Origin of the sequence: Pseudomonas sp. NMI760_13 (assembly GCF_021283245.1) — a bacterium.
GTDB lineage: Bacteria > Pseudomonadota > Gammaproteobacteria > Pseudomonadales > Pseudomonadaceae > Aquipseudomonas > Aquipseudomonas peradeniyensis.
In genome coordinates this window covers 113557-167846 of the sequence record NZ_JAJSRC010000008.1, presented here as the reverse complement: position 1 = coordinate 167846, position 54290 = coordinate 113557, and the positions used below count along the sequence as shown (strand labels likewise).

Here is a 54290-nt window from a genome sequence, read left to right as displayed (position 1 = left end):
TTCCAGCTCAAGCTGCTGGCGCTCTTCGATCAGCGCGTCGAGCAACTGCATGCCGACACTGTCGCGGCTGTCGCCGCTGCCTTCGATCAGGCGCTGCCAGGCGCCTTCGTGGCAGTCGACGTTGAGCAACTGGCGCGCCACCTGGTTGATCTCGGTGATCTTCAGTTCCGCCAGCAGTGTGCGTCGCAGCCTGGTGTCCAGCGCCAGGCTCTGCTTGAGCGCGGCGCGGTTGCGCAGGTGATAGCGGTCGAGCTGGCCGGGCAGGCTGGAGAGGTCGAGCACGCACAGGGCCACGCCGGTGCCCTCGAAGATTTCCTGGTAGCGTCGGCGATCTTCCTGCAGGGCGCGCTGGCGCCGGCGCATGTTGATCAGCGCCAGCACCGGCAGCAGGGCGCAGAACAGCACCAGCACGCACTTGCCGATCAGCGCCGGCAGCAGTTTGTCGCGGGCAAGGCCGGCGTCGAACAGGCCGCGCAGTTGCCAGGTGCTGTTGTCGATGAACGCAAGCATCACGCTCTGCAGCGGTTCATCGCTGGTCTGGCGGTGGCCGTGGTGCTCGATGACCTCGCCGCTGCGGCTGTTTTCCAGCAGCCACAGGGGGTGGGTGGGGCCGTCCAGGTGACGGGTCAGCTCTGAGTAGTAGTCCGGGCTCAGGCGCAGCAGCCAGTAGCCGCGGTCCTGTTCGGTCGGCTGGCGCAGCAGCAGGTACACCTGTTTATTGTCGGGGCCGTTGCCATAGAAGAAGGCGCGGCCCTGATTCAGTTGCAGGAGGTCGTCAATCAGCTGACGGTCCGGGGTACCGTCGAGGCTGTCGCTGCGCACCTGCCCGGCGGCGTCCAGCCAGGCCAGGTCGCGCAGGGCCGGCAGGCGCGCCTGCAAGGTAGTGAGCAGGCTCGGCAGGGCGGCGGGCGCCGGTGGTTTGACGTAAGGCTGGACCAGGTTCAGCGATTGCTGGGCCTTGAGCGCCATGTTCAGGCTCAGGTGGTCGGCCAGTTCGGCGCTGGTCGCCAGGCTGTGCTGGCGCAGGTCGGCCTGGGTATGGCGGAATTGGGCGAACAGTTGCCACAGCAGCAAGCCCAGCAAAACCAGGGCGAGCAGGGCCAGCGCCCCCTTGAGCGAGCCACGCAGGTGTGCGCCGGCCGAGGTGTCGGCAGGCCGCAGGGATGACGGTTGCGTGAGATTGGTCAAGCGTTGGGTCCTGCGATTGGGCTGGCGATGGCAGGGGTTGGGTTCTCGCAGCATGCACGGCGCGTGCCGTGGTCGCTGCGCACTATAAGACGCAGGCGAGAAGCCGACTAGCATGCCTTCAAATATGGCAAAGTGCCAGTCCGTGTGTCCGCGGTCTGGTCAGCAGCCGGTCATGTCGGTTCGGCAAGCCCCTGCAACCTGTGCGAGAATGCCGCCCGCTTCATAGTCAACGCAACGGAGATGTACGGTTTTGGTTACCCACTATTCCTCCAACGGCCTCGATTCCGCCTGTGGGCGTAGCAGTCAGACCCTGGTCAGCACGGCCGTGGCCGAGGACGTATCCTGCAAGACCTGCCAGCGTTCGCTGGCCAAGCCGGACACGGCTGCCGTCAGTGCCAACAAGACGCCGTCGCTGGCCGAACTGCGCAAACAGGCCAAGCCTGCGGTCGAGCCCGTCGCCCCGGCGCCTGCCAAGCCTGTTGCCGCGCCCGCCAAGGTCGCGAGCAAGCCCGCCGCCGCCAAGGCTGCTGAAAAACCTGCTCGCAGCGGTGGCTTCAGCGTCAAGGCCGCCTGGGCCGCGCGTCTGTCCGAACAGTCGGACCGTTGCCGTTTGCCGCGTGGCAAGGTAAAGCAAGCTCACGTCTGAGCCTGCTCACCCTATCGCGGGTCAAGCCCGCTCCCACGAAACAATGCCGTGGCGTGGGAGCGGGCTTGACCCGCGATAGCCGCCGAGCGGCCCCGCCATCTACCCCATCTGTGCAACGCCGCGACTTGGCGTAGAATGGCCCACTTTGTTCAACGACACCCCGTAACTACATCCCCCTGGCCCATGCCGGGGCGCGTGTCTTTACCTATCTGATAGAGGGCTTGGTTTTGGCTCAATACGTCTACACCATGCATCGGCTGAGCAAGGTCGTGCCGCCGAAGCGGGAAATTCTCAAGAATATTTCCCTGTCGTTCTTCCCGGGCGCCAAGATCGGCGTGCTGGGCCTGAACGGCGCGGGTAAATCGACCCTGCTGCGGATCATGGCAGGCGTCGACAAGGAATTCGACGGCGAAGCCCGTCCGATGCCCGACATCAACGTCGGCTACCTGCCCCAGGAGCCGCAACTGGACCCGACCAAGACCGTGCGTGAAGTGGTCGAGGAAGCGGTCAGCGTGATCAAGGACGCCCAGGCTCGCCTGGACGAGGTCTACGCCGCCTACGCCGACCCGGATGCCGACTTCGACAAGCTGGCCGCCGAGCAGGCCAAGCTCGAGGCCATCCTGCAGGCCGCCGACGGCCACAACCTGGAGCGTCAGCTGGACGTCGCCGCCGACGCCCTGCGCCTGCCGGCCTGGGACGCCAGGATCGAGCACCTGTCCGGTGGCGAGAAGCGCCGCGTGGCCCTGTGCCGCCTGCTGCTGTCGGCTCCCGACATGCTGCTGCTGGACGAACCGACCAACCACCTGGACGCCGACTCGGTGGCCTGGCTTGAGCGTTTCCTCCACGACTTCCCCGGCACCGTGGTGGCGATCACCCACGACCGTTACTTCCTCGACAACGTCGCCGGCTGGATCCTCGAACTGGACCGCGGCGCCGGCATCCCGTACGAAGGCAACTACTCGGGCTGGCTGGAGGCCAAGTCGGATCGTCTGGCCCAGGAATCCAAGCAGCAGAGCGCCCACGAGAAGGCCATGAAAGAGGAACTGGAGTGGGTGCGCAAAGGCGCGAAAGCCCGCCAGTCCAAGTCCAAGGCCCGTCTGCAGCGCTTCGAAGAGATGCAGTCGCAGGAATTCCAGAAGCGCAGCGAGACCAACGAGATCTATATCCCGGCCGGTCCGCGCCTGGGCGACAAGGTCATCGAGTTCAAGAACGTCACCAAGGGCTACGGCGATCGCGTGCTGATCGACAACCTGTCGTTCGCCATGCCCAAGGGCGCCATCGTTGGCGTGATCGGCGGCAACGGTGCCGGTAAGTCGACCCTGTTCCGCATGCTGATGGGCAAGGAGCAACCGGACTCGGGCAGCATCGAGATCGGCGAAACCGTGCAGCTGGCCTGCGTCGACCAGAGCCGCGAGGACCTGGACGGCAGCAAGACCGTGTTCCAGCAGATCTCCGACGGTTCCGACCAGATTCGCATCGGCAGCTACGAGATCCCGTCGCGCACCTACGTCGGCCGCTTCAACTTCAAGGGCGGCGACCAGCAGAAGTTCGTCAAGGACCTCTCCGGTGGTGAGCGTGGCCGCCTGCACCTGGCCCTGACCCTGAAGGAGGGCGGCAACGTCCTGCTGCTCGACGAACCGTCCAACGACCTCGACGTCGAAACCCTGCGTTCCCTGGAGGAAGCCCTGCTGGACTTCCCGGGCGCCGCCATCGTGATTTCCCACGACCGTTGGTTCCTGGACCGTGTGGCCACTCACATCCTGGCGTACGAGGACGACTCGAGCGTGGTGTTCTTCGAGGGCAACTACACCGAGTACGAAGCCGACCGCAAGAAGCGCCTGGGCGACGCCGCTGCCCAGCCGCACCGTGTGCGTCACAAGAAACTGGCCCAGTAAGGCGGTTTCGGTTGCACAAGAATGGGGCCCTTCGGGGCCCCATTTTTGTGCCTGGAATATGCTGTTTGTTTTGTTTGCGTGGGAGCGGGCTTGCCCCGCGATGGCTCGCGCTCAGGCAATCGCGGGGCAAGCCCGCTCTCACGATTCAGTCATTGATTCTGTATACACTTATAGAAATTGCACCAAATAATTTCATAAAAACGACATCTCGCCCTGTTCCAGTGCGATTGGTTCTTGGTACATTCGGGAAAAAACCAAAAACAATCCCTCTTGGTGAGATGTCTACCATGATCGAATCTGTCGACGATTTCCTGGCCCGCCTGCAACAGCGCGACCCGGCCCAGCCCGAGTTCCACCAGGCCGTGGAGGAGGTGCTGCGCAGCCTGTGGCCTTTCCTCGAAGCCAATCCTCACTACCTGCAGGCGGGCATCCTCGAGCGCATGGTCGAGCCCGAGCGCGCCGTGCTGTTTCGTGTGTCGTGGGTCGATGATCAGGGCAAGGTCCAGGTCAACCGCGGCTACCGCATCCAGATGAGCAGCGCCATCGGCCCGTACAAGGGCGGCCTGCGTTTCCACCCGTCGGTGAACCTGGGCGTGCTCAAGTTCCTGGCCTTCGAGCAGGTGTTCAAGAATTCGCTGACCTCGCTGCCCATGGGCGGCGGCAAGGGCGGTTCGGACTTCGATCCGAAGGGCAAGAGCGACGCCGAAGTGATGCGCTTCTGCCAGGCATTCATGAGCGAGCTGTACCGTCACATCGGCGCCGACCTTGACGTGCCGGCCGGTGACATCGGCGTCGGCGCCCGCGAGATCGGCTTCCTGTTCGGTCAGTACAAGCGCCTGGCCAACCAGTTCACCTCGGTGCTGACCGGCAAGGGCATGACCTACGGCGGCAGCCTGATCCGTCCGGAGGCCACCGGCTACGGCTGCGTGTATTTCGCCGAAGAGATGCTCAAGCGCCAGGACAAGCGCATCGACGGTCGCCGCGTGGCGATCTCTGGCTCCGGCAACGTTGCCCAGTACGCCGCGCGCAAGGTCATGGACCTGGGCGGCAAGGTCATCTCGCTGTCCGACTCCGAAGGCACCCTGTTCTGTGAAGCCGGGCTGAGCGACGCGCAATGGGATGCGCTGATGGAACTGAAGAACGTCAAGCGTGGCCGCCTCAGCGAGCTGGCCGGGCCGTTCGGCCTGGAGTTCCGCAAGGGGCAGACGCCGTGGAGCCTGCCGTGCGACATCGCCCTGCCGTGCGCCACCCAGAACGAGCTGAACGCCGAGGACGCCCGTACCCTGCTGCGCAACGGCTGCATCTGCGTGGCCGAGGGCGCCAACATGCCGACTACCCTGGAGGCTGTGGATATCTTCATCGAGGCCGGCATCCTCTATGCGCCGGGCAAGGCTTCCAACGCCGGTGGCGTGGCCGTGTCGGGCCTTGAGATGTCGCAGAACGCCATGCGCCTGCTGTGGACTGCAGGCGAGGTGGACAGCAAGCTGCACCACATCATGCAGTCGATCCACCATGCGTGCGTGCATTATGGGGAAGAGGCTGATGGCCGCATCAACTATGTGAAAGGCGCCAACATCGCGGGCTTTGTGAAAGTCGCCGATGCCATGCTGGCCCAGGGCGTGGTCTGATCTCGGATCGCAGGGGCCGCTCTGCGGCCCTTTCGCGGCACAAGGCCGCTCCTACAGGTACAGCGCATGGTCCAATCTTTGCGCAATACCTGTAGGAGCGGCCTTGTGCCGCGAAAGGGCTGCAAAGCAGCCCCTCAACCCTCAACCTCGATCCCGGCAATCTCGATCATCTGATCCCCCGCCGGCCTTCGCCACAACACCTCATCCCCAGGCCCCGCCCCCAGCAACGCCCGCCCCAGCGGTGAGCCCCAGTTGATCAGCCCATGCTGCGCATCTGCCTGGTCCTCGCCCACCAGTTGCACCTGATGCTCCTGGCCATTCTCATCGACAAAGCGCACCCGGCTGCCAATCTGTACCTTCTGCGTGGACGTGGCAGTAGGCACCACCTGCGCACTTTGTACGCGGGCGTTGAAGTAGCGCAGGTCACGCTCGGTATCGGCCAATCGCTGTCGGTCGGCGCGCTCGCCCTGCGCTTGCAGCTCGCCGCGTAGCGCATTGAGCGCGGCCAGCCGTTGCTGCAACTGGGCAAGACCGCTGGCAGTGACATAGTTGGGCTGGTCGCTGACGCGTCGCTCCACCGGCTGGCTGGCCTGGGCGGCGGCCTGGTCCTCGTTGACGAATGCTCGGCTCATGCAAAGGCCTCCTTGTACTGGAGACCATGGTGGCAGGTTGCGGGTTGCAACGGTTGTCCGTTTGCGACGTCACTTGCGGCGATAGGCGCGGGCGGCGTCCTGGTCCTTTTCCTGCTGCCAGTCGCGGTCGCGCTCATCCCAGTAGCGTTCGCGGTATTCGCGCAGGTCTTCGTTGGACTGCATCGAGTGGCACTGGCGAAAGCCGTCGTCCCAGCCGCTTTCGTACTGGCGATTGCGCAGGTAGCGCGGGACATCCTTGCGAAAGTCGCCGGCCATCAGCCCGGCGGCCTGGCGACCGCTGCTGCAGCCGTCCTGGAAGCCGTCGGCGTAGGCGGGGGGATAGCCTTGATTGACCATCTGTTCGTGGGTGGTCTCGCACCCCGCCAGCAGTAACACGACGCACAATCCCAACCCGTACCGCAACATGGCCACCAGCCCCTCGGAGTGATAGCGCAAAGTCTAGGAGGGGAATTGTCGGCGCGATGTCAAAACGCTGTCGAAGGATTGCACCTGGACCGCTTTGCGGTCCTTTCGCGGCGCAAGGCTGCTCCTACAGTGTAGGAGCGGCCTCGTGCCGCGAAAGGGCTGCGCAGCGACCCCACGGTTTCAATACTGATACCACTTCAGTTCCAGCATCACCTCGTTCTGCGCCGTGGCCAGATGACTGAACTGCCGCGAAGCGCTCAACCTCAGCCCCAGGTCACGGCTAATCTCCCACTGCTGGTTCAGGCTAACGCTGCGCCGTACCTCGCCATTGGCAAAGTAATCCCCCTTGGCCTCCAGGGTCAGGTTGCCCAGCGGATTGCGCCACAGCAGCCCGCCATTGAACCCGGCCGCCGGCGAGATGAACTCGGCGAAATCATTGTGGTGTTCAACCCGCACTGTACCCAGGGCAAAGCCCAGCAGGTCGTCGCCCAGCTGCCAGGTGCCGCCGGCGCCGCCGTTGACATGGCTGACCAGCACCTCGTCGTCGTGCTTGCCCGGCACCCGCTCCAGGCCCCCGGCGACCTGCCACGACCAGGGCTTGAGCAACTCATTGCGCGGGGTCAGCGAGCGGATGGTGGCCAGGTCCAGGCGCTGCACCTGCCAGTCGTTGCCCTCGTACTGGCGCAGCTTGAGCTGGAGGATCTCGATCTGCGCGCCCAGCGGGAAGCCATACAGGTTGTCGTTGAGGTCGTGATAGGCCATGCGCAGGCCGTACTCGGCATAGGCGCGGTCCTCGCGGCTGCCGACCCCCAGTTGCCAGGTGCGCGACTGGTGGCCGTCCTCGGGCAGGCCTGGACGCTCGATCGCCAGCGGTGGCGGCGGGTTGCGGTTGATCGCCTTGAGCAGTTCGAAACTGCGCGCGGCCTGGGCCGGGTCGCGTTCCTGGCCGTTGGCCCGGTAGCGTTCCAGGCGGTAGGCGGCATCCTGCACCAGCGCCTGGCGCTCGCGGGGCAGGGCGGTGAAGTCAGGACTCTGCAGCTGGGCGGTGTCGGCGCTGATGGCCAAAACCTGCTGTTTCTCCTCATGGTCCAGCGGCTCGGCGCGGGCCAGCAGCTCGCGCTCGCGGGAGGGGCGGTAGCGCACGTCGGAGACCAGCCCCGACTGCTTGACCGCCTTGACCGTGTCGGTGGGAATGGCGGTCAGCGGGAACTGCGAGGTCAGGTCCAGGCTCGGGCGTGCCACCTGCAGCAGTTCCAGCAGGCGGTAGGAGCAGTTCTCGTCGAAGAAGAAGTAGTCGAACTTGATCTGCTTGAGCTCCCACACGTGCTCGACCATGCGTCCGGTCTCCTCGGGCGTCAGGTCCAACTGGTATTCCCACAGGTCGCGGTTTTCCAGGCTGCGGTACTCGGAGAGCTTCTCCTGGTAGGGCATCATCGCGAACAGGCCGGGATAGCCACCCATCAGGCCCTTCCAGGCATAGAGGATGCTGTTGTCGCTGCCTTCGATGTAGGCGCCGAAGTTGATCGCGTAACTCAGCAGCGTGGTGTCGTCGCGGCGGGTGTTGGACTGGTCGATGCGCAGCAGCGTGTGGCCGAACATCGACGACGGGCTGTTGAGGTAGGCCGCTGGGAAGATCAGCGTTGCGCTGTGCGGGTCGATGGATTTGTACCAGGTCTTGAATTCCTGGCAGTCCGGGCTCGGCAGGCCGGTGAGGTCCAGCTGCTCGCGCAGCCAGCGGGTGCGTGCGGGGAACACGCACTGGGCATGCTTGTCGCCCAGGCTGGCCGGGGCGTACAGGGCGGCGACCGTGGCCTGCAGCTCCAGGTCCGGGTGATGGGCGCCATCTTCGGCGAGGAAGAAGCGTCGATCGTCCACATAGCTGCGCCAGCCGCCGAGCTTGGCGGTCTCGTAGTGCCCGAGGGCGATCCAGTAGGGCGTGGCCGCCAACTGCTGGACGCGGGCCGGGTCGAGCTGGGGTGCGGCATGAATCGGTGCGCTGACGAGCAGCGCCAGGGAAGCGAGGCGTTTGAGCATGTCGGGCAACTACATCCTGATGATGCCGGAAGGTGAAGCGCCAAACCCGCCCCGCAACCGGGGCGGGAGGCGTGGAACTCAAGCCTCGGTGGCGTACTTGGCCAGTTGCGGGTCGCTCTTGAGCACGGCCAGGGTGTTGGAGTGGACAGTCTCGGCAGTCACGTCGGCGCTGCTGAAGATCTGCTGGAAGTGCTCATGGGTGACGGCGGCGAAGCGCGCGCGGTCTTCAGGGGCTACACCGAGGACCACGGCATAGGTGGTCAGGGCTTCGCCCTGGCCCTGGGCCATGTCTTCGGAGAGCTCGTTCATCATGCCGTTCATGGCGAACCAGGATTTGCCGCCATAGGTGAGCGCGGCCTTGGTCGAGCAGCCGTTGGTGCCCGAGGTCATGCCGAAGGTTGCGTTGCCGGAGGTGCCGTTGGTGGTGGAAGCCAGGAAGTGGGCCGGTGTGCCGCGCTGGCCCTCGAACAGCAGGTTGCCCCAGCCGCAGTTCGGGCCGCCCGGCGCTTCGGCCATGGCGTTGATCGAGACAGCGGCGAACAGAGTACCCAGAAGAATCCGTTTCATAGCGTTGTTCTCTTTCTCAAGTGACGTACCAATGGTCAGGGTTCTGGCAACGCGGTTGCCAGGGCGGGAGGATTTCCATCCCCCTGCGCAGCTTGGAGTTTAGGCACGATCCAAAGGTTGCGTTGTTTATTGCGAAAAATTGCTTGCGCGATCGGCCATGTTGGGCTGTGACATAAAGTCCCACGGAGCCTTGCCGCTGCGCGCTGGCGGCGCCAGAATGCCTTCCATCCGCCCCGCCGAAGTAAGGAAACCCAATGCCCGATTCTGTCGCCTCGCGCCTGCGTCTCGCGCCCGAAGCCCTGACCCGGCGTTTCTCCGCTGAACAGTTCGCTTTCTCCAACACCGACGACCTGGAGCCGTTTCGTGGCGTCCTGGGCCAGGAGCGTGCCGTCGAGGCCCTGCAGTTCGGCGTGGCCATGCCGCGCCCCGGTTACAACGTGTATGTGATGGGCGAGCCCGGCACGGGCCGCTTCTCGTTCGTCAAGCGTTACCTCAAGGCCGAAGGCAAGCGCCAGCACACCCCGGCCGACTGGCTGTACGTCAACAACTTCGAGGACTCCCGCGAGCCCCGCGCCCTCGAGCTGCCGTCCGGCAGCGCCCATGAGTTCATCAGCGACATGAACGGGCTGATCGACAACCTGCTGGCCACCTTCCCGGCGGTGTTCGAGCACCCGTCCTACCAGCAGAAGAAGAGCGCCATCGACCGCGCCTTCAACCAGCGTTACGACCGGGCGCTGGACGTGATCGAACGGGCCTCGCTGGAAAAGGACGTGGCCCTGTACCGCGACAGCAGCAATGTCGCCTTCACCCCCATGGCCGATGGCAAGGCGCTGGATGAAGCCGAATTCGCCCAACTGCCGGAGGCGTTGCGCGAGCGCTTCCACGAGGACATCGCCGAGCTGGAGGAACGCCTGAACGAGGAGCTCTCCAGCCTGCCGCAGTGGAAGCGCGAATCGAACAACCAGTTGCGCCAGCTCAATGAAGAGACCATCACCCTCGCCCTGCAGCCGCTGCTGGCGCCGCTGTCGGAGAAGTACGCGGAAAACGCCGCAGTGTGCGCCTACCTGCAATCGGTGCAGCTGAACCTGCTGCGCACCGTGGTCGAGCAGTTGGTCGATGACAGCAAGACCGACGCCGTGGCGCGCAAGATGCTCGAGGAGCAGTACGCGCCCAACCTGGTGGTCGGCCATCCCGGCAAGGGCGGGGCGCCGGTGGTGTTCGAGCCGCACCCGACCTACGACAACCTGTTCGGCCGCATTGAATACAGCACCGACCAGGGCGCGCTATACACCTCCTACCGCCAGTTGCGCGCGGGGGCGTTGCACCGCGCCAACGGCGGCTTCCTGATCCTGGAAGCGGAGAAGATGCTCGGCGAGCCGTTCGTGTGGGACGCCCTCAAGCGCGCCCTGCAATCGCGCAAGCTGAAGATGGAGTCGCCGCTGGGCGAACTGGGTCGTGTCGCCACCGTCAGCCTGACGCCGCAGATGATCCCGCTCAGCGTCAAGCTGGTGATCATCGGCTCGCGCCAGCTGTACTACGCGCTGCAGGACCACGACTCGGACTTCCAGGAGATGTTCCGGGTGCTGGTGGATTTCGACGAAGACATGCCCATGGTCGACGAGAACCTGGAGCAGTTCGCCCAGCTGTTGCGCACCCGCACCAACGAAGAGGGCATGGCGCCTTTGACCAGCGATGCGGTGGCGCGCCTGGCCACCTACAGCGCGCGCCTGGCCGAGAACCAGTCGCGGTTGTCGGCACGGATCGGCGACCTGTTCCAGCTGGTCAGCGAGGCGGACTTCATCCGCCAGCTGGCCAACGAGGCCATGACCGATGCCGGCCACATCGAGCGCGCGCTCAAGGCCAAGGCCCAGCGCACCGGGCGGGTGTCGCAGCGGGTGCTCGACGACATGCTCGCCGGGATCATCCTGATCGACACCGAAGGCGCGGCGATCGGCAAGTGCAACGGCCTGACCGTGCTCGAGGTCGGTGATTCGGCGTTCGGCATGCCGGCGCGGATTTCCGCCACCGTCTACCCCGGCGGCAGCGGCATCGTCGACATCGAGCGCGAGGTCAACCTCGGCCAGCCGATCCACTCCAAGGGGGTGATGATCCTCACCGGCTACCTGGGCAGCCGCTACGCCCAGGAGTTCCCCCTGGCGATCTCGGCGAGCATCGCCCTGGAGCAGTCCTACGGCTACGTCGATGGCGACAGCGCCTCGCTGGGCGAGGCCTGCACACTGATTTCGGCGCTGTCGCGCACGCCGCTCAAGCAGTGCTTCGCCATCACCGGCTCGATCAACCAGTTCGGCGAGGTGCAGGCGGTCGGCGGGGTCAACGAGAAGATCGAAGGCTTCTTCCGTCTCTGCGAGGCCCGTGGCCTGACCGGCGAACAGGGCGTGATCATCCCGCGGGCCAACGTCGCCACACTGATGCTCGACGAGCGGGTGGTGCAGGCGGTCGAGGCCGGGCGCTTCCATGTCTACGCCGTCAGCCAGGCCGACGAGGCGCTGAGCCTGCTGGTCGGCGAGGAAGCCGGCGCGGTCGACGACAAGGGCGAATTCGCCGAGGGCAGCGTCAACGCCCGGGTGGTCGAGCGCCTGCGGGTGATCGCCGAGATGATCAGCGAGGAGGAGATCAAGGAGGCCGAGAAGGAGCGCATGGAGGAGGTCATCGCCCAGGCCAAGCCTGCCTGAGTCAATAAACCGGCGCTGGCGGCCATGTGCTACCGTTCAGCGCCGGTTTTCCAACTTTTTCCTCAGCTCGGCTAAAGTGGAACTTAAGGACGTTGTCAGGGTTCAGGATGGAAACAGCCTGAGGGTTTCAGGCTGAACAGGGCTTTACAGAGGGGACGCCGCCATGCGCAACCTCAGCCTCACCCGCCAGTGCCTGGGCCTGGTGACCCGCATCGAATGCAGCATCCGTCCGTTGGCCGGGGACAACGGCATGTGGACCTTGCTGTTCGCCGCCGGCATGGCCGGCGAACAACCCTCGGCGATCAAGGCCCAGGGCCCGTTCCATGGGCCGATGGTGGCCGAGTCGGTGATGAACGCCATCGTCGACAGCCTCACCCTTCATGGTTATCAGGTCGCGGAAGACCCGCAGATCTGGTGCCTGCACCTGCAGGCGCAGTTGCGCCGGATCAACGGTGAGCGTTGCCGCAATCTTGGGGACTATCAGTTCCATCCGGAGACCTGAGCGTCTTTGCTGTGGAACCAGGTTCCCGTGGGAGCGGGCTTGCCCCGCGATAAAGGCCCGGCCTGGCCATTGTGACAAGATGGCTGGCGCCATCGCGGGGCAAGCCCGCTCCCACGAAGTCGCCTCCACAAAGCCCGTTCCCACGTGCGGCAACCAGCCGCAGGCTTTTGCTGTCACAGGTGGCTGGCTATACTCGCGCTCGCTTTTCCAGTCACTTCACGAGTCCCCTACTGTCCATGGAACGTATCCTCGAAAACGCGATGTATGCCTCACGCTGGCTGCTCGCCCCGATCTACTTCGGCCTCTCGCTTGGCCTGCTGGCACTGGCCCTGAAGTTCTTCCAGGAAATCATCCATGTCCTGCCCAACGTCTTCACCCTCGCCGAAGCCGACCTGATCCTGGTGATCCTGTCGCTGATCGACATGTCGCTGGTCGGCGGCCTGTTGGTGATGGTGATGATCTCGGGCTACGAGAACTTCGTCTCGCAGCTGGACATCGACGACAGCAAGGAGAAGCTCAACTGGCTCGGCAAGATGGATTCTTCGTCGCTGAAGATGAAGGTCGCCGCGTCCATCGTCGCCATCTCGTCGATCCACCTGCTGCGGGTGTTCATGGATGCGCAGAACATCTCCACCGACTACCTGATGTGGTACGTGATCATCCACATGACCTTCGTCATCTCGGCGTTTGTCATGGGTTATTTGGATCGCATTACCAAGCACTGATTGGTTTGGGCGCTATCGCGGGGCAAGCCCGCTCCCACGCAACCCTCAAGGTATGCGTGGGAGCGGGCTTGCCCCGCGATCTTTCTGACCGACGGCAGCTTGTGCTTTCGCCGTTGTCGTACAAAAAATGAGCACTCATGCGTGGTTCCCGCAGCGAGGTACGCCCATGAACCTGCATCAGCTCAATGCCGAGGCCAGGGCTGGCCATGTCGACGAACTCAACCTGATCGCCATCGAGGGCGGTGACTACCTGCTCGAGGCCCGGGTCAAGGGTCGTCCCCACCCCTTGGCCGATACCCGCGGCCAGCGTCTGCGCGTGCATTCGGTGGAGGATGCGCGGCAGCTTCTGCAATCGCTCCCCTTGCTATCGATGAACCTGGTGCACTGGTCCGTGCAGGATGAGATGTGTGGCCTGGGTCTGCACCCGGAAGAAGACCTCAAGGTCCCGATTTCCCAGCGTTCGGCCTGGTAGCTGCTTCGCGCGGCACCAGTGTGCTAGGCTGCTCGCCCTTTTCATTAGGGCGCGGATGCAGTGCGCCCTTAAGCGGAGCAAGCCAATGTCCGAACTCAACCTGTCCACCGACGAATCCCGCGTCAGCTACGGCATCGGCCGCCAACTGGGCGGCCAGCTGCGTGACAACCCGCCACCAGGCGTCAACCTGAACGCTATCGTTGCCGGCCTGACCGACGCCTTCAACGGCGCCGACAGCCGCGTCAGCGAAGAAGACCTGTCGGCCGCCTTCAAGGTCATCCGCGAAGTGATGCAGGCCGAAGCCGCAGCCAAGGCCGAAGCCGCCGCTGCCGCCGGCAAGGACTTCCTGGCCTTCAACGCCAAGCGCGAAGGCATCGTGACCCTGGCCTCGGGCCTGCAGTACGAAGTGCTGACCGCAGGCGAAGGCGCCAAGCCGACCCGCGAAGACAACGTGCGTACCCACTACCACGGTACCCTGATCGACGGCACCGTGTTCGACAGCTCCTACGAGCGCGGCCAGCCGGCCGAATTCCCGGTCGGTGGCGTGATCGCTGGCTGGACCGAGGCCCTGCAGCTGATGAACGCCGGCAGCAAATGGCGCCTGTACGTGCCGAGCGAGCTGGCCTACGGCGCCCAGGGCGTCGGCAGCATCCCGCCGCACAGCACCCTGGTGTTCGACGTCGAGCTGCTCGACGTTCTGTAATGCCTGATCGCGGGGCAAGCCCGCTCCCACGAGGTAGCAGAGCACCAGTGGGAGCGGGCTTGCCCCGCGATGCCTTTCAGTTCCAATCCGTTCCCCCCGGGCGCAACGCCCGCGCATAGCAGAACAGAAACAGATTCCTCACCAGCTCCTTGAGCACCCCGGGTTCACTCGAATTCAACCCCGTGAGGTCCAGGTCACCCTGGTCACGCAGTTCGTCGAGCGCGTCTTCCTCGAGTACGGCGCACACTTCGCCAGTCTCGCGGTGGAGGATACGCAGGTAGGGGTGGGGGCGGTCGAGCCAGGCGTCGATCAGATAGGTCATGGCTATTCTCCTTGGATAGCGTTTCCAATGAGAATAATTCTTATTATCAAAATAGCAAGAGACTACTGGAAGAAATCTTCCAAATGGTGCAGGCGATCCTGTTGCAGGATCTGTCAGGGCCGCCCGCAGGGCAGCCCCGAGGGGCAGGAGATCAGACCTTGCGCACGAACTCGGACTTGAGCTTCATCGCGCCGATGCCGTCGATCTTGCAGTCGATGTCGTGGTCGCCATCGCACAGACGGATGTTCTTGACCTTGGTGCCGACCTTGACCACCAGGGACGAACCCTTGACCTTGAGGTCCTTGATCACGGTGACGGTGTCGCCGTCCTGCAGGACGTTGCCGACCGAATCCTTCTTCACCACGTCGTCGCTGGCGGCTTCGGCTTCGCCGTTGGCCGACCACTCGTGGGCGCATTCGGGGCAGATCAGTTGGGTGCCATCCTCATAGGTGTATTCGGAGTTGCATTTGGGGCAGGGTGGCAGAGTGCTCACGGCGTTTCCTTTCAAGTACAGGCGGGTAAAGGCGCACATTGTATAAGGTTTTGGTGCTGGCTGCACAAATGCATCGCGGGGCAAGCCCGCTCCCACGCCATGATGTGTGCTGGCGTGGGAGCGGGCTTGCCCCGCGATGAGGGTGTTGCGATGAATCAGTGGGTGCGTGCGACCGCGAACTCGCTCAGCTCGACCAGGGCATCCCGGTACTCGCTGGCCGGCAGCACTTCCAGGCAGGCGATGGCGCGGGCGACGTAGTCGCGGGCCATCTGCGCGGTGTAGTCCAGGGCGCCGGATGCCTCGACGGCGATGCGGATCTGCTCCAGGTCTTCCAGGCCACCTTTCTGGATCGCCTGGCGCACCAGCGCGGCCTGCTCCGGGGTGCCTTCGCGCATGGTGTAGATCAGCGGCAGGGTCGGCTTGCCTTCGGCCAGGTCGTCGCCGACGTTCTTGCCCAGGGTCTCGGAGTCGCCCTTGTAGTCGAGCAGGTCGTCGACCAGCTGGAAGGCCACGCCCAGGTGGTCGCCGAAAGTGCGCAGTGCTTCGCGCTGCTCGTCGGTGGCGCCGGCCAGCGCGGCGGCGCTGTGGGTCGAGGCCTCGAACAGCATCGCGGTCTTGCCGCGGATGACGTCCATGTACACCTCTTCGGTGGTGCTGGCGTCACGCACGCGCGACAGCTGCAGCACTTCACCCTCGGCGATCACCCGGGTGGCCTTGGAGAGGATCTGCATGACCGGCATCGAGCCCAGCTCGACCATCATCTCGAACGAGCGCGAATAGAGGAAGTCGCCCACCAGCACGCTCGGCGCGTTGCCCCACAGGGCGTTGGCGGTGGAGCGGCCACGGCGCATGCCGGACATGTCGACCACGTCGTCGTGCAGCAAGGTGGCGGTGTGCAGGAACTCGATGGTCGCCGCCAGCAGGCGCAGGTCGTCGCCTTCGCGGCCCAGGGCCTTGCCGCACAGCAACACCAGCAGCGGGCGCAGGCGTTTGCCGCCGGCGGAGGTGATATAGTCGCCGATCTTCGATACCAGCGGGACGCGCGAGGTCAGCTGCTTCTTGATGATCTCGTCGACGGCGCTGAAATCATCAGCTACCGCGCGGTAGAAGGATTGGGGTTGCATCGGCTGCTCCATTGAGGTTGCGCGGCATGCTAGGTCGCGGGTCCCGGTGTGTCAAGGCGCGGTGGCCGTGGCCCCGGGCCGGTACTTGCAAGCATTTATGGGGTTGCGTACAATCGCGCACCCTAACTTCCTGGGCAGCACCTGCCTTACGCAATTGCACCGGGCCGTTCCAGCCTTGTGCAGCCATGCCAGCCAATACTCATCATATAAAGCGCTGGGTGAGCAGGATTATCGGAGAAATACCATGTCTTACGCAGTAATCGTTACCGGCGGCAAGCAGTACAAAGTCGCTGAAGGTGAATTCCTCAAGATCGAAAAACTGGAAGTCGCCACTGGCGAATCCGTGACCTTCGATCGCGTCCTGCTGGTCGCCAACGGTGAAGAAGTCACCATCGGCGCTCCAGTTGTTGCTGGTGCTAAAGTAGTGGCCGAAGTCGTTTCGCAAGGCCGCCACGACAAGGTTCGCATCATCAAGTTCCGTCGTCGTAAGCACCACATGAAGCGCATGGGCCACCGCCAGTGGTTCACCGAAATCAAAATCACCGGTATCCAGGCTTAATCGCCCCGATCCCCTGAATTTATTGGAGAATTGAACCATGGCTCACAAGAAGGCTGGTGGTAGTACTCGTAACGGTCGCGACTCAGAATCTAAACGCCTTGGCGTGAAGATGTATGGCGGCCAGGTGATCAAGCCGGGCAACATCATCGTCCGTCAGCGCGGCACCGAATTCCACGCTGGCTACGGCGTTGGCATGGGCAAGGATCACACCCTGTTCGCCAAGATCGAAGGCGTGATCAAGTTCGAGAAGAAAGGCGAGTTCATGCGCCGTTACGTGAGCATCGTCGCCGCTTAATCGCGACGTCGCTCCAGAAGCCCCGTCATGCGACGGGGCTTTTTCGTTTGTGGTGAGCCTCTTGCAAAGCTGTTTGTCTGGGCTGCCGGCGTTGGTTTCTGATGGTACGGGGCCGCCGCGCTCATTTTTGCAAGAGCCTCATGGTTTTCTGGTTTTCGACTCGTCGTCCGACGAGAGGCGGTTTTGAATGAAGTTTGTAGACGAAGTATCGATCCGGGTTAAGGCCGGTGACGGCGGCAACGGTTGCATGAGCTTCCGCCGCGAGAAATTCATCGAGAACGGTGGCCCCAACGGCGGTGACGGTGGCGACGGCGGTTCGGTGTACATGGTGGCCGACGAGAACCTCAACACCCTCGTCGACTACCGCTACACCCGTCACCACGAAGCCCAGCGCGGCTCCAACGGCGGCAGCACCGACTGCACCGGCAAGAAGGGCGATGACCTGTTCCTGCGCGTGCCGGTGGGCACCACCGTGATCGACGCAGCCACCCAGGAAGTCATCGGTGACCTGATCACCCCGGGCCAGAAGCTGATGGTCGCCCAGGGCGGCTGGCACGGCCTGGGCAACACCCGCTTCAAGTCCAGCACCAACCGGGCGCCGCGCCAGACCACCCCGGGCAAGCCCGGCGATCAGCGCGACCTGAAGATGGAAATGAAGGTCCTGGCCGACGTCGGCCTGCTGGGCCTGCCGAACGCCGGCAAGAGCACCTTCATCCGCTCGGTCTCGGCCGCCAAGCCGAAAGTCGCCGACTACCCGTTCACCACCCTGGTGCCGAACCTGGGCGTGGTCAGTGTCGACCGCTGGAAGAGCTTCGTCATCGCCGACATCCCCGGCTTGATCGAAGGCGCCTCCGAAGGTGCCGGCCTGGGCATCCGCTTCCTCAAGCACCTGGCCCGTACCCGCGTGCTGCTGCACCTGGTCGACCTGGCGCCGCTGGACGGCAGCAGCCCGGCCGATGCCGCCGAGATCATCATCAACGAGCTGGCGCAGTTCAGCCCGGCGCTGGTCGACCGTGAGCGCTGGCTGGTGCTGAACAAGGCCGACATGATCATGGACGACGAGAAGGATGAGCGCGTCAAGGAAGTGGTCGAGCGCCTGAACTGGGACGGTCCGGTCTATGTCATCTCGGCCATCGCCAAGCAGGGCACCGAGAAGCTCAGCCACGACCTGATGCGCTACCTCGAAGACCGCGCCGACCGCCTGGCCAACGACCCGGCCTACGCCGAGGAACTGGCCGAGCTCGACCAGCGCATCGAGGACGAGGCCCGTGCCCAGCTGCAGGCCCTGGACGATGCCCGCACCCTGCGTCGTACTGGCGTCAAGAGCGTGCACGACATCGGTGACGATGATGACTGGGATGACTTCGAGGACGACGAAGACGGCCCGGAAATCATTTACGTGCGCGACTGATCGGTTGCAGTACACTAAACGCCGCTCTCTGGAGCGGCGTTTTTGTATCCACGGTATCTACAGATTCGACATAGGTTGGAAGAGAAGATGCGAAGCAAGGTGACTGGCGCCCAGCGCTGGGTCGTGAAGATCGGCAGCGCGCTGCTGACCGCCGATGGCAAGGGCCTCGACCGCGGCGCCATGGCGGTGTGGGTCGAGCAGATGGTGGCCCTGCGTGAAGCGGGCGTGGAACTGGTGCTGGTCTCCTCCGGGGCCGTGGCCGCCGGCATGAGCCAGCTGGGCTGGACCTCGCGACCGAGCGCGATGAACGAGCTGCAGGCCGCCGCCTCGATCGGCCAGATGCGCCTGGTGCAGGCCTGGGAGTCGAGCTTTGGCGAGCATGGCAAGCACACCGCGCAAATCTTGCTGACCCACGACGACCTCTCCGACCGCAAGCGTTACCTCAATGCCCGCAGCACCCTGCGCACGCTGGTCGACCTGGGCGTGGTGCCGGTGATCAACGAGAACGACACCGTGGTCACCGACGAGATCCGCTTCGGCGACAACGACACCCTGGCCGCCCTGGTGGCCAACCTGGTGGAAGCCGACCTGCTGGTGATCCTCACTGACCGCGACGGCATGTTCGACGCCGACCCGCGCAACAACCCCGAAGCCCAGCTGATCTACGAAGCCCGTGCCGACGACCCGTCGCTGGACGCCGTGGCCGGCGGTACCGGTGGCGCCCTGGGCCGCGGCGGCATGCAGACCAAGCTGCGCGCCGCGCGCCTGGCCGCCCGTTCCGGTGCCCACACCATCATCATTGGTGGCCGTATCGAGCGCGTGCTGGATCGCCTGAAGGCCGGCGAGCGCCTGGGCACCCTGCTGTCGCCCGAGCGCGGCATGCTCGCCGCGCGCAAGCAGTGGCTGGCCGGCCACCTGCAGACCCGTGGCACCCTGGTGCTCGACGACGGCGCGGTGAAGGCCCTGCGCGAATCGAACAAGAGCCTGCTGCCGGTGGGCGTGAAGACCGTGCAGGGTAGCTTCCGCCGTGGCGAGATGGTGGTCTGCGTCGGCCCCGATGGCCTGGAAGTGGCCCGGGGCCTGGCCAACTACAGCGCCCTGGAGGCGCAGAAGATCATCGGCCAGCCGTCCGACGCCATCGAGAGCCTGCTGGGCTACAGCGCCGAGCCTGAGCTGGTGCATCGCGATAACCTGGTCCTGGTCTGAAGGAGATCACCGTGCTGAAAAGGATGTTTGCCGTGGCGGCGCTGCTGCTGCCGATGCTGGCCGGGGCCGAGGAAATCGGCCAGGTGTCCACCGTGTTCAAGTTCGTCGGGCCCAATGACCGCATCGTGGTCGAGGCGTTCGACGACCCGAAGGTCGACGGCGTGACCTGCTACCTGTCGCGGGCCAAGACCGGTGGCTTGAAAGGTGGGTTGGGGCTGGCCGAGGACCGTGCCGAGGCGTCGATTGCCTGCCGCCAGGTGGGGCCGATTCACTTCAAGGGTGAGTTGAAAGATGGCGAGGAGGTGTTCAAGGAGCGCACCTCGCTGGTGTTCAAGACCATGCTGGTGGTGCGGTTCCTCGACAAGAAGCGCAATACGCTGGTGTACCTGGTGTACAGCGACCGGGTGATCGAAGGCAGCCCGCAGAATGCGGTGACGGCGATTCCGATTGTGCCTTGGGCACAGCAGTAACTTCCCGATTTTTGGGAGGCCTTTGGCCTCCTTTCGCGGCACAAGGCCGCTCCTACAGGGGGACGCATATCCCTGTAGGAGCGGCCTTGTGCCGCGAAAGGGCCGCGAAGCGGCCCCATGCACCTAATCAGGCCAGTTCCTCGGCCTCATCCTCGCGCACGATCGCCTTCACTTCGTCGCGACGGCTGATGTACTTCCAGTCCGCCTCGTCGATGTAGATGCCATTCGGCCCGCTGCCGCCTTCCAGGTCGATCGCCACCCGCGCCGACACCTGCGGCTTCACGCTCGCCAGGATCGGCACGAAGCCCAGCTGCTGGCTGGTCTCCAGCAACGCCGCCTGGTTGCGTTCGTCGATGTCCGCCGCCTCGTCGAGGTAGTACGGCAGGCGAATGCGCCCGGCCAGGTCGCGGTCCATCAGGTGCAGCAACAGGTACATGTTGGTCAGCGCCTTGATGGTCATGGTGGTGCCGTTGGACGCAGCGCCGTCGATGTCGGCGTGAATCACCGGCTGGCTGTTGATCTTGGTGATCTCGAAGGCCAGTTCGAACAGGTCCTTCAGGCCCAGCTGGTTGTGGTTGGCCGCCACCAGCCGCGCCAGGTACTCCTTGGCCTCTTCGTTCTTGTGATCCTGCTCGGCGCTTTGCGTGAGGTCGAACACCGACAGGGTTTCGCCTTCCTCGTACTGGCCGGCGCTGTGGATGATCTGGTCGATGTGCCGGAGCGCTTCCTTGTTCGGTGCCAGCACCACGCGGAAGCTCTCCAGGTTCGACACCTGGCGCTTGTTGATCTCGCGGTTGAACAGCGCCAGCTGGTGCTCGAGGCTGTCGTAGTCGCTGCGGATGTTGCGCAGGGTCCGGGCGATGTCGGTGACCGCGGCGCGGCGGGCCTTGGCCAGGGTCAGCGCTTCCTCGGTGCGGTGCGAGTAGGCGTTGATCAACAGCTGCAGGCGGCGCTCCATGTCGTCTTCGCTGTCGAACTTGGCCACGCCCTTCAGGCGCACCTGGGCGTACAGCGCCTCGATCTGGTTGTCGACGCGCTGCAGCGCCTGCCAGCTGTCCTGGTAGTCGTTGAGCAGCGGCAGCAGGTTGTCCATGGAGTCGTCGATCGCCTCCATGAACGGCGTGCCGAACGGCAGGTCGGCCGGCAGCAGCTGGCGACGGCGCAGGGCGTCTTCCAGGGTGCGCTGCTTGGCTTCGAGGTCGGCGATCTGCCGGCCCACCAGCTGCAGCTTGGCCGACAGTTGCTGGACGCGTTCGGTGAAGGCGTCGCTGGAGCGCTTGAGCTCGTCCTGGGCGGCTTCCAGCTGGCCCAGTTGCTCCATCTTCTCCGGCTCTTCGGCGGCCAGGGTCTCGGTGCGGCGGAAGTCTTCCAGGGCCTTCTGCGCATCCAGCACCTGCTGGTACAGGGCCTCGGTCTGCGCCTTGCTGGCGGCGCGGTCGAGGGCCACGGCCTGCTGGGTCTTGAGCTGCTTGAGTTCTTTTTCCAGGCGCTCTTTCTGGTCGCGCAGGGCGGCGCGGTCGGCCAGGGCCTGCAGCGCGGGTGGGTCGATGTGCGAGATGTCGATGGACAGGCCCGGCACTTCGAAGCGTTCGCCCTTGAAGCGGTCGAGCACGCCTTCGAGGGTCTTCACCCAGACGTCGCTGTCGTCCAGCTCGATGCCACGGTCACCCAGCGGCAGGCTGAACAGCGCACCGTTGAACAGGCGCATCAGGCGGTCGACGTCCTGCTGCGAGAACTCCTCGCGCAGGCGGGCGTAGCTGTTGTTGTCGGCGTGGTCGAGCTGCTGCTTGACTGCCTTGACGCGTTTTTCCAGGTCGCGCACGCGCTCGTCGAGGTCCTCGGCGGAGAACTGTCGCGACTGGGCCAGGGCGCCGGCCAGTTCGTCGTGGGCGTCCTTGGCCGCCAGCAGCTGCTGCTCCAGGACCTTGACGTCGGTGACCAGGGCGAAGCGGTGCTTGAGCACCGACAGCTCACCCAGCCAACGCTGGATGCCGGTAATCTCGCGCTCCAGGCGCATCAGCTCCTGGGTACCGCCGCGCTGGTCGTTCTGCAGGCGGTCCTGCTCGCCACGGTAGTGCTCGGACTGGATTACCAGCTCTTCCTTGCGCGCCATGGCGTATTCCTGCCAGGTGCCCAGCAGGTTGTCGAGCAAGGGCGAGATGCGGTGCAGCTTGCCGCGCAGGATGTCGCGTTGGGCCACGCCACCGGCCAGGGCCTCGACCAGTGGGCCTGCGGCCACCAGGGCGTTGTAGTCGCCCTCCATGCGGCGCACGTCGCGGAAGGCCTCTTCGCAGGCGGCGATGTAGTCGACGCTGCCCGAGCGCAGGCTGTGCTCGAAGGCGTCGAGGAACAGCTGCTTGAGCTTGGCGGCGGTGATCTCGCGCATGTGCAGCAGGTTGATGAACAGTGCGCGGAAGGTCTTCAGGCTTTGCTCGCTGGTCGAGCGCAGCGGGATCAGGGTCAGGTCCAGCGGCACCGAGGTGTGGCCGCCGACCAGCAACCGGCGCAGCTCGTCCGGCTTGAGCTCGTAGGCTTTCAGGCCATGGCGCTCGAGGTTGGTGAACAGCTCCTTCTGGCGCAGGCAGGTGTCGTCTTTCTGGTAGTGGGCCAGGTCCAGCTCGCCCTGGTAGGCGAAGAACTGGTGGCCGAAGCCGCCGCCCGGGCCGCGACCGACCACGCCGATCACGTGCGGGCCGTGGGGCAGGTTCAGTTCGGTGAGGATGTAGCTGGTGTCGGTGGCGAAGTAGAAGCGCCGCGACTGTTCCAGGCTGTACTTGCCGAAGCTCATGTCGGACATGCGCGCCAGGATCGGGAACTGCAGGGCGTTGATCGACGCCGATTTACCCAGGTTGTTGGCGCCGTAGACCGACAGCGGGTGTTCCAGGGGGAACAGGCCGAGGCTGTAGCCGGCGGTGTTGAGCAGTGCGAAGCGGCGGATGCCGTAGCGTTCCTGGCTCATGCGTCAATCTCCTGTTGCTCTTCGCGGATCGCCCGGGCCAGGGCGTCCTCTTCGCTTTCCTCGCCGTCGAACGGGGTGAGGTCGAGCGGGTCGTCGGTGCGGTTGAGTTCCTCGGGGGTTTCTTCCACCACCAGCACGGGCACCGGCAGCGGCAGGTCGCTGTGCAGGGTGGCGGCCAGGTCGCGGTCCTGCTGGACCGACAGGCACACGTCGAGGAAACGGTGCATCGGCGGCATGAAGCGGTAGATGCCGCCCTCTTCGAAGGCGAAGCCCAGCTGGGTCATGCGGCGCATGATCTTTTCTTCGAGCTCGTCGACGGTCTGCACTTCGGCCTGCAGGAACAGGTCGCGGTACTTGTCCAGCAGCGATGGCAACTCGTCGCGGCCGATGCTGCCACCATCGAGCACGGCCATCGGGTCGCGGCCCTGGTCGGCCAGGTGCTCGACCAGGATGAAGGTGAACAGCGACAGGCGCTGGGCGGTCTTGTTGACCTGCGCGGCGGCCTGCTCGGGGACGAAGTAGTAGAAGCCGCGGGTGTCGCAGACCAGCTCGAAGCCCAGGGCCTTGAACAGGGTGCGGTACTGGTCCTGGAAGTTCGACAGCTGGGCGTACAGCTCCGGGTCGCGGCGGCTGATGTGGAAGCCCTTGAACAGCTCGCGGAAGATCGGCGCGAGCTGGGACAGTTCGGAAAGATCAAGATGCATGGACGGGGCTCGCGGTGGATTCGGTCGTGGTCGCCGGCTTGTTGTCGCGGCTGGAGGTCAGGGCGAAGGAGCGCAGGCTGACCAGGTGTTCGCGGGTGAGGTATTGCTGGCGATCGAGGCGCTCGCGGCTGAAGCGCTTCTCGCGCGACAGGCGCGAGAACCAGTACAGCAGTTCGTCGGTGGCGCCCTCGGGCTCCTGCTCCAGCAGCCAGACCATCAGGTCCGGCAGCGGCAGGGCGTCTTCGCAGCGTTCGAGCATTTCCTTGACCGTGCGTGGGGCGCGGGGCAGCGGGCCCTTCTGGGTCTTGTGCGCCTTCGGGAAGCGCGCAGGCTTGGGCTCGAAGCGGGCCAGGGCGTAGACGTAGGCTTCAACTTGGCTGGCGCTGCCGAGGAAGGTGCTCTGTGGGCGGGTGAACAGCGGCATGGCGGCCTGCGGCACGGCGTCGATGCCCTTCTTGCGGATCACCGACAAGGCCAGGGCGGCGCCACGGGTCACGGCGTTGTGCCGGCGCGCTTCTTCGCGCAGCGGCAGCAGCAGTTCGCGGGCGTGGCGCAGGGTCAGCTGGGCGCTGGTCTGCATTTCGAGGATGCGCGCATGGGTGCGCAGCAGCATGTCGTCGTCGACCAGGTGGCCCAGGCGCGCCTGCTCGCCCAAAAGGCGCAGCAGCACGGTCTCGACCTTGCGCACGCCCTGCTCGAAGGCGCCGTCGGCGTTGACCAGCTGGATCATCGGTTCGACGTACTCGTCCCAGGTCGCCAGCACTTCGGCGTAGCGCTGGCGCAGGGGGATCTGGCGGTTGCTGGTCTTGGCCCGCTCGGCCACGGCCACCAGCGCCTGTTCGTCGTTGTCGAGCTTCTTCAACACGTCGCGCACGCGCATGTCGAGCAGGCGCAGCTGGCGCGCCAAGTCGTCGCTGTCGCGGTTGTCGAAGGCGTCCTGGATATGCCCGGCGAGGCGTTCCAGGTGGCGCAGGTAAGCCTCGATCTCCAGGCACAGGCCCAGCCGGTGTTCGCGGCGCAGGTAGGCGAGGAAATCGTGGATCTGCGCGTTGAGCTCGAAACGGTTCGGGCTCTTGGCCACCGGGACCAGGATGTCCAGGCGGATCCACACGTCGAGCAGCTGGGTGATGTCCTGCGGGGTGCTTTCCACCTGCTGGCGGGCCAGCTGCTGGCGCAGCTCGACCAGGCTCAGGGTGCCCTGGTCGAAGCGCTCGCACAGCGGCTCGATCAGGGCCCAGTGTTCGGCTAGGGCGCGCAGGACGCGCTTGGGTTCGATCATTGGCGGGTCGACTCGTTGCCAAATAAAAGGGGCGATTGTACTGCATCCGGGGGGGAGGATTTCACCCCTTGGTCTGTTATGGGGACAACCCTGAGGCTCAAGGGGGGATTTACCGGCCCCATCGCGGGGCAAGCCCGCTCCCACACCTGCATTAAGGCGTGGGAGCGGGCTTGCCCCGCGATGGCCGATAATCTGTTGCGGCGCATCCTGGGCAACGGCGTTAGAATGCCCGACTGTTTCGTCTATCCCCGGATACCCGCGCCTTGCTGATCGAGTCCCGCCGCCGCGCCTACCTGTCCGCCATGCAAGTGGTGCACTGGCTGCCGCGCGCTGAACTGCCGTTCGCCGCCCCGTCGCGGCCGGAGCTGCTGTTGCCGGTGGCGCCGGTCGAGGAACTCGATTTCGAAGTGCGTCCGGCCGCTCCCGCGCCTGCGCCGAACGCCACCCCGGCGGCCCCTCAGGCACGTGCCGAGCGGCCGAAGATCGAAATCCCGCGCCCGGGCAGCGCGCCGAAACCGGCCGCCAAGCCGGTCGAGGCCGAGCAGGAGGCCCCCGCGCCACGCCCGGCGCCGGTACCGCCACCACGCTTCGCCCTGCAGTTGCTGCGCGCTGGCAGTTGCCTGCTGCTGGTCGAGCTGGCCACCGGCCAGCCGTTCCAGAGCCGCGATCCGTCGTACCTACTGCTCAAGGACATGCTGCGTGCCGCCGGCCTGCCGGATGCCCCGCAGATCATCGGCGAGCCGGTGCGCTGGCCGTTGCTGATGCGCGGCAACATGGACCAGGGCCCGGACGCCGCCCGCGACTTCGTCCAGGGTTTCATCGCCGCGCGCCTGGAAGAGGCGCCGTGCACCTGCCTGTGGCTGCTCGGCCTGCCGGCCATCCGCTTCGCCGGCCAGGCCGATGCCGAAGCCTACTACCAAGAACTCGAGGTCGACCTGCTCGGCAACGCCTGGGCCTTGCCCGGCCTTGAACTGTTGATGGACGAGCCGCAACGCAAGGCGGACGTCTGGAAAGCCATGCGCCAGCTGATGGCGCGCTGGAAGAGCGTTGAATGAGTGACTCGATCAGTTTCCGCCCGGCAACCGAGGCGGATCTGGATGCCCTGCTTAAGATCGAATATGCCGCCTTCAGCCACCCCTGGACCCGCGGCATCTTCCTGGATGCGCTGAAGTCCTATGAAGTGTGGTTGATGTTCGTTGGCCAGCAGCAAGTCGGCCATGGCGTGATCAACGTGATCATCGACGAGGCGCACCTGCTCAATATCACCGTCAAGCCGGAAAACCAGGGCTGCGGGTTGGGCCTGCGCCTGCTCGAGCACCTGATGGCGCGGGCCTACCAGCTCAATGGCCGCGAGTGTTTCCTCGAAGTGCGCGCCAGCAACCAGTCGGCCTATCGCCTGTATGAGCGCTATGGGTTCAACGAGATCGGCCGGCGTCGAGACTACTATCCGGTGGCGGGCGGGCGCGAAGACGCGCTGGTGATGGCCTGTACGCTGCTGGAGGACTGAGGCGCGCCGCCGCGGGCACCGGTTCAAGCCAGTGCCAGGCGACGGCTGAGGTTCAGGCGGCGAGAATTAACGCTCGATTGCCAGGGCTACGCCCTGACCGCCGCCGATGCAGAGGGTCGCCAAGCCCTTCTTCGCATCGCGCTTGATCATTTCGTGCAGCAGGGTCACCAGCACCCGGCAGCCCGAGGCGCCGATCGGGTGGCCCAGGGCGATGGCGCCGCCGTTGACATTGACCTTCGCCGCATCCCATTCCAGCTGTTTGCCCACCGCCAGCGCCTGGGCGGCAAAGGCTTCGTTGGCCTCGATCAAATCCAGATCGGCCAATTGCCAGCCGGCCTTGTCCAGGCAGCGCTGGGTCGCCGACACAGGGCCGATGCCCATGATCGCCGGGTCCACGCCGGCGCTGGCGTAGGCGGCGATCTTCGCCAACACCGGCAAGCCCAGGGCCTTGGCCTTGGCGGCGCTCATCAGCAGCACCGCGGCGGCGCCGTCGTTGAGGCTGGAGGCGTTGCCGGCGGTGACGCTGCCGTCTTTCTTGAACGCGGCGCGCAGCTTGCCGAGGGATTCGGCGGTGGTGCCGGGGCGGGGTTGTTCATCGGTGTCGAACACCAGCGGCTCGCCTTTTTTCTGCGGGATGTGGATCGGGGTGATCTCGTCCTTGAAACGCCCGGTCTCGATGGCGGCCACGGCCTTGCGCTGCGACTCGGCGGCGAAGGCGTCCTGTTGTTCGCGGGTGAGGGCGTACTTGTCCACCAGGTTCTCGGCGGTGATGCCCATGTGGTAGTCGTTGAAGGCGTCCCACAGGCCGTCGGTGATCATGCTGTCGATCAGCTGGCCGTGGCCCATGCGCTGGCCGGTGCGCGCCGAAGGCATCACGTAGGGCGCCAGGCTCATGCTTTCCTGGCCGCCGGCGATCACCACCTCGGCGTCACCGCAGCGGATGGCCTGGGTGGCCAGGTGCAGGGCCTTGAGGCCCGAGCCGCAGACCTTGTTCAGGGTCAGGGCAGGGACCTCGAAGGGCAGGCCGGCCTTCACGGCGGCCTGGCGGGCGGGGTTCTGGCCGGCGCCGGCGGTGAGTACCTGGCCGAGGATCACTTCGTCGACCTGGGCCGGGTCCAGCAGGGTCTGGGCCAGCAGCTGGCGGATCACGGCGGCGCCCAGCTCCACGGCGGAGACGTTGGCCAGGCCCCCCTGGAAACTGCCGATGGCAGTGCGGGTGGCGGCGACGATGACGACTTCGTTCATTGTTGTTCTCCGGGATGCGGGCGTGATCCTCACAGCATCCCCGCCCGGGGCTTATTTGAGAAGTTTGTTTTTCTTTGCCATTGATCTGAAATTCAAATGAATGATTGGCTTGCGGCGGTGCCTTCAATCGGGCGGGCTAAGCTTGGCTGGTTCCCACCAACCAGAAGGGGTCCATTCATGCGCCGTTCAGTGCTCGCCATCACCCTGCTGCTCGCCAGTGCCGGTGCGTTCGCCAAGACAGAGTGCACCACCGCCGATCGCGGCACCTGGCAGGATGCCGACAAGTTCCAGGACCAGCTCAAGGAGCAGGGCTACAAGATCAACAAGTTCCAGATCACCAAGGGCAACTGCTACGAGATCTACGGGTTCGACAAGGACGGCCGCAAGGTCGAGATCTACCACGACCCGGTGACGGGCAAGGCGGTCAAGACCGAGTACCATAAGTGACCGCCAGCGTGCGGCTGTGGGACCCCTTGCTCAGGGTGTGTCACTGGTCGCTCGCGCTGGTGTTCTTCGGCGACTATTTCTTCAACGAGGCCGGTGACGACTGGCACCAGTGGCTGGGTTACTACGCCTGCGTGTGCCTGGTGATACGGCTGACGTGGGGCTTCGTCGGGCCGCGCAGTGCGCGCTGGGCGGACTTCTGGCCGACGCCTGCGCGGCTGCTGGGCCATGCCCGGGCGCTGTGGCGCGGTGAGCGTTATCACCGCCTGGGGCACACGCCGATCGGCGCGCTGGTGATGGTGCTGATGATGACCGGCATCGCCAGCCTGGGCCTGACCGGCTGGATGATGCTGGAGGTGGATGCGTTGTGGGGCGCCGAGTGGCTGGAAACGCTGCACAGCTGGCTGGCCGATGGCGTGCTGGCGCTGGTCTGCGTGCACTTGCTGGCGGCGCTGGTGGAGAGCGTGCGGCTGCGCGAGAACCTGCCATGGTCGATGGTGACGGGGCGGCGCAGGTTCGAGGATCCGTGAGGTGTAGCCCATCGCGGGGCAAGCCCGCTCCCACGCCAGACCTGCATGTTCCAAACTGGCGTGGGAGCGGGCTTGCCCCGCGATAATCGTATCTACACCGCCGGGCACTGGTTGGTCACGCAGTGAATCCCGCCCCCACCCGCCGCGATCGCATCGATATTCAGCTGCACCACCTTGCGCCCCGGATACAGCTTCACCAGCAACGCCCGCGCCTTCTCGTCGGCACTGCGGTCACCGAACTGCGGCGCGATCACCGCGCCATTGATGACGAAGTAGTTGATATACCCCGCCGCGAAGTCCGGATTGTCCTCGCTGAACTTGCTGCGCCGAGGCTTGAGCGGTGGCGACATCGTGTGCACCTGCAACTTGCGGCCATCGGCATCGGTGGCGTTGCGCAGGATTTCCAGGTGCTCAAGGGTCACTTCGTGATCGTACGAGTCCGGATCGTTGTCCAGGTTCGCCACCACCACGCCGGGCGCCGCGAAGCGCGCATAGAAGTCCACATGGGCATCGGTGATGTCCTTGCCCTTGATGCCCGGCAGCCAGATGATCTTGCGCAGCCCCAGCCGCTCCTTCAGCTCCGCCTCGACCTGAGCCTTGCTCCAACCCGGGTTGCGGTTGCTGTTGATCCAGCTGCTCTCGGTCATGATCCCGGTGCCGTGGCCGTCCACCTCGATACCGCCACCTTCGCCCACCAGTTCGCTCTGCTGGTACTGGGCGCCGGCCAGCCTGGCGACGCGGGCTGCCAGCTTGGCGTCGTAGCGGTGCTGCTGCTTGCCGCCCCAGCCGTTGAAGTTGAAGTCCACCGCGCCCAGCGCGCCATCGTCGTCGACCACGAAGTTGGCGCCGATGTCGCGCATCCAGATATCGTCCAGCTCGGTCTCGACATAGGTGATGTTGTGGCTGCCGCATTCCTCCTCGGCGATGTCGCGCTCGCTGGCGCGGCAGAACACCGTCACCGGCTGGAACGCGGCGATGGCACGGGCGATGCGCCCGAGCGCGGCCTGGACGTCTTCGGTGAAGTCTTCCCAGATGGCGTCCTGGGCGCCGAAGGCGATGTAGGCGCGCTGGTGCGGTTCACCCTCGTCGGGCATGAACCAGCGACCGGCCTCGCTGGCGCGGGCGCTGTTGCTGCCGAACGGCAGGCCAAAGCTGGCGGCGGCGCCGAGGCCGGCGACGACGCTCATTTGCTGGAGGAAGGTACGGCGAGTGGGCATGGGGTCAGTCCTGTGCAGTCTTGAAACGGGTCCAGACGCGCATGCGCGCACGCATATCGGCCTGGGGGATGTCCTTGCCCGGGATCAGCCGGGTGTAGGTGGCATCGGCGAGGTAGATGTCCGGGTTGTCACGCAGGCGCGCGTCCACCAATGGGCGGGCCTTGGCGCTGGCGGTGGGGTAGCCGGTGAAGTTGCTGATCGCGGCCATGTTCTCCGGGCGCATGACGAAGTTGATGAAACGATAGGCGTATTCCGGGTGCTTGGCGTCGGCGGGGATGGCCATGGTGTCCATCCACACCGTGGTGCCTTCGCGGGGCACGCGGTACTGGAAGTCGATGGCCTTGCCGGCAGCCTCGGCGGTGCGCTGGGCCTGGATCACGTCGCCGCTGTAGCCCAGCGACAGGCAGGTGTTGCCGTTGACCAGCTCGGTGACCGGCTGTGACTGCAGCTTGCGCACATAGGGGCGAATGCCCTTGAGCAGTTCGCTGGCGGCGGCCAGGTCTTCGCGTTTGGCGCTGCGTGGTTCGCGACCGAGGTAGTGGAGGACCACGGCCAGCACTTCGTCGGGCGAGTCGATCATCGAGATGCCGCAGTCGGCGAACTTGGCCGCCAGCTCCGGTTTGAACAGCAGGTCGAGGCTGTCCAGCGGGGCGTCGGGCATGCGCTCGCGGATCTTCGCCGCGTCCATGGTCAGGCCGATGGTGCCCCAGGTGTAGGGCACGGTGGCCTGGCTGGCCTTGGGATAGCGCTCGTGCAGCTGGCGCAGACCGGGCTCGATGTCATCCAGCGCGGTCAGTTGCTGGCGGTCCAGCGGCCGCAGGCTGCCGGCGCGCATCAGCCGTTCGGCCACGGTGTCGCCGGGGAACACCAGGTCATAGCCGCTGCGCCCGGACATCAGCTTGGCCTCGAGCACTTCGCTGCCGTCCATGACGTCGTAGATCACCGGGATGCCGGTTTCGGCGGTGAAGCGCTTGAGGGTGTCCTCGGCAAAATAGTCGGCCCAGTTGTACAGACGCAGGGCTTCCTGCTCGGCCTGGGCAGCGCCGGCGCAGGCCACCAGGGCGGCGATGGCGAGCAGTTTCGATGGACGGCTTGGCATGGTTCAGGCCCTCGCGGTTTGTGGGGTACGGCCGTCGAGGGTCATCAGCGGCGCATACATGCTGGGGCGACGGTCACGGTAGATGCCCCAGGTCAGGCGGTCCTCGCGCATGCCTTCCAGGTCCAGGTCGTGCAGCCACACGCCGCTGCTGTCGCGGTCGGCTTCTTGCAGCATGGCGCCTTTGTGGTCGCAGATGAATGACGAGCCGTAGAAGTGCATCGACAGGTTGTCGTCACTACGGGCGACCTCGTGGCCGACCCGGTTGGCGGCCACCACCGGCAGCAGGTTGGCGGCGGCGTGGCCACGCATGGCCATCTGCCAATGGTCGCGCGAATCCAACTCGGCGGCGCCCGGCTCCGAGCCGATGGCGGTGGGGAACAGCAGCACCTCGGCGCCCATCAGCGCCAGGCAGCGGGCGGTCTCGGGGAACCACTGGTCCCAGCAGATGCCGATGCCCAGGCGGCCGAAGGCGGTGTCCCAGACCTTGAAGCCGGTGTCGCCGGGGCTGAAGTACTCCTTCTCCTGATAGCCGATGGCGTTGGGGATGTGAGTCTTGCGGTAGATGCCCAGCAGGTGGCCGTCGGCGTCGGCCACGGTCAGCGAGTTGAAGAAGGCATTGCCGGCGCGCTCATACCAGCTCAGCGGCAGCACCACGCCCAGCTCCTTGGCCAGGGCGGCGAAGCGCTTGAGCAACGGGCTGTCGTGGTAGTCCTGGGCCAGGGTCTGGTGGCTGTGGCACTGCTCGATGCAGAAGTACGGGGTGGCGAACAGTTCCTGCAGCAGGATCACCTGGGCGCCCTGGGCGGCGGCCTCTCGCACCAGCTGCTCGGCACGGTCGAGGTTGGCGGCCAGGTCCCAGCTGCAGGCCATCTGCGTGGTGGCGATGCGCAAGGTGCTCATGGCCGCGCCCCCTGCCACGCTGGCTGCTGCTGGGTGATGCAGTGGATGCCGCCGCCACCGTGGGCGATGTGGTCGATGCGCACCGGCACGACCTCGCGGCCGGGGAAGGCCAGGGCCAGCTGCTGCGCGGCGGCCTGGTCGGCGTCGATGCCGTAGGCCGGCATGATCACCGCGCCGTTGGTCAGGTAGAAGTTGGTGTAGGAGGCGCAGAACACCTCGGCTTCGGTGTCCACGGCCGCCGTGGCCTCGTACAGGTCGAGCAGCTCGAACGAGCGGCCCTGGGCATCAGTGGCCAGTTCCAGGGCGCGGCGGTTCTCGCGGGCCACTTCGGCGTACACCGAACCCTGGTCGTGGGTGGCGTCCACCAGCAGCACGCCGGGGCGGGCGAAGGCGCACACGCCATCGACATGGCCGTCGGTCATGTCGCCGGTGACGTACTGCGGGTCGCCCGGCAGCCAGATGGTCTTGCGGATGCCCAGCAGGCGGGCGAAGCAGTCCTCGAAGTCGGCCTTGCTCAGGCCCGGGTTGCGGTTGGGATTGAGCAGCACCGACTCGGTGGTGATCAGCGTGCCTTCGCCGTCGACGTGGATGGCGCCGCCTTCGTTGCACAGCGGGGTGCTCAGGCCTTCGAGGCCGAGGTGGTCGAGGATGCGCCGGGCCAGGCTGCGGTCCTTGCCATGCTCGGACTTGTCGCCCCAGGCGTTGAAGCGCCAGCTCAGGCCGGCCACGCCCTGTTGCGGGTGGACGAGGAAGGTCGGGCCGCTGTCGCGGCACCAGCTGTCGTCCACGGCCAGTTCGACCAGCTCGATGCCGGGGCCGCACAGTTCGCGGGCAATGGCCATGGCCGAAGGATCGACCACCATCTTCACCGGCTCGAAGCGGGCGATGGCGGCGGCCACGCGGGCATAGTCGCGCTGCACGTCGGCCAGGGTCACGCCCCAGCCCGACTCCCACAGCGGCTTGTTGTGTGGCCAGATCATCCAGGTGGCGGCGTGGCGGGCCCATTCGGCAGGCATGCGCCAGCCGCTGTCGCGGGACAGGGTCATAGTGAACTCCGATCTATTAGGGATTGTTATCAACGAAGCCCGCCGTCGCGGGTGTTGCTGCCCATGTTATGGCTGGGAAAGTGGCGCGACAAACGATAGATTTAGCGTATTTCTGATTAGTCAGGCTTATCAGCATGCTCAAGCATTGGCCCCCGCTCAACGCCCTGCGTGGTTTCGAAGCCGCCGCCCGCCTGGGCAGCTTCCATAAGGCCGCCGAGGCCCTGAACCTCACCCAGTCGGCGATCAGCCAGCAGATCCGCAGCCTGGAAAGCTACCTGGAACAGCCCTTGTTTCATCGCAGCGGGCGCAGTGTCAGCCTGACCGATGCCGGGCATGACCTGCTCAGCACCACCCAGGCCTTGCTGCAGCAGCTGGCGGTGGGGATTCGTCGTCTCGACCAATACCGCAAGCCCAACCAGCTGGTGGTCAATACCACCCCGGCCTTCGCCCGGCATTGGCTGTTACCGCGCCTGGCGGATTTCCACCGGTGTCACCCGGACGTGGACCTGTGGCTGTTCACCAGCTTCGAGGTGCCGGACATGGCCAGCGAGACCATCGACCTGGCGATTCGCGACGATATCGGCCCGCAGGCTGAATGCAGCTTCACTGTGCTACACCAGGACACGCTGTATCCGGCCTGTCATCCGACATTGCCCGAGACCGGGCGCACGACCTTGCACGGCGAGCGCGAGGTGGACTGGAGCCACTGGCAGCTGGAGGGCGGCGAGGAGGTAGGGCAGCAGGGCAAGGGGCTGAATTTCTCCGACCCGGGGCTGCTGCTGGAGGCGGCGGGCGAGGGGCTGGGGATTGCCCTGGTCAGTCAGCTGCTGGCGCAGCGGATGGTCGACGAGGGACGTTTGCGACCCTTGTCGGCACAGCGTGTACGCGGGCCGGTGTGGAGCTGCCTGGTGCATTGGGAAAGCCAGGAGGATCCGTTGGCGCGGCAGTTCCTGGCATGGTTGCGCGAAGCCTTGCAGCCAGCACCGTCCCTGTAGGAGCGGCCTTGCGCCGCGAAAGGGCCGCGCAGCAGCCCCAGATTTCGGAAGATCGCTGAAATTGCCGGGGCCGCTTCGCGGCCCTTTCGCGGCACAAGGCCGCTCCTACAAAATGTTCGAGGATTTTGAATCACCCCGTAATATGTGTCGGATATCCCGCGAGGGTAGTCTCACCCTCTAGATCAAACGGCAGCGCCCCGAATCCGGGTGCTGCCCCAGCCTAAACCTGACGAGGTACAGACATTGGCCATCATTCATCCCAAGGTTCGCGGTTTCATCTGCACCACGACTCACCCCAAGGGCTGCGAGCTCAACGTCCGTGACCAGATCGAAGCCACCCGCAAGCTGGGCGTGCGCGAGGATGGTCCGAAGAAAGTCCTGGTGATCGGCGCCTCCAGCGGCTACGGCCTGGCCGCGCGCATCACCGCGGCGTTCGGCTTCAAGGCCGATACCCTGGGCGTGTTCTTCGAAAAGCCGGGCACCGAGACCAAGCCCGGTACCGCCGGCTGGTACAACGCCGCCGCATTCGACAAGTTCGCCAAGGCCGAAGGCCTGTACAGCAAGTCGATCAACGGTGACGCCTTCTCCGACGAAGCCCGTGCCAAGGTCATCGAGCTGATCAAGAACGAAATGGGCGGCCAGGTCGACCTGGTGATCTACTCCCTGGCCTCGCCGGTGCGCAAGCTGCCACAGACCGGTGAGCTGGTGCGTTCGGCACTGAAGCCAATCGGTCAGCCGTACAAGTCGACCGCCATCGACACCAACAAGGACACCATCATCGAGGCCAGCATCGAGCCGGCCACCGAGCAGGAAATCGCCGACACCGTCACCGTGATGGGCGGCCAGGACTGGGAGTTGTGGATCGACGCCCTGAACGCCGCTGGCGTGCTGGCGCCGCAGGCCCGCACCGTGGCCTTCAGCTACATCGGCTCCGACATCACCTGGCCGATCTACTGGGACGGCGCGCTGGGCAAGGCCAAGCAGGACCTGGACGAAACCGCCCAGCGCCTGGGCAAGAAAGTCGGTGGCAGTGCCAACGTGGCCGTACTGAAGTCGGTGGTCACCCAGGCCAGCTCGGCGATCCCGGTGATGCCGCTGTACCTGTCGATGGTCTTCAAGATCATGCAGGAGAAGGGTATCCACGAAGGTACCCAGCACCAGCTGGACCGCATGTTCCGTGAGCGCATGTACCGTGCGGACGGTGCGCCGGCTGCCCTGGACGACGAAGGCCGTCTGCGTCTGGACGACTGGGAACTGCGTGATGACGTGCAGGACGCCTGCCGTGCGATGTGGCCGAAGGTGACCACCGAGAACCTGTTCGAGCTGACCGACTACGCTGGTTACAAGAAGCAGTTCCTCAACCTGTTCGGCTTCGAGCGCGCTGACGTCAACTACGACGAAGACGTGGCGACCGACGTACGGTTCGACTGCATCGAGCTGTAAGCAAGTCCTTGACCGCGCAGCCGTTGATGACGGCTGCGCGGTTCCCGCCGACGACTTGTTAATATTCTGAAACAAATCACCCAATGGCCCTTTGCCATGGGCACCCTCCGCCTGATCTATACCCCAGCTATTGGCCTTGCAATTCCGCCGGGGCCAGGGAGGGAGCAATGGGCGCACTGCAAAAACTACAAGAACGCATCCGCCAGAAGGGCCTCAAGCGCACCTTCAAGACGTTGTTCGAACGCTACGTGTTCTTCCACTGGGAACTGCTGTGGATGGAGCGCGACCTGATCAGTCCAGTGCCACCCCACAGCCTCAAGGCCCACACGCCGGTCACCCTGGTGCAGATCACCCCCGCCAACGCCGACGCCTTCGCCGCGTATTTCGGCGACCGCGTCGAGACCATGCGCGAACTGGCCGCCGCCGGGCACACCGGGCACATGTACCTGGACGAGCAGGGCGACGCCGTGGCCTTCATCTGGGCCAGCGTGCTCGACTATCACGACAAGCACTACTACGGTTGCACCTTCCCGGTGAAACCGGGCGAGTTCTTCGAATTCGGCGGCGAAATGACCCGGCCCTACTTCGGCAGCGAGCTGTCGGTAACCGCCCAGGTCGAACTGTGGAACGCCATGCGTGAGAAAGGCTGTCACAAGGTGGTGGATGTGGTGGAGACCCACAACGTGCCAGCCATGAAGCTGCACCTGCGCATGGGTTACCACGAGCAGGGTCGGGTGATGCATGTGTATGGCCTGTTTGGCCGCTGGAAGCTGTTCCGCGAGACCCGCTACCACGGCTCGCGCCTGGCGGTGCTGCGCAAGCCGGGTGTGGCGCGGGCCCTGCCGACTGCTTGAACTATCGCGGGGCAAGCCCGCTCCCACGCTACCCTGAACTGGGCAGGGTAGCGTGGGAGCGGGCTTGCCCCGCGATAGGGCCGGTACAGCCACCGATTTTTTTGCTAGCGTGGGCGCACGACAACAGCCCGTCCGCCAGCATGGCGCGACGCCGCAGGGAGCGCGCCATGAGCAGCCTCACCCAACCCGCCTGTGCCTTTCGTCATGTCGCCGCCGACGGCTACAGCCTCGGCGGATTCCGCTGGCGCCACGCCGAGCCCGATCCCGGGCGAGCGCTGGTGATCATCAACGCCGCCACCTCGGTGCGCTGCCGTTACTACTCGCGATTCGCCGACTACCTGTTCGCCCAGGGCTTCGACGTACTCACCTATGACTACCGCGGCATCGGCGAATCGCGCCCGGCCACGCTGCGCGGCTTCCAGGCGTCCTGGAGCGACTGGGGGCGGCTGGACTTCGAGGCGATGCTGCAATTGGCCGTCGCCGAGCATCCCGGCCAGCCGGTGCATGTGGTCGGCCACAGTTTCGGCGGCTGGGCGCTGGGGCTGGCGCCGTCGGCGGCGCAGGTGCGCCATGCGGTGCTGGTGGGGGCGCAGTTCGCCTACTGGCGTGACTACGCGGCGGAGCAGCGTTGGCAGCTGTTCGGCAAATGGCATGTGCTGATGCCGCTGTTGACCCGGGTGTTCGGCTACTTTCCCGGCAAGCGCCTGGGCTGGCTGGAGGATACCCCGGCTGGTGTGGTGCACGACTGGAGCACCCGCACGCCGCGCTACGAGCACCGGCCCAGTGGGCGCCTGCTCGAGGCGGCGCCGTTCGAACAGGTGCGGGCGGCGACCCTGGCCGTCAGCTTGACCGACGATCCGTTCGGCACGGTGGCGGCCACCGAGAGGTTGTTGGGGTATCTGCGGCAGGCCGAGCGTCGGCACCTGCGGGTGGCGCCTGTGGATATCTCGGTGGAGGAGATCGGGCATTTCGCGTTCTTTCACGATCGGTTTCGTGAAAGTTTGTGGCCGATTGCGCTGGGATGGCTGCGAGAAGGGCAGTTGCAGGGCCAGGTGCCGGGTCGCGTTATCGGTTGAGGGCCCCATCGCGGGGCAAGTCGCATCGGCGCACCGCCGCTCCCACCAGCAGTGGGAGCGGGCTTGCCCCGCGATGGGCGAGACGCGAAGTCAGGCCAGGCGCGTGAGCGGCTGGGCGGTGAACTTCACGCCGGCCAAACCATGCTTGATCAGCGCACGGATATTGCCATGGTCGCTGCCCTCGGGGGTGGCCACCACGCTGCGGTAGTGCTCGCCGAAGGCCAGCAGTGCTTCCTGGTCGCTCAGCCCTTCCAGCAGCGCCAGGCCCAGGGTCTTGCACGAGCCTTCGTTCTGCCCGGCGGCATTGTGCACGTCGCCGTTGTCGAAGGCCTGGGGCTGGTAGCTGTAGTTCGCGGCGATGAACGCCAGGGTGTCGGCGAAAACGTGTTCGCCGCTGGCGAGGCTGCTGCGCAGGGTGTTCAGGTCAGTCACGGGGTTTTCCTTGTTCGAACGCCGCCTGTTGCTCGGCGCTGGCTTCTTTCTGGTGTTGGGCTTTCCACTCGGCGTAGGGCATGCCGTACACCTGCTCGCGGGCATCGTCCAGGCTCAGCTCGATCTGGCGATCGTCGGCGGCGGCCTTGAGCCATTTCGACAGGCAGTTGCGGCAGAAGCCGGAGAGGTTCATCAGGTCGATGTTCTGCACGTCGGTGCGTTTCTGCAGATGGTCGACCAGGCGCCGGAACGCGGCGGCTTCGAGTTCGAGCTGTTGTTGCGGGGTCATGGGCGGTCTCTTCAGGTCATGCGGTTCTTCAGATGGCGGCCACCGTTGATGACCACCTGGCTACCGGTGCTGTACTGGCTTTCGAGCAGGAACAGCACGGCGTCGATCAGCGGGCGGGCGCCGGGTTCGAATTCGAGCAGGGCCTTTTTCAGGGTCTGCTGGCGGTACTGCTCGTCGCCGCCTTCCTTGAGGATCAACAGGCCCGGCAGGATACCGTTGACCCGCACCTTGGGCGCGTACTTTTCGGCGAACGACAGCACCATGTTCTGCAGCGCGGCCTTGGTCGCGGCGTAGCCGATGTGGCTCTTGCTGCCGCGCGAGGAGGTCTCGTCGCAGATGTGGATGATATCGGCCTTGTCCACCTTGTTCAGCCATTCGCCGAGGGCCAGGTTGAGGTGGTAGGGCGCCTCGACGTGCAGGCGGAACATGGTGTCGAGGTTGTCCAGGCCGTCGTCGAGCCACAGCGAGGCGTTGTGGATGATCCCGCGCAGGCCGTCGTAGTAGCCGTGCAGGTGGTCGATCAGGGCCTGACGGTCTTCACTGCGGGTCAGGTCGGCCTGGAACTGCCGGATGTTCGGGTGGGCCGCCTGGGCATGCAGGCTGCGGCTGGCGCTGACCACCGTATGGCCGGCCTGGGCCAGCTCCAGGGCCAGGGCCAGCCCGACGCGCTGGCTGGCGCCGGTGATGAGGATTGGGCTGTTCATGTGCGGGCGGTCTGTTCGTCTGTCCGTGCGTGATGCCCCAGCATACCCGAACTGCGCGGCCTTGCGAGCCCGTGCCTCAGCGGCTGCGCAGCCCCTGGGGGCGGTCGCTCGGGGCCTGCGGCGCGGCGTTCAGCCAGCCGGCCAGCAAACGGGTGGACAGCGGGATGAACAGGTACACCATCAAGGGGGTCAGGGCCAGGGTGCTGAGCAGCACGCGGGGCAGTAGTTCCAGCGCTGCCAGCCAGTGGCCGAACAGCAAGTTGAACAGCAGCGAGACCGGGAAGAACGCCAGCCAGATGGCCGTGGCCTGTTTCCAGCGTGGCGGTTTTTGCACCGTATTGGTGCCGAACCAGTCGTCGATGCCGCTCACACGCCTCTCTTTGGGGCGTTCGAACAGGCCGTCGCCGCGCTCCAGCCAGGTCCGGCGCGAGGCGGAGTGCTCCCAGGCGTGCAAGGTCTGCTCGTCGGTGAAGCGGAAGATGATCTGGAATTCATCGGCCTCGGCCGGCGGCGCGAGGATGCCCGAGCCCAGGTAACCGGGGAAGTCGGTGGCCAGCTGCTCGCCTTCGTGCAGCCAGGCCAGCAGGTCCTGGTAGCGGCCACAGGCGGCGCGGCGCGACACCATCAAGGTGACGGGTGGGGTAGACATCGTGTATCTCCTGGCGACGGGGCTGGCGGGTAGCCGGCCCCTTGGCATGCGGCCCGGGGTGGTGGGCGGCGCAGGCGTGCTTGCAAGAATCGGGCGCAGATTATGCGCGAACACGCATGACCGGTCAGTTTCAGCGGCTGGACGGTCGTCAGAAGGCGGCAGGGGCCTGGGCGTGCAGCTCGGGGTGAGCCTGGCGGTGGGCCTGCAGGATGTACTCGCGCAGGCGTTCGATTTCTTCGGCCGGGCTATGTGACAGGTCATAGGCGGCCAGGCGCGGGCCGATGCGTCGGCGCAGCACGCCGTGCAGGCCGATCGGCGGGATATCCGCGGCGGCGAAGCGCAACTTGAAGCGGGACGGCGCCTCGCGCTGGCCACGGACTTCCAGCAGCACGCCCTTGAACGAGATGTCCCGCACCCACAGGTCGCTGGCCTGGCCATGGTCGTCGAGCAGGGCGCTCGGCCGCTCCAGCGACAGGCGCCAGGGCCGCAGCATCGGGCCGTCCTCGTAGATGTCCGGCGAGCCCAGTTGCAGGTGCAGGGCGTGGAATTCGTCCTCGACCAGTTGCAGGGGGAAGCTCAGTTGCTGGTTGTTGAAGCTGGCCTGCAGGGTCACCTGCTCGTTGGCCACCAGGCGGGTGAGCAGGTCCTTCAGACGACGGTCGCCATTGACCAGCAGGCTCGACATGGGGTCGGCCAGGTTCAGCTGGGGCGAATGCTGCATGTCCTGGATGAAATCCAGTTCGTCCTGGGAGAGTAGGGCGTCTGCTTGCATGGTCGAACTCGAAGGGGCGATCGGTAAGGGCGATTTCTTCACGGTGGTGGACAGTGGGCAATACGCTTCGTTCCGGTCATTCGTCGGATAATCCTGAAGTGTGTGACTTTAGGCATAGGCGGCCTTTTGCCACTGTCGAGTGCTAGTATCCTACGTTTTCACTCAGTTTCGGAATCCTCACCCGATGAAAGTCGCCATTATTTCCGGTTCGGTATACGGCACCGCCGAAGAAGTCGCCCGTCACGCCGAGTCGCTGCTCAAGGCCGCCGGCCTTGAAGCCTGGCACGCCGCCCGCGCCACCCTGCAGGACATCGAGGGCTTTGCCCCGGATGCGTTGTTGGCAGTGACCTCGACCACCGGCATGGGTGAACTGCCCGACAGCCTGATGCCGCTGTACAGCACCATTCGCGACGTGCTGCCGGCGGCCTGGCGCGGATTGCCGGGGGCGGTGATCGGCCTGGGCGACTCGAGCTATGGCGACACCTACTGCGGCGGCGGCGAGCAGATGCGCGAGCTGTTTGCCGAACTGGGGGTGAACGAGGTGCTGCCGATGCTGCGGCTCGATGCCAGCGAGACGGTGACGCCGGAGACCGATGCCGAGCCGTGGTTGGCGGAGTTTGTGGCTGCCCTTGAAGGCTGATGTTGCCTGGACCGGTCCTATCGCGGGGCAAGCCCGCTCCCACGAAAGCTGCATGATGCTCGTGGGAGCGGGCTTGCCCCGCGATAGGGCCGGTCGCCTCAACGAATGGCTGAATGTTCGCGCAACAACGCCAGCCACGCCTGCGCTGCCCGCGACAGGTAAGCCCCGCGCCGCCAGATGAAGGCGATATCCCAGCGCAGATGTTCCGGCGCCCGCAACGGCAAACGCACCACCCCGGGCCGCTCCAGCGCCCGCGCGACGATCGCCGGCAGCAACACCACGCCTTGCCCGGCCGCCACCAGCGCGGCAAGAAAGTCCGCCTGGCCGCTGCGTCCGCCTTCCCTGGGCGTGAAACCCTCCTGCTGGCAGGCACTGAGCAACCGATCATTCAACACGAAGCTGCGCTGGTACAGCAGGAACGGCGTGTCGGCCAGTTGCGCCAGGGCGACGTCGGCTTGCCCGGCCAGCGGGTGGCCGGCGGGCAGCAGTGCCTCCAGCGGCTCATTGCAAAAGGCTTGGTAATCGAACGCCGGATCGCTCGGCGTCAGGCTGCCGCCCAGTTCCAGCTCGCCGCTTCTCACCGCCTGCTCGACCATGCGGCTGCCGCCTTCGAGCAGTTGGATCGAGATGTTCGGATGCCGCCGCCGGTACTCGGCGAACAACCCGGCGAACAACGCGTCGCTGCCCAGCAGCGGCAGGCCCAGGCGCAGCTCGCCGCGGGCCATCTGGCTGAGGTCGTCCAGTTCGCTCTGCAGCTCCTGGCGCTGGCGCAACAGCGCCTCGCCCCGCTCCAGGACGATGCGCCCGGCGGCGGTCAGCAGCAATTGCGAACCCTGACGTTCCAGCAGGGGCTGGCCGATAGCCTGTTCCAGCTGGGCGACTTGCTTGCTCACCGCCGACTGGCTGATGTGCAGGGTGGTCGCCGCCTGGGTGAAGCCGCCCTTGTGGACGACCTCGATAAAACTGCGCAGCTGTTTGAATTCCATGATCGCTCGATTCCATTCTGGAATGGCTGTCAGTCTAACAATTCGCTTCTGGCCTAGGTGCGCGACTTCTACAATGGGCACGTTGTCGAGGAACCCCGCCATGAATCCTGAATTGCTGAAGAAAACCCTGCGCCTGCTCGCCGAGCTGACGGTGTTGCTGGGCCTGTTCCTGATCGGTGGCCAGCTGGCCGCCTGGCTGGCCTGGCCGATCCCCGCCGGGGTGATGGGCCTGGCGCTGCTGCTGGTGCTGTTCGCGACCGGCGTGCTCAAGCCGGCCACCCTGCAACTGGGCGCCGGCTGGCTGATGGCCGAGATGTTGCTGTTCTTCATCCCGGCGCTGATGAGCCTGCTGGACTACGGCAGCCTGCTGCGCAGCGAAGGCTGGCGCATCTTGCTGGTGATCGCCCTGAGCACGCTGCTGGTTATGGTCGTTACCGCGCTGACCGTGGAACTGGTGTGCCGCTGGAGGTTGCGCCATGAGCCTTGAACCCATGCCGCTGTTCTGGCTGGCGCTGACCCTGGGCGCCTACCTGGGCAGCCGCTGGCTGTACCGGCGCAGCGGGCGCTACCTGCTGTCGCCGCTGATCCTGGTGCCGGCGCTGCTGCTGGCGGTGGCCGTGCCGCTGCACACCGCCTACGCCGAATATGCCCGCAACACCCACTGGCTGATGGGCGTGCTGGGCCCGGTCACCGTCGCCTTCGCGGTGCCGATCTGGCAGCAGCGGGCACTGCTGGCGCGCCACTGGCCGGCGCTGCTGGTGGGCATGCTGGCCGGCAGCGTGGCCTCGATCGGCAGTTCCTGGGCGCTGGCGCACCTGCTGGCGCTGGACGATGCGGTCAGCCTGTCGCTGCTGCCGCGCTCGATCACCACGCCGTTTGCCATGCCGGTGGCCCAGGACCTGGGCGGCGTGCCGGAACTGACGGCGGTGTTCGTGATGTTCACCGGCGTGCTCGGGGCGATGTTCGGCGGCATCCTGCTGCGCTGGCTGCCACTGCGCACGCCTTTGGCGCGGGGCGCGCTGTTCGGCGTCGGCGCCCATGGCGCGGGCGTCAGCCGGGCCCAAGAGGTCGGCCGCGAGGAGGGCTCGGTGGCCGGCCTGGTCATGGTCCTGACCGGGCTGCTCAACCTGCTCGCGGCGCCGCTTTTGATGAAGCTGATCTGACCGTTCGTGCCACTGACTCGCACGGTCATCAGGCTGGCTGCCAAGGCGACTTATCACCTTCGTATAGGCTTCTAGACTGAGCCTCGACATAGAGAGCACATGTATGTGCCGAGGTGACATGCAATGAACGCAGCCTTGCCCTCTTCCGACACTTATCCACCGGGACGACCGTGATGCCACTGGCCGAGATTCCATTGTGCGTCTGGCGCACCCGGAGCCAGGGTTTCACCTTCCGGGGCCAGAGCATCCGCTACTGGACGGCAGGGCAAGGAGAGCCCCTGCTATTGCTTCACGGTTTCCCCACGGCCAGCTGGGATTGGCACTACCTGTGGGCACCCCTGACCCAGCGTTTTCGCGTGGTGGCCTGCGACATGCTCGGCTTCGGCGACTCGGCCAAGCCCGCGGACCACGACTACAGCCTGCTCGAGCAGGCCGACCTGCAGCAGGCGTTGCTGGCGCACCTGCACATCGACCAGCCGGTGCACCTGCTGGCCCATGACTACGGCGGCAGTGTCGCCCAGGAGCTGCTGGCCAGGCACCATGAACAGCGGCTGGAGGTGGCCAGTTGCGTGTTCCTCAACAGTGGGCTGTTCCCCGAGAGTTGCCGCGTGCTGCTGGTGCAAAAGCTGCTGCTCAGCCGCCTGGGCTGGCTGGTCGGGCGCTCGTTCGGGCGCGACGACCTGGTGCGCAACGTCACCCAGGTCTACGGCCCCTGCACCCACCCCAGCGAAAGCGCCCTGGACGACTACTGGAGCCTGATCGCCTCCAACCGCGGCCCACGCATCCTGCACCGGCTCATCAGCTTCCTGCCCGAGCGCAGGGCCCAGCGCGAACGCTGGGTCGCGGCGCTGCAACGCCCGGGCGTGCCGCTGCGCTTCATCAATGGCGCGGTGGATCCTTTGTCCGGCGCGCACATGGTCGAACGCTACCGCGAACTGGTGCCGGAGCCCGACACCGTGGTGCTGCAGGGCATCGGCCATTACCCGCACACCGAGGCGCCGGTGCAGGTGCTGCGCCACTACCTGGCCTTTCGTGAGCAACCGATGAGCTATGTGCCGCTGAAGGTCGCCTGGTCCTGACCGGGCGATCATCGCCGGGCGTTATCGGGCGGCATTCGCCACGGTGCGCTTGATTGCCCGGCCCCGGCGGCTGGCGGAGACTGCGTTGCATCCCTTCATTGCCAGGAGCCTTGAGCATGAGCGAACCAGTACGTCTGCAGGATCGAGTGGTGATCGTCACGGGGGCCGGTGGCGGCCTGGGCCGGGCCCATGCGCTGCTGTTCGCCGCGCGCGGCGCGCACGTGGTGGTCAACGACCTGGGCGGGTCGACCCACGGCGAAGGCGCCAACGCAACGGCGGCCGACCGCGTGGTGGAGGAGATCCGCGCCGCAGGCGGTTCAGCGATCGCCAACCATGATTCGGTCACCGACGGTGCACGTATTGTCGAACAGGCCTTGGACACCTACGGCCGCGTCGATGTGCTGGTCAACAACGCCGGCATCCTGCGCGACAAGACCTTCCACAAGATGGAAGACAGCGACTGGGAGCTGGTCTACCGCGTGCATGTCGAGGGCGCCTACAAGGTCACCCATGCCGCCTGGCCGCACCTGCGGGCGCAGAACTGGGGGCGGGTGATCTTCACCTCGTCCACCTCGGGCATCTACGGCAACTTCGGCCAGGCCAACTACGGCATGGCCAAGCTCGGCCTCTACGGGCTGACCCGCACCCTGGCCATCGAGGGCCGCAAGCACGGCATCCTGGTCAACGCCATCGCCCCGACCGGCGGCACGCGCATGACCGAGGGGCTGATCCCGCCACAGGTGTTCGAGCGGCTGCAACCCGAGCTGATCAGCCCGCTGGTGGTGTACCTGGGCAGCGATCAGTGCCAGGACAGCGGCGAGCTGTTCGAGGTGGGCGGCGGCTGGGTCGGCAAGGTGCGCTGGGAGCGCAGCCAGGGCGTGGGTTTCGACCCGCGCGAAGGGTTCACGCCCGAGCAGGTGGCGGACAACTGGGCGCGGATTGGCGACTTCGAGGGTGCCGGGCATCCGCAGGACAGCCTGCAGGCGTTGCAGCAGATGATGGCGAACCTGCAAAAGCATCCGTTGGGTTGAGGCGCGCGTGTCACGGCATGGTCGGATTTGCGTGGGGGCTGGCATGCGTGCGAGCTGGCTTGCGAGCGGGGTATGCGTGGGAGCGGGCTTGCCCCGCGATGAGGCCGGTCCAGGCAACGGCGCCACATGGCACGGGCTTCGCCCGTGATCGCGGGGCAAGCCCGCTCCCACGCAGCCTCGCTCGCATACCCGCTCGTACGCAGCCCCCGCTCGCACGCAGCCCGTACCAAGCCCGCTCTCAACCAGCCCATTCCCACCAGATTTTGCCAAGCGATTCTTGCACAAATAAAAAAGGCCGCTGCAATCGCAGCGGCCAATCGAGACGTTAGATCAAGGAGCTTCAAAATCAACGTCGGTGAACCTGAGCGGGCGCGAAAGGCGGGGGGGAGAGCCCTTCGTGCCGGCCAGTGAGATCAGAATAAGCGCTTGAACCCGTGGGAAAAATAGCCGCTTATGACATTCACCTTTACGTTTCGGGTAAAAGTGCAAGGCGGACTATAGCCAGCCTGTGCAGTGAAAATCCGTAATGCTTTGTAAGCCCTTTCACTGATCCGCGCCGTATCCCATCCGCCAACTGGTGGCCTGGGTGGCGGCGAGCAGGCGTCGGGCGGCCGGGCCGTGCTCGTCGGCATGGAAGATCGAGGTCGGCCCGACCACGGTCATCACCGCGGCGACCTGGCCCATGGCGTTGAACACCGGCGCGGACAGCGCATCCACCCCCGGCATCAGCAACCCGTGCACATGGTGCAGGCCGCGCTGGCGGATCTGCTCCAGCAGGGGCGCATAGTCGTCCGCCTTCTGGCCGAGCGTGGCCAGTTCCTGGTCGCGCAGCTCCACGGTCTCCCGTTCGGGCAGATGCGCAGCGAACACCAGCCCGGTGGACGAACTCAGCAACGGCAGCACCGAGCCGATCTGGGTCACCACCGTCACCGCCCGCACCGCCGGTTCGATACTCACCACGGTCGCGCCCTGGTTGCCCCACACGGCGATGAAGCAGCTTTCGTTGAGCTCGTCGCGTAGCTGCGACAGCGGCAGCGCCGCGACCTTCAGCACATCGATGCTGCCCAGGGCCGCCATGCCCACCCGCAACGCCTCGCGCCCGAGCCCGTAGTGGTTGGTGGCCGGGTCCTGCTCGGCGAAGCCGCTGGCGATCAGTGCCTGCAGGTAGCGGTGCACCTTGCTCGCTGGCATCTCGACATGCTCGGCCAGGCGTGACAGCGAGGTGGAGGGGGAGAGTTCGGCCAGGGCCTTGAGGATGTCGGTGCCGACTTCCGCCGAGCGGACCTTCTGTTTGCCGTTGTCGGCACTGCTGCTGGCTTTGGCCATGGGGGGCTTCTATGCAGATTTCATGGAGTGGCGCCTTTATAGCTTGACGCCTGCGCGCGGGCAAATTACGTTATTCGTAATCTGATTACGATAAAAACAATGCAGACGCGCTGCCGCCCTTGGTGCCGGTTTCAGGATCGGGCCCGCAGCCAGCTGCCCGCAACGGCTCCCAGCAGCCTGGAGGCACCGATGACCCGCGACACTTCCCCTGAACTCGAGTACCTGAGCGGCTTCGGCAACGAATTCGCCAGCGAAGCCTTGCCCGGCGCCCTGCCGGTCGGGCAGAACTCGCCGCAGAAGGCCCCCTACGGGCTGTACGCCGAGCTGCTGTCGGGCACTGCCTTCACCATGACCCGCAGCGAACTGCGCCGTACCTGGCTGTACCGCATTCGCCCGTCGGCGCTGCACCCTCGCTTCGAGCGCCTGGAGTGCCAGCCGCTGACCGGCGCGCTGGGCGCCATCAACCCCAATCGCCTGCGTTGGAGCCCCCAGCCGATCCCGTCCGAACCGACCGACTTCATTGACGGTTGGGTGCCCATGGTGGCCAACTCGGCATCGGAAAAGCCGGCTGGCGTGAGCATCTACATCTACCGCGCCAACCGTTCCATGGAGCGGGTGTTCTTCAATGCCGACGGCGAGCTGCTGCTGGTGCCCGAGCAAGGCCGCCTGCGCATCGCCACCGAGCTGGGCGTGCTCGTGGTCGAGCCGCTGGAGATCGCGGTGATCCCACGGGGCATGAAGTTCCGGGTCGAACTGCTCGATGCCCAGGCCCGTGGCTACATCGCCGAGAACCACGGTGCGCCGCTGCGCATTCCGGACCTCGGCCCGATCGGCAGTAACGGCCTGGCCAACCCGCGTGACTTCCTTACCCCGGTCGCCCATTACGAAGAAAGCACCGGCCCGGTGCAGCTGGTGCAGAAGTTCCTCGGCGAACACTGGGCCTGCGAGCTGCAGCATTCGCCGCTGGACGTGGTTGCCTGGCACGGCAGCAACGTACCGTACAAGTACGACCTGCGCCGCTTCAACACCATCGGCACGGTCAGTTTCGACCACCCCGATCCGTCGATCTTCACCGTGCTGACCTCGCCCACCAGCGTGCACGGTATGGCCAACATGGACTTCGTGATCTTCCCGCCGCGCTGGATGGTGGCCGAGAACACCTTCCGTCCACCATGGTTCCACCGCAACCTGATGAACGAGTTCATGGGCCTGATCCACGGCGCCTACGATGCCAAGGCCGAAGGCTTCCTGCCCGGCGGCGCCTCGCTGCACGGGGTGATGAGTGCCCACGGCCCGGACGCCGAGACCTGCGACAAGGCCATCTCGGTGGACCTGGCGCCGCACAAGATCGACAACACCATGGCCTTCATGTTCGAGACCAGCCAGGTGCTGCGTCCGAGCCGCCAGGCCCTCGAAAGCCCGCAGTTGCAGGCCGACTACGATAGTTGCTGGGCCACCTTGCCGAGCACCTTCAACCCGAACCGGAGATAACCGATGAACCACAACGCCATTGCCCGCAGCTGGGTCGAGCACGCCAACGGGCACCGCGACTTCCCGCTGCAGAACCTGCCCCTGGGCATCTTCAGCCGCCTAGGGCAGGCGCCACGTTGCGGCGTGGCCATCGGCGACGCGATCCTCGACCTCGAGGTCGTGCTGGCCGCCGGCCTGTTCGACGGTGCGGCCAAGGCCGCCGTCGAAGCCACCGTCGGCGGCGCGCTGAACGCTTTCTTCGCCCTCGGCCGGGCGGCCCGCGTGGCCCTGCGCGAGCGCCTGCTGGTACTGCTGGGCGAGGGCAGCGAGCACCAGGCTGCGCTGAAGGCCGCGCTGTACCCGGCCAGCGAATGCCAGCTGCACCTGCCGGCGAAGATCGGTGACTACACCGACTTCTATGTCGGCATCGAGCACGCCAAGAACGTTGGCAAGCTGTTCCGCCCGGACAACCCGCTGCTGCCCAACTACAAGCACGTGCCGATCGGCTACCACGGCCGCGCCTCGACCATCCGTGCCTCCGGCGCCGATGTGCGCCGTCCCAAGGGCCAGACCCTGCCGGCGGGCCAGACCGAGCCGAGCTTCGGCCCTTGCGCGCGCCTGGACTACGAGCTGGAACTGGGCATCTGGATCGGCCAAGGCAATGACATGGGCCAGCCAATCCCGGTGGGCGATGCCGCCGAGCACGTGGCCGGCTTCTGCCTGCTCAACGACTGGTCGGCGCGGGACATCCAGGCCTGGGAATACCAGCCGCTGGGCCCGTTCCTGTCCAAGAGCTTCATCACCACGGTGTCGCCATGGGTCGTCACCGCCGAGGCCCTGGAACCGTTCCGTTGCGCCCAGCCGGCCCGTCCGGAGGGTGACCCGCAGCCGTTGTCGTACCTGCTGGACAAGCGCGACCAGGCCGCCGGCGCCTTCGACATCGAGCTGGAAGTGCTGCTGCTGACCGAGCGCATGCGCGAGCAGAACCTGCCGGCTCATCGCCTGACCCTGAGCAGCACCCGCAGCATGTACTGGACCGTGGCGCAGATGGTCGCCCACCACAGCGTCAACGGCTGCCAGCTGCAACCGGGCGACCTGTTCGGCTCGGGCACCCTGTCGGGCGCCGCGCCGGGTTCGTTCGGCAGCCTGCTGGAGATCACCGAGGGTGGCAAGCACCCGGTGGAACTGGCCAGCGGCGAGGTGCGCAAGTTCCTCGAGGACGGCGACGAGATCATTCTGCGCGCCCGCTGCGTGCGCGAGGGCGCAGCCAGCATCGGCTTCGGCGAGTGCCGCGGCACCATCGTCGCGGCCAACTGAGGGGGCAGGGCGATGGAACTGTTCACCTACTACCGCTCCACCTCGTCGTATCGGGTGCGTATCGCCCTGGCGCTCAAGGGCCTGGATTACCAGGCCCTGCCGGTGAACCTGCTTAAGGGCGAGCAGCGCGGCGCGGACTATCTGGCGCTCAACCCCCAGGGCCGAGTGCCGGCCCTGCGCCTGGAGAGCGGCGAGCTGCTGGTGCAGTCGCCGGCGATCATCGAGTACCTGGAGGAAGCCTTCGCCGAAACACCCCTGCTGCCCCGTGCGCCCGAAGCCCGGGCCAAGGTGCGCGGCGTGGCCGCGATCATCGGTTGCGATATCCATCCGTTGCACAACGTCAGCGTGCTCAACCAGTTGCGCCAACTGGGGCACGACGAGGCCCAGGTCAATCAGTGGATCGGCCACTGGATCAGTCAGGGGTTGGCGGCGGTCGAGCAGTTGATCGGCGATGACGGCTTCTGCTTCGGGGCGACGCCGGGCCTCGCCGACGTCTACCTGATCCCGCAACTGTACGCGGCCGAACGCTTCAACATCGACCTCGGTGGCTACCCGCGCATTCGCCGGGTGGCCGCCCTGGCCGAGCAGCACCCGGCCTTCCACCAGGCCCACCCGGCGAGGCAGCCCGACACCCCCGACTGACCACAAACTCATTGTGTTGGCAGGGGCACTGTGGGAGCGGGTTTACCCGCGAATGCAAGGGTGAGGCCACCGACGCTTTCGCGGGTAAACCCGCTCCCACAGGTACTGCTTCAGCCCGCAGGAGCTAGCTCCTGCAACGACCATCGCGATCCCATGGCATAACAATAAAAGACAGGTACCTTGCGATGCACAACCAGATAGCCAGCTTTCGCGCGGCGCTCGACGCGCGCCCGGTGTCACCCTACCAGTGGCGCCTGCTGCTGCTGTTGATCCTGCTGTTGGTCACCGATGGTTATGACGCCCAGGTGCTGGGCTATGTGATTCCCGCGCTGGCCCAGGACTGGGGCCTGGAAAAGGCCGCCTTCGGGCCGGTGTTCAGCGCCAACCTGCTGGGCCTGACGGTCGGCTCGCTGGCGGTTACGCCACTGGCCGACCGCTTCGGTGTGCGTCGGGTGCTGCTGTGCTGCGTGCTGCTGTACGCCAGCCTGACGGTGCTGATGGTGTTTGCCACCTCGCTCGACAGCCTGATGCTGGCGCGTTTTCTCTGCGGCATCGGCATGGGCGGCGCCATGCCCAGCGCCATGGCGCTGATGGCCGACTACGCGCCGCCTCGACTGCGCACCCTGATGGTGACCCTGGCGGCCTGCGGCTTTTCCCTGGGCGGAGCGGCGGGTGGTTTCGTCGCTGCGGGCTTCATCGACCATTACGGCTGGCAGGCGGTGTTTCTCGCCGGTGGCGTGGCGCCGCTGCTGTTGTTCCCGTTCCTGGCCTTGTACCTGCCCGAGTCGCTGCCGCGCCTGCTGCGCGATGCGCCGCCGTATGCCCGGTTGCAAAGGATTGCCACCCGCCTGCTGCCGGGCTGGCAGGTGCCGGCGGCACAGGTCGCCAGCGATGAGCCAGCGGACAGCAAGCTCACCATGGTCGCGTTGTTCCGCGACGGTTTCGCCCGGCCGACCTTGCTGCTGTGGGGCACCTTCTTCGTCAGCCTGATCCTGCTGTATTTCATGATCAGCTGGCTGCCGTCGCTGCTGCAGGAAAGCGGCCTGGCGCTGAACCAGGCCAACCTGGTCACTTCGCTGTTCCTGTTCGCCGGCACATTCGGCGCGGTGTGCCTGGCCTGGTGCGCCGACCGAATGAAGAACAAGGCCCACCTGTTGGCCGGCGTATTGCTGGGGGCGGCAGTTTTCAGCGTGCTGGTCGGCCTCAACCACGACGACCCGCGCTGGCTGGTGCCCAGCGTGTTCGCCGCAGGCTTCTGCATCATCGGTGGCCAGCTGACGCTCAATGCCTTCGTCAGCAACTTCTACCCGGCCCAGGTGCGCGCCACAGGCACCGGCTGGGCCCTGGGCGTCGGGCGCTTCGGCTCGATCCTTGGACCGCTTATCGGTAGCTTGCTGCTGACCCTGCACATGCCGGTGGAGCAGATCTTCTTCTTCTGCGCCATCCCGGCATTGCTTGGGGCGCTGCTGGTCAGCCAGGTGCGGGCGCCACGGCCACGTGAAGTGGCGCCCAAGGCTGAAGCGCTAGTGGATTGAGCGCTTGCCGCTGGGCAACTGGCCGATGCGTTCGCTGAGTTTCAGGCGTTGCAGCGGGTCGTCGGTCAGCAGCAGGGCGTGTTCCAGGTCGAAGCGTTCGGCCTGAGGGCAGTCCAGATGCTGGTACAGCGTGGCGCGGGCCAGGTAGTCGTTGACCTGCACCGGACCCAGTTGCATGACCCGTTCGGCATCGACCAGCGCGGCCAGGTCGTTGTCGTTACTGCTGTGCAACTGGCGCAGGTTGCGCGACAGGCGCTGGAGCATCTGCATCGGCGAGGCGCTGCGCAGGTGTTCGGCGGTCAGCGGCATCTGCGGGCCGAACTGGCGGGCGAGCAGTTCGCGGCAGTCGTTGGGGTAGAGGCGACGACCGCCGCAGGGGTCGAGCAGGTGATCGGCGCCGGGCACGCGCAGCAGGAAGTGGCCGGGGAAATTGACGCCTTCCAAGGGAATCGACAGGCGGCGGGCCAGCTCCAGGGCGAGAATGGCCAACAGCAACGGCTGGCCGCGACGGCGTTGCAGCACCTTGTCCATCAAGGCCGCCTGCGGTCGCAGCGGGTGGTACTCGTCCTGCTGGTAACCCAGGGCGTTGAGCTGGCGCAGCAAGGGCTGGGCCAGCTCGTTGAGCGGCAGCATCGGCAGGTTCGTGCTGACGTCGCGTTGCAGTTCGTGTAGCCGGGCCAGGCCGGCCGCGGGCTCGACGATGCGGTCATGCTCGGCGGCGATCCACAGGGTGGCCTCCAGCAGGGCGACCGGCTCGCGTTCCAGGCAGGCCAGGCAGGCTTGGCGTGGGTTCATGGGACCTCTCCATCACGCTTAACTTGTAGCCCTGGCGCGGCTTTTCGTCCAGTGGTCCGCCCGTGCGGTGTCCGGCCTCGACCTGTTTATACTGGTAGGAGCACCTCGTTGGGGAGCCCGTCCATGTTCGAGCTCATGCAAAGCACCCGCGCCCAGTCACTGCACCTGTTCATCGACCCACCCACGGGCCTGAAGGCCGTGGTGGTGATTCACAGCGAACAGCTGGGACCGGCCATGGGCGGCTGCCGCTACCTGCCCTATGCCGACGACGAGAGCGCCATGACCGACGCCATCCGCCTGGCCCAGGGCATGAGCTACAAGGCGGCCCTGGCCGGGCTGCCGATGGGCGGTGGCAAGGCGGTGATCGTGCGCAATCCGCACGTGGAGAACCGCGCAGCGCTGTTCGAGGCCTTCGGCCGCTTCGTCGACAGCCTCCAGGGGCGTTTCATCACGGCGGTGGACAGCGGCACCTCGACCCTCGACATGGACTGCATCGCCCAGTCTACCCCCTACGTGACCAGCACCACCGCCTCGGGCGACCCGTCGCCCCACGCGGCCATGGGCGTGTTCGCTGGCATCCGCGCCACCTCCATGGCCCGGTTGGGCAGCGATAACCTGGAGGGCCTGCGGGTGGCGGTGCAGGGCCTGGGCAACGTGGGCTATGCCCTGGCCGAGCAACTGCATGCGGCGGGCGCCGAGTTGCTGGTCAGCGACCTGGACCCAGGCAAGGTGCGCCTGGCGGTGGAGCAGTTCAGTGCCCAACCGGTGGCCCATGAGGCCTTGATCAGCACCCCGTGCGACATCTTCGCCCCCTGTGGCGTGGGGCCGGTGCTCAACAGGCAGAGTGTGATGCAGTTGCGTTGCGCGGCGGTGGCGGGGTCGGCGAACAACCAGCTGACCACCTTGGAGGTGGCCGACCAGTTGGAGAATCGGGGGATCCTGTATGCACCTGACTACGTGATCAATGCGGGCGGGTTGATCTATGTGGCGTTGACCCATCGTGGGGAAGCCGCGGGCACCATAACCGCGCACCTGGCGCGAATTCCCACGCGGCTGACCGAGGTGTTCGCCCATGCCCAGGCGGAGAAACGCTCGCCGGCAAGGGTGGCGCAGACGTTGGCGGAGCGGTTGCTGTATGGCTGAGGCTCAGACTGGCCGCTTGTGGTGAAGATCGTTCCTCAATACCATCGAAAGGACCTCCGTCTTATTGCGCAGGGCGACTCCGAGCGGTCGTCATCTGTGATGTTTCCAGGTAGACATGAACCCATTACCCACCCTTATCCGCGAAACCTTCCCCGTCGGCCCTTTGCAGTGCAACTGCACCCTGATCGGCGACCCGCTGAGCAAGAAGGCCATCGTCGTCGATCCGGGCGGCGACGAGCAGAAGATCCTCGCCCGCCTGCAGCACCATGGCCTGACCCTGGTGAGCATCATCCACACCCATGCCCACTTCGACCATTTCCTCGCCTCGGGCAAGCTCAAGGAGCTGACCGGTGCCACGCTGCACCTGCACAAGGCCGACCAGCCGCTGTGGGAAAACCTGGAAATGCAGTGCCAGATGTTCGGCATGCCCTACACCCCGGTGCCGTCGCCGGATCGCTGGCTGAGCGATGAGGAGGAGCTGGCCTGCGGCTGCGGCGTGGCGCTGCACACCCCAGGGCATACGCCGGGCTCGATGAGTTTCTGGTTCGCCGAGCACAAGCTGCTGATCGCCGGCGATACCCTGTTCCGCCGTGGTGTCGGGCGCACCGATTTGTGGGGTGGCGATCAGCGGGCTATCGTTCGTTCCATCAAGGAACGGCTGTACCGCCTGGATGAGGAAGCCATCGTGGTGACCGGTCATGGTCCGGACACCTGCCTCGGCGACGAGATGCGCGAGAATCCGTTCGTGCGCGCCTGAGGTTTCATGGAATTTTTCCGCCGCGCTGCAATCCAAGGCTGGCATAGATCCGTAGGCGATCCGCTGCACTTTTGAATTTCAGTAGGAGCTTGTCCATGTTCACCATGCGTCGTCTGATTATCGTCGCTACCGCCGCCGCCCTGATGTCCGGTTGTGCCAGCCCCAACCCGTATGACAACCAGGGCCAGGCGCAGGGCTCCACAGGGATGAGCAAGACCGCCAAGTACGGTGGCCTGGGCGCGCTGGCCGGCGCCATCGCCGGTGCCGCCAT

The 54290-nt window shown here is 65.7% G+C and carries 56 protein-coding genes and 1 pseudogene (2 of these 57 only partly in view); 33 read left to right on the top strand and 24 right to left on the bottom strand.

Annotated elements, in window-relative coordinates; translation table 11 throughout:
• Positions 1–342, bottom strand: a pseudogene (locus LU671_RS11450) (EAL domain-containing protein) (its annotated part extends 2643 nt beyond the left edge of the window); the annotation flags it as partial.
• Positions 343–1438: 1096 nt separating this feature from the next.
• Here LU671_RS11450 and LU671_RS11445 point away from each other — a divergent pair.
• From LU671_RS11445 to gdhA, 3 genes are all read left to right on the top strand, one after another.
• Positions 1439–1834 carry a hypothetical protein gene (locus LU671_RS11445; RefSeq protein WP_203650514.1) on the top strand — a complete coding sequence of 132 codons (396 nt, stop codon included), beginning with the start codon at positions 1439–1441 and terminating at the stop codon, positions 1832–1834.
• 227 nt (positions 1835–2061) lie between these two features.
• The gene (ettA, locus tag LU671_RS11440; RefSeq protein WP_186734197.1) at positions 2062–3729 is read left to right on the top strand and encodes an energy-dependent translational throttle protein EttA; all 1668 of its coding nucleotides are present in this window, start codon (positions 2062–2064) and stop codon (positions 3727–3729) included.
• Between the two features lie 287 nt (positions 3730–4016).
• Positions 4017–5357 carry an NADP-specific glutamate dehydrogenase gene (gene gdhA / locus LU671_RS11435; RefSeq protein ID WP_203650517.1) on the top strand — a complete coding sequence of 447 codons (1341 nt, stop codon included), beginning with the start codon at positions 4017–4019 and terminating at the stop codon, positions 5355–5357.
• 134 nt (positions 5358–5491) lie between these two features.
• On the opposite strand, the gene LU671_RS11430 is transcribed toward gdhA, so the two are convergent.
• From LU671_RS11430 to LU671_RS11415, 4 genes are all read right to left on the bottom strand, one after another.
• On the bottom strand, positions 5492–5989 hold the full coding sequence (locus LU671_RS11430; protein ID WP_232855730.1) for a GreA/GreB family elongation factor: 498 nt from the start codon (positions 5987–5989) through the stop codon (positions 5492–5494).
• A gap of 69 nt (positions 5990–6058) precedes the next feature.
• The gene (locus LU671_RS11425; protein WP_203652588.1) at positions 6059–6415 is read right to left on the bottom strand and encodes a hypothetical protein; all 357 of its coding nucleotides are present in this window, start codon (positions 6413–6415) and stop codon (positions 6059–6061) included.
• 180 nt (positions 6416–6595) lie between these two features.
• On the bottom strand, positions 6596–8449 hold the full coding sequence (locus tag LU671_RS11420) for an Lnb N-terminal periplasmic domain-containing protein (protein WP_232855729.1): 1854 nt from the start codon (positions 8447–8449) through the stop codon (positions 6596–6598).
• A 78-nt stretch (positions 8450–8527) separates the two neighbouring features.
• The gene (locus tag LU671_RS11415; RefSeq protein WP_028691183.1) at positions 8528–9016 is read right to left on the bottom strand and encodes a DUF3015 domain-containing protein; all 489 of its coding nucleotides are present in this window, start codon (positions 9014–9016) and stop codon (positions 8528–8530) included.
• 254 nt (positions 9017–9270) lie between these two features.
• On the opposite strand from LU671_RS11415, the gene LU671_RS11410 reads away from it, so the two are divergent.
• The 5 genes from LU671_RS11410 to LU671_RS11390 all read left to right on the top strand — a co-directional run bounded on the left by LU671_RS11410 (position 9271) and on the right by LU671_RS11390 (position 14111).
• Positions 9271–11709 carry a Lon protease family protein gene (locus LU671_RS11410; protein ID WP_203650523.1) on the top strand — a complete coding sequence of 813 codons (2439 nt, stop codon included), beginning with the start codon at positions 9271–9273 and terminating at the stop codon, positions 11707–11709.
• 163 nt (positions 11710–11872) lie between these two features.
• Positions 11873–12211: a PA4575 family protein gene (locus tag LU671_RS11405; protein WP_023631147.1), complete on the top strand. Its 339-nt coding sequence runs from the start codon at positions 11873–11875 to the stop codon at positions 12209–12211.
• 236 nt (positions 12212–12447) lie between these two features.
• Entirely contained in the window at positions 12448–12936 is a 489-nt protein-coding gene (locus LU671_RS11400) for a TIGR00645 family protein (protein ID WP_203650525.1), read from the top strand.
• A gap of 166 nt (positions 12937–13102) precedes the next feature.
• Positions 13103–13408: a DUF6482 family protein gene (locus LU671_RS11395; protein ID WP_203650527.1), complete on the top strand. Its 306-nt coding sequence runs from the start codon at positions 13103–13105 to the stop codon at positions 13406–13408.
• An 85-nt stretch (positions 13409–13493) separates the two neighbouring features.
• On the top strand, positions 13494–14111 hold the full coding sequence (locus LU671_RS11390; RefSeq protein WP_203650529.1) for an FKBP-type peptidyl-prolyl cis-trans isomerase: 618 nt from the start codon (positions 13494–13496) through the stop codon (positions 14109–14111).
• Positions 14112–14187: 76 nt separating this feature from the next.
• On the opposite strand, the gene LU671_RS11385 is transcribed toward LU671_RS11390, so the two are convergent.
• The 3 genes from LU671_RS11385 to LU671_RS11375 all read right to left on the bottom strand — a co-directional run bounded on the left by LU671_RS11385 (position 14188) and on the right by LU671_RS11375 (position 16050).
• Positions 14188–14433: a PA4570 family protein gene (locus LU671_RS11385; RefSeq protein ID WP_028691179.1), complete on the bottom strand. Its 246-nt coding sequence runs from the start codon at positions 14431–14433 to the stop codon at positions 14188–14190.
• A 151-nt stretch (positions 14434–14584) separates the two neighbouring features.
• Complete coding sequence (locus LU671_RS11380; RefSeq protein WP_043208469.1) at positions 14585–14926, bottom strand: zinc ribbon domain-containing protein YjdM; 342 nt, start codon at positions 14924–14926, stop codon at positions 14585–14587.
• 155 nt (positions 14927–15081) lie between these two features.
• Positions 15082–16050, bottom strand: a complete 969-nt coding sequence (locus LU671_RS11375; protein WP_186712958.1) for a polyprenyl synthetase family protein — start codon at positions 16048–16050, stop codon at positions 15082–15084.
• 244 nt (positions 16051–16294) lie between these two features.
• Here LU671_RS11375 and rplU point away from each other — a divergent pair, with 244 nt between their 5' ends.
• From rplU to LU671_RS11350, 5 genes are all read left to right on the top strand, one after another.
• A complete protein-coding gene (gene rplU, locus LU671_RS11370) occupies positions 16295–16609 on the top strand; it encodes a 50S ribosomal protein L21 (RefSeq protein ID WP_003247466.1) in 315 nt (104 codons plus the stop codon).
• A 37-nt stretch (positions 16610–16646) separates the two neighbouring features.
• Entirely contained in the window at positions 16647–16904 is a 258-nt protein-coding gene (gene rpmA, locus LU671_RS11365) for a 50S ribosomal protein L27 (RefSeq protein WP_003247464.1), read from the top strand.
• 187 nt (positions 16905–17091) lie between these two features.
• On the top strand, positions 17092–18315 hold the full coding sequence (gene cgtA / locus LU671_RS11360; protein WP_110735931.1) for an Obg family GTPase CgtA: 1224 nt from the start codon (positions 17092–17094) through the stop codon (positions 18313–18315).
• Between the two features lie 87 nt (positions 18316–18402).
• On the top strand, positions 18403–19521 hold the full coding sequence (gene proB, locus LU671_RS11355; protein WP_203650531.1) for a glutamate 5-kinase: 1119 nt from the start codon (positions 18403–18405) through the stop codon (positions 19519–19521).
• Positions 19522–19544: 23 nt separating this feature from the next.
• Positions 19545–19991 carry a CreA family protein gene (locus tag LU671_RS11350; RefSeq protein WP_232855760.1) on the top strand — a complete coding sequence of 149 codons (447 nt, stop codon included), beginning with the start codon at positions 19545–19547 and terminating at the stop codon, positions 19989–19991.
• Positions 19992–20118: 127 nt separating this feature from the next.
• Here the strand turns inward: LU671_RS11350 and mksF are convergent, their stop codons facing one another.
• From mksF to mksB, 3 genes are read right to left on the bottom strand one after another with little or no spacing between them, the layout of a single operon-like run.
• Positions 20119–22950, bottom strand: a complete 2832-nt coding sequence (gene mksF, locus LU671_RS11345) for an Mks condensin complex protein MksF (RefSeq protein ID WP_203650533.1) — start codon at positions 22948–22950, stop codon at positions 20119–20121.
• Complete coding sequence (gene mksE / locus LU671_RS11340) at positions 22947–23654, bottom strand: Mks condensin complex protein MksE (RefSeq protein ID WP_011532174.1); 708 nt, start codon at positions 23652–23654, stop codon at positions 22947–22949. Before mksE ends, mksF begins: the two co-directional genes overlap by 4 nt.
• Positions 23644–24933, bottom strand: a complete 1290-nt coding sequence (mksB, locus tag LU671_RS11335; RefSeq protein WP_110735926.1) for an Mks condensin complex protein MksB — start codon at positions 24931–24933, stop codon at positions 23644–23646. The genes mksE and mksB overlap by 11 nt, the downstream gene beginning before the upstream one ends.
• A 263-nt stretch (positions 24934–25196) precedes the next feature.
• Between mksB and LU671_RS11330 the strand changes: the two genes are divergently transcribed.
• Positions 25197–25988 carry an energy transducer TonB gene (locus tag LU671_RS11330; RefSeq protein WP_232855728.1) on the top strand — a complete coding sequence of 264 codons (792 nt, stop codon included), beginning with the start codon at positions 25197–25199 and terminating at the stop codon, positions 25986–25988.
• The gene (gene rimI, locus LU671_RS11325; RefSeq protein WP_050706883.1) at positions 25985–26440 is read left to right on the top strand and encodes a ribosomal protein S18-alanine N-acetyltransferase; all 456 of its coding nucleotides are present in this window, start codon (positions 25985–25987) and stop codon (positions 26438–26440) included. The genes LU671_RS11330 and rimI overlap by 4 nt, the downstream gene beginning before the upstream one ends.
• Before the next feature lie 66 nt (positions 26441–26506).
• On the opposite strand, the gene LU671_RS11320 is transcribed toward rimI, so the two are convergent.
• Positions 26507–27685: an acetyl-CoA C-acetyltransferase gene (locus LU671_RS11320; RefSeq protein ID WP_232855727.1), complete on the bottom strand. Its 1179-nt coding sequence runs from the start codon at positions 27683–27685 to the stop codon at positions 26507–26509.
• Positions 27686–27862: 177 nt separating this feature from the next.
• Between LU671_RS11320 and LU671_RS11315 the strand changes: the two genes are divergently transcribed.
• Both LU671_RS11315 and LU671_RS11310 read left to right on the top strand, forming a co-directional pair.
• Positions 27863–28132 carry a PepSY domain-containing protein gene (locus LU671_RS11315; protein ID WP_232855726.1) on the top strand — a complete coding sequence of 90 codons (270 nt, stop codon included), beginning with the start codon at positions 27863–27865 and terminating at the stop codon, positions 28130–28132.
• Positions 28129–28659 carry a cytochrome b/b6 domain-containing protein gene (locus tag LU671_RS11310; protein ID WP_232855725.1) on the top strand — a complete coding sequence of 177 codons (531 nt, stop codon included), beginning with the start codon at positions 28129–28131 and terminating at the stop codon, positions 28657–28659. Before LU671_RS11315 ends, LU671_RS11310 begins: the two co-directional genes overlap by 4 nt.
• A 92-nt stretch (positions 28660–28751) precedes the next feature.
• Here LU671_RS11310 and LU671_RS11305 read toward each other — a convergent pair whose 3' ends face one another.
• From LU671_RS11305 to LU671_RS11290, 4 genes are read right to left on the bottom strand one after another with little or no spacing between them, the layout of a single operon-like run.
• Complete coding sequence (locus LU671_RS11305) at positions 28752–29876, bottom strand: agmatine deiminase family protein (protein WP_232855724.1); 1125 nt, start codon at positions 29874–29876, stop codon at positions 28752–28754.
• 4 nt (positions 29877–29880) lie between these two features.
• Positions 29881–30975, bottom strand: coding sequence for an extracellular solute-binding protein (locus LU671_RS11300; protein WP_232855723.1), 1095 nt, complete (start codon positions 30973–30975; stop codon positions 29881–29883).
• Positions 30976–30978: 3 nt separating this feature from the next.
• A complete protein-coding gene (gene aguB, locus LU671_RS11295; RefSeq protein ID WP_232855722.1) occupies positions 30979–31875 on the bottom strand; it encodes an N-carbamoylputrescine amidase in 897 nt (298 codons plus the stop codon).
• The gene (locus LU671_RS11290) at positions 31872–32921 is read right to left on the bottom strand and encodes an agmatine deiminase family protein (RefSeq protein ID WP_203650548.1); all 1050 of its coding nucleotides are present in this window, start codon (positions 32919–32921) and stop codon (positions 31872–31874) included. Before LU671_RS11290 ends, aguB begins: the two co-directional genes overlap by 4 nt.
• Before the next feature lie 134 nt (positions 32922–33055).
• Between LU671_RS11290 and LU671_RS11285 the strand changes: the two genes are divergently transcribed.
• The 4 genes from LU671_RS11285 (at position 33056) to LU671_RS11270 (ending at position 37289) form a co-directional block, all read left to right on the top strand.
• Positions 33056–33916 carry a LysR substrate-binding domain-containing protein gene (locus LU671_RS11285; RefSeq protein WP_232855721.1) on the top strand — a complete coding sequence of 287 codons (861 nt, stop codon included), beginning with the start codon at positions 33056–33058 and terminating at the stop codon, positions 33914–33916.
• Between the two features lie 243 nt (positions 33917–34159).
• Positions 34160–35359: an enoyl-ACP reductase FabV gene (fabV, locus tag LU671_RS11280; protein WP_232855720.1), complete on the top strand. Its 1200-nt coding sequence runs from the start codon at positions 34160–34162 to the stop codon at positions 35357–35359.
• A gap of 167 nt (positions 35360–35526) precedes the next feature.
• Positions 35527–36213: a GNAT family N-acetyltransferase gene (locus LU671_RS11275; protein ID WP_232855719.1), complete on the top strand. Its 687-nt coding sequence runs from the start codon at positions 35527–35529 to the stop codon at positions 36211–36213.
• 167 nt (positions 36214–36380) lie between these two features.
• Complete coding sequence (locus LU671_RS11270) at positions 36381–37289, top strand: alpha/beta hydrolase family protein (protein ID WP_232855718.1); 909 nt, start codon at positions 36381–36383, stop codon at positions 37287–37289.
• Positions 37290–37379: 90 nt separating this feature from the next.
• On the opposite strand, the gene LU671_RS11265 is transcribed toward LU671_RS11270, so the two are convergent.
• From LU671_RS11265 to LU671_RS11245, 5 genes are all read right to left on the bottom strand, one after another.
• Complete coding sequence (locus tag LU671_RS11265; protein WP_203650564.1) at positions 37380–37721, bottom strand: HopJ type III effector protein; 342 nt, start codon at positions 37719–37721, stop codon at positions 37380–37382.
• Positions 37714–38010, bottom strand: a complete 297-nt coding sequence (locus LU671_RS11260) for a DUF1244 domain-containing protein (RefSeq protein ID WP_050706872.1) — start codon at positions 38008–38010, stop codon at positions 37714–37716. The genes LU671_RS11265 and LU671_RS11260 overlap by 8 nt, the downstream gene beginning before the upstream one ends.
• Before the next feature lie 11 nt (positions 38011–38021).
• The gene (folM, locus tag LU671_RS11255; RefSeq protein WP_232855717.1) at positions 38022–38714 is read right to left on the bottom strand and encodes a dihydromonapterin reductase; all 693 of its coding nucleotides are present in this window, start codon (positions 38712–38714) and stop codon (positions 38022–38024) included.
• 76 nt (positions 38715–38790) lie between these two features.
• A complete protein-coding gene (locus LU671_RS11250) occupies positions 38791–39363 on the bottom strand; it encodes an antibiotic biosynthesis monooxygenase (protein WP_232855716.1) in 573 nt (190 codons plus the stop codon).
• Positions 39364–39511: 148 nt separating this feature from the next.
• The gene (locus LU671_RS11245) at positions 39512–40135 is read right to left on the bottom strand and encodes a hypothetical protein (RefSeq protein ID WP_203650579.1); all 624 of its coding nucleotides are present in this window, start codon (positions 40133–40135) and stop codon (positions 39512–39514) included.
• Positions 40136–40319: 184 nt separating this feature from the next.
• On the opposite strand from LU671_RS11245, the gene LU671_RS11240 reads away from it, so the two are divergent.
• Complete coding sequence (locus LU671_RS11240; protein WP_232855715.1) at positions 40320–40775, top strand: flavodoxin; 456 nt, start codon at positions 40320–40322, stop codon at positions 40773–40775.
• Positions 40776–40873: 98 nt separating this feature from the next.
• On the opposite strand, the gene LU671_RS11235 is transcribed toward LU671_RS11240, so the two are convergent.
• Entirely contained in the window at positions 40874–41761 is an 888-nt protein-coding gene (locus LU671_RS11235; protein WP_232855714.1) for a LysR family transcriptional regulator, read from the bottom strand.
• Positions 41762–41861: 100 nt separating this feature from the next.
• On the opposite strand from LU671_RS11235, the gene LU671_RS11230 reads away from it, so the two are divergent.
• The 4 genes from LU671_RS11230 (at position 41862) to LU671_RS11215 (ending at position 45034) form a co-directional block, all read left to right on the top strand.
• Positions 41862–42248, top strand: a complete 387-nt coding sequence (locus tag LU671_RS11230) for a CidA/LrgA family protein (protein WP_203650585.1) — start codon at positions 41862–41864, stop codon at positions 42246–42248.
• Complete coding sequence (locus LU671_RS11225) at positions 42238–42924, top strand: LrgB family protein (protein WP_203650587.1); 687 nt, start codon at positions 42238–42240, stop codon at positions 42922–42924. Before LU671_RS11230 ends, LU671_RS11225 begins: the two co-directional genes overlap by 11 nt.
• A gap of 173 nt (positions 42925–43097) precedes the next feature.
• Positions 43098–44003, top strand: a complete 906-nt coding sequence (locus tag LU671_RS11220; protein WP_110736894.1) for an alpha/beta fold hydrolase — start codon at positions 43098–43100, stop codon at positions 44001–44003.
• Positions 44004–44119: 116 nt separating this feature from the next.
• On the top strand, positions 44120–45034 hold the full coding sequence (locus LU671_RS11215) for an SDR family oxidoreductase (RefSeq protein ID WP_232855713.1): 915 nt from the start codon (positions 44120–44122) through the stop codon (positions 45032–45034).
• Positions 45035–45577: 543 nt separating this feature from the next.
• On the opposite strand, the gene LU671_RS11210 is transcribed toward LU671_RS11215, so the two are convergent.
• A complete protein-coding gene (locus tag LU671_RS11210; RefSeq protein ID WP_232855712.1) occupies positions 45578–46360 on the bottom strand; it encodes an IclR family transcriptional regulator in 783 nt (260 codons plus the stop codon).
• A gap of 189 nt (positions 46361–46549) precedes the next feature.
• Here LU671_RS11210 and hmgA point away from each other — a divergent pair, with 189 nt between their 5' ends.
• The 4 genes from hmgA to LU671_RS11190 all read left to right on the top strand — a co-directional run bounded on the left by hmgA (position 46550) and on the right by LU671_RS11190 (position 51324).
• Positions 46550–47851 carry a homogentisate 1,2-dioxygenase gene (gene hmgA / locus LU671_RS11205; RefSeq protein WP_232855711.1) on the top strand — a complete coding sequence of 434 codons (1302 nt, stop codon included), beginning with the start codon at positions 46550–46552 and terminating at the stop codon, positions 47849–47851.
• Between the two features lie 3 nt (positions 47852–47854).
• On the top strand, positions 47855–49147 hold the full coding sequence (fahA, locus tag LU671_RS11200; RefSeq protein ID WP_232855710.1) for a fumarylacetoacetase: 1293 nt from the start codon (positions 47855–47857) through the stop codon (positions 49145–49147).
• 12 nt (positions 49148–49159) lie between these two features.
• Positions 49160–49789, top strand: coding sequence for a maleylacetoacetate isomerase (gene maiA / locus LU671_RS11195; RefSeq protein ID WP_232855709.1), 630 nt, complete (start codon positions 49160–49162; stop codon positions 49787–49789).
• Positions 49790–49974: 185 nt separating this feature from the next.
• Entirely contained in the window at positions 49975–51324 is a 1350-nt protein-coding gene (locus tag LU671_RS11190) for an MFS transporter (RefSeq protein ID WP_232855708.1), read from the top strand.
• Here the strand turns inward: LU671_RS11190 and LU671_RS11185 are convergent.
• Positions 51313–52119, bottom strand: a complete 807-nt coding sequence (locus tag LU671_RS11185; RefSeq protein ID WP_232855707.1) for a SirB1 family protein — start codon at positions 52117–52119, stop codon at positions 51313–51315. The genes LU671_RS11190 and LU671_RS11185 overlap by 12 nt on opposite strands.
• Before the next feature lie 123 nt (positions 52120–52242).
• Here LU671_RS11185 and LU671_RS11180 point away from each other — a divergent pair, with 123 nt between their 5' ends.
• The 3 genes from LU671_RS11180 to LU671_RS11170 all read left to right on the top strand — a co-directional run.
• Positions 52243–53262 (top strand): Leu/Phe/Val dehydrogenase, encoded by a 1020-nt coding sequence (locus LU671_RS11180; RefSeq protein WP_232855706.1) that lies wholly within the window; start codon positions 52243–52245, stop codon positions 53260–53262.
• 115 nt (positions 53263–53377) lie between these two features.
• On the top strand, positions 53378–54019 hold the full coding sequence (locus LU671_RS11175; protein ID WP_232855705.1) for an MBL fold metallo-hydrolase: 642 nt from the start codon (positions 53378–53380) through the stop codon (positions 54017–54019).
• 95 nt (positions 54020–54114) lie between these two features.
• On the top strand, positions 54115–54290 hold the 5' portion of the coding sequence (locus LU671_RS11170) for an OmpA family protein (protein ID WP_028689530.1). 544 nt of this gene lie beyond the right edge of the window; 176 of the gene's 720 nt are visible here — the first part of the coding sequence; the start codon lies at positions 54115–54117; the stop codon falls past the right edge of the window.

Excerpts from the sequence above, each read along its gene's own strand:
- LU671_RS11245 (WP_203650579.1), bottom strand. The coding sequence starts at position 40,135 with ATGCAAGCAGACGCCCTACTCTCCCAGGACGAACTGGATTTCATCCAG.
- LU671_RS11400 (WP_203650525.1), top strand. The coding sequence starts at position 12,448 with ATGGAACGTATCCTCGAAAACGCGATGTATGCCTCACGCTGGCTGCTC.
- LU671_RS11320 (WP_232855727.1), bottom strand. The coding sequence starts at position 27,685 with ATGAACGAAGTCGTCATCGTCGCCGCCACCCGCACTGCCATCGGCAGT.
- gdhA (WP_203650517.1), top strand. The coding sequence starts at position 4,017 with ATGATCGAATCTGTCGACGATTTCCTGGCCCGCCTGCAACAGCGCGAC.
- fahA (WP_232855710.1), top strand. The coding sequence starts at position 47,855 with ATGAACCACAACGCCATTGCCCGCAGCTGGGTCGAGCACGCCAACGGG.
- LU671_RS11305 (WP_232855724.1), bottom strand. The coding sequence starts at position 29,876 with ATGCCCACTCGCCGTACCTTCCTCCAGCAAATGAGCGTCGTCGCCGGC.
- LU671_RS11185 (WP_232855707.1), bottom strand. The coding sequence starts at position 52,119 with ATGAACCCACGCCAAGCCTGCCTGGCCTGCCTGGAACGCGAGCCGGTC.
- LU671_RS11240 (WP_232855715.1), top strand. The coding sequence starts at position 40,320 with ATGAAAGTCGCCATTATTTCCGGTTCGGTATACGGCACCGCCGAAGAA.
- rpmA (WP_003247464.1), top strand. The coding sequence starts at position 16,647 with ATGGCTCACAAGAAGGCTGGTGGTAGTACTCGTAACGGTCGCGACTCA.
- LU671_RS11250 (WP_232855716.1), bottom strand. The coding sequence starts at position 39,363 with ATGTCTACCCCACCCGTCACCTTGATGGTGTCGCGCCGCGCCGCCTGT.
- cgtA (WP_110735931.1), top strand. The coding sequence starts at position 17,092 with ATGAAGTTTGTAGACGAAGTATCGATCCGGGTTAAGGCCGGTGACGGC.
- LU671_RS11225 (WP_203650587.1), top strand. The coding sequence starts at position 42,238 with ATGAGCCTTGAACCCATGCCGCTGTTCTGGCTGGCGCTGACCCTGGGC.
- LU671_RS11375 (WP_186712958.1), bottom strand. The coding sequence starts at position 16,050 with ATGCAACCCCAATCCTTCTACCGCGCGGTAGCTGATGATTTCAGCGCC.
- LU671_RS11405 (WP_023631147.1), top strand. The coding sequence starts at position 11,873 with ATGCGCAACCTCAGCCTCACCCGCCAGTGCCTGGGCCTGGTGACCCGC.
- rimI (WP_050706883.1), top strand. The coding sequence starts at position 25,985 with ATGAGTGACTCGATCAGTTTCCGCCCGGCAACCGAGGCGGATCTGGAT.
- LU671_RS11430 (WP_232855730.1), bottom strand. The coding sequence starts at position 5,989 with ATGAGCCGAGCATTCGTCAACGAGGACCAGGCCGCCGCCCAGGCCAGC.
- LU671_RS11415 (WP_028691183.1), bottom strand. The coding sequence starts at position 9,016 with ATGAAACGGATTCTTCTGGGTACTCTGTTCGCCGCTGTCTCGATCAAC.
- LU671_RS11275 (WP_232855719.1), top strand. The coding sequence starts at position 35,527 with ATGGGCGCACTGCAAAAACTACAAGAACGCATCCGCCAGAAGGGCCTC.
- hmgA (WP_232855711.1), top strand. The coding sequence starts at position 46,550 with ATGACCCGCGACACTTCCCCTGAACTCGAGTACCTGAGCGGCTTCGGC.
- LU671_RS11190 (WP_232855708.1), top strand. The coding sequence starts at position 49,975 with ATGCACAACCAGATAGCCAGCTTTCGCGCGGCGCTCGACGCGCGCCCG.
- LU671_RS11285 (WP_232855721.1), top strand. The coding sequence starts at position 33,056 with ATGCTCAAGCATTGGCCCCCGCTCAACGCCCTGCGTGGTTTCGAAGCC.
- LU671_RS11300 (WP_232855723.1), bottom strand. The coding sequence starts at position 30,975 with ATGCCAAGCCGTCCATCGAAACTGCTCGCCATCGCCGCCCTGGTGGCC.
- LU671_RS11180 (WP_232855706.1), top strand. The coding sequence starts at position 52,243 with ATGTTCGAGCTCATGCAAAGCACCCGCGCCCAGTCACTGCACCTGTTC.
- LU671_RS11410 (WP_203650523.1), top strand. The coding sequence starts at position 9,271 with ATGCCCGATTCTGTCGCCTCGCGCCTGCGTCTCGCGCCCGAAGCCCTG.
- LU671_RS11270 (WP_232855718.1), top strand. The coding sequence starts at position 36,381 with ATGAGCAGCCTCACCCAACCCGCCTGTGCCTTTCGTCATGTCGCCGCC.
- mksF (WP_203650533.1), bottom strand. The coding sequence starts at position 22,950 with ATGAGCCAGGAACGCTACGGCATCCGCCGCTTCGCACTGCTCAACACC.
- LU671_RS11395 (WP_203650527.1), top strand. The coding sequence starts at position 13,103 with ATGAACCTGCATCAGCTCAATGCCGAGGCCAGGGCTGGCCATGTCGAC.
- rplU (WP_003247466.1), top strand. The coding sequence starts at position 16,295 with ATGTCTTACGCAGTAATCGTTACCGGCGGCAAGCAGTACAAAGTCGCT.
- folM (WP_232855717.1), bottom strand. The coding sequence starts at position 38,714 with ATGAACAGCCCAATCCTCATCACCGGCGCCAGCCAGCGCGTCGGGCTG.
- LU671_RS11220 (WP_110736894.1), top strand. The coding sequence starts at position 43,098 with ATGCCACTGGCCGAGATTCCATTGTGCGTCTGGCGCACCCGGAGCCAG.
- LU671_RS11260 (WP_050706872.1), bottom strand. The coding sequence starts at position 38,010 with ATGACCCCGCAACAACAGCTCGAACTCGAAGCCGCCGCGTTCCGGCGC.
- LU671_RS11390 (WP_203650529.1), top strand. The coding sequence starts at position 13,494 with ATGTCCGAACTCAACCTGTCCACCGACGAATCCCGCGTCAGCTACGGC.
- LU671_RS11425 (WP_203652588.1), bottom strand. The coding sequence starts at position 6,415 with ATGTTGCGGTACGGGTTGGGATTGTGCGTCGTGTTACTGCTGGCGGGG.
- LU671_RS11350 (WP_232855760.1), top strand. The coding sequence starts at position 19,545 with ATGTTTGCCGTGGCGGCGCTGCTGCTGCCGATGCTGGCCGGGGCCGAG.
- LU671_RS11235 (WP_232855714.1), bottom strand. The coding sequence starts at position 41,761 with ATGGAATTCAAACAGCTGCGCAGTTTTATCGAGGTCGTCCACAAGGGC.
- LU671_RS11420 (WP_232855729.1), bottom strand. The coding sequence starts at position 8,449 with ATGCTCAAACGCCTCGCTTCCCTGGCGCTGCTCGTCAGCGCACCGATT.
- LU671_RS11215 (WP_232855713.1), top strand. The coding sequence starts at position 44,120 with ATGAGCGAACCAGTACGTCTGCAGGATCGAGTGGTGATCGTCACGGGG.
- mksB (WP_110735926.1), bottom strand. The coding sequence starts at position 24,933 with ATGATCGAACCCAAGCGCGTCCTGCGCGCCCTAGCCGAACACTGGGCC.
- mksE (WP_011532174.1), bottom strand. The coding sequence starts at position 23,654 with ATGCATCTTGATCTTTCCGAACTGTCCCAGCTCGCGCCGATCTTCCGC.
- LU671_RS11385 (WP_028691179.1), bottom strand. The coding sequence starts at position 14,433 with ATGACCTATCTGATCGACGCCTGGCTCGACCGCCCCCACCCCTACCTG.
- proB (WP_203650531.1), top strand. The coding sequence starts at position 18,403 with ATGCGAAGCAAGGTGACTGGCGCCCAGCGCTGGGTCGTGAAGATCGGC.
- LU671_RS11290 (WP_203650548.1), bottom strand. The coding sequence starts at position 32,921 with ATGACCCTGTCCCGCGACAGCGGCTGGCGCATGCCTGCCGAATGGGCC.
- LU671_RS11175 (WP_232855705.1), top strand. The coding sequence starts at position 53,378 with ATGAACCCATTACCCACCCTTATCCGCGAAACCTTCCCCGTCGGCCCT.
- LU671_RS11230 (WP_203650585.1), top strand. The coding sequence starts at position 41,862 with ATGAATCCTGAATTGCTGAAGAAAACCCTGCGCCTGCTCGCCGAGCTG.
- aguB (WP_232855722.1), bottom strand. The coding sequence starts at position 31,875 with ATGAGCACCTTGCGCATCGCCACCACGCAGATGGCCTGCAGCTGGGAC.
- LU671_RS11315 (WP_232855726.1), top strand. The coding sequence starts at position 27,863 with ATGCGCCGTTCAGTGCTCGCCATCACCCTGCTGCTCGCCAGTGCCGGT.
- LU671_RS11210 (WP_232855712.1), bottom strand. The coding sequence starts at position 46,360 with ATGGCCAAAGCCAGCAGCAGTGCCGACAACGGCAAACAGAAGGTCCGC.
- maiA (WP_232855709.1), top strand. The coding sequence starts at position 49,160 with ATGGAACTGTTCACCTACTACCGCTCCACCTCGTCGTATCGGGTGCGT.